A 57671-nucleotide genomic window follows, 5' to 3' on the forward strand; every position below is an offset into this window, starting at 1 on the left:
CTGCTCCATACATTGCCAAGTGATCCCAAGCCAAACCTTTCGCGACCAACACCGGTCGACCGGCTGCCATCGCTTCGGCGACGACATTGCCAAAATTTTCGCGCATACCGCCCGTTTCTTCCAAACCGGACGGCAACACCAGGAAATGACTGTCGGCCAACAACTGCTTCACTTCGGCAACCGGCAAATAGCCTTTGTAACTGATTGCACCTTCTGCTTGTGCCAACAAGGCTTGAAATTCTTCAAAATAAGCACCATCGACACTGCGGCCGGCGACCACCAGGCGGTCATTTGGCCGGCGCGTTTTTAACCAGGCCCGGATAAACGCATTGATGCCTTTTTCTTGCTGCACATGACCCAGAAAACACAATTGAGTGCCCTCGCCTCCCGGATAGCCGGCGACTTGAAACTCGCGACTGTCGATGCCGTTCGGCACCAATAAAACCCTAGCGTCCGGCCCCAGCACGTCGACGACGCCCGCCGCTTCGGTATCGCTGGTGCAATGCACCGCAATGGCCCGGCGCAAGGTCGGAAACGTCAGCCACTTATAAAACAACCATTTATGCGGCTTCTGCCGACGAATCAGCGCCACATGTTCCGGCATCAAACCGCCGTGTACCGCCACCATAAACGGCCGGCGCAGTAATACGCAAAACAGTGCCGCCAACGTGGAAGGCCAGGTGGCAATGCCGTGGATATAGATCCGGGGTGCCTGCCAACAGAGCTTGAAAATCTTTGGCATGGCGCCCAAACCAAAGCCCCAGCGTCGAAAGCCGTAACAGCGGTACAGCCTGACATCGACTTGCTTGCCCAGCTTGACATCCTCGGCGTGCAAGCGACCGTCTATGGACTCGTCGGCGGCGACCAGCGCCATGTTGTGGCCGCGCTCCGCCCAAGCTTTGGTCAATACGCCACAGGTCACCGATACCCCACCATAGCCTTTGGCCGGCGGCACATGGGTCGTGACAATACCTACATCCATTTCATCTCTCCTGAAACAGTCTTTAAATACATTTTTCCGATTTGCCGTAGGTCAAAAACCCACGCCAGATCCCGACCAAGTTGTAAAACGAATACGCCAGTTTTTGCGGATTGAAGGTGAGCAGGGCCAAAGCCATTTTCAACACCGGCGCGACCATCATCTTGCGGACGATGTAATACCAAATGAACGCATCATGCTGATTGGTAAACTTGCGGATATAAGCGCCGATGCCGGTGGAATACATCAACATCCTGGCCGTGCCAAGTGTGTAATGATCCTTGTTGGCGTGAAAAATCTTGATCTCCGGCGTGTAAAACGCATTGCCGCCGGCGCGCAGCAAGCGGTACAGCAGCTCAAATCCTTCGGCACCGGAATATTTGGAACCGATGCCAAAATCGTGATCCAAATGAAACTGCTGCCTATCGACCCGTTGCAGATCAAAAAACTGAGTAAACTCCACGCCCATCATCCGGAAGCGGTTGAAATAGCCGGCTTTGTGGCTATTTACGCCAATGCTGAACCGGGTAGCGGAAAAATCGTAGGAACCGGCCACCAGAATGGCCATATCTGCGCGCCGCTTAAATTCCGCGACCACTTTTTCCAACACATCCTGGTCATAGGCACAATCGTCGTCCGGAAAGGCGACGATGCGGCCTTGCGCCAAACCGATACCGTAATCCCTGGCCCGGGCGTTGCCGGTGAATTGCACTTTGACATGCTTGATGTCCATCAACGCTCGGTAAGAGTCCAAAATGGCGTCGATCTTGCCGTCACGATTTTGATCGATAACGATCAGCTCGAAGTTTTTATAGGTCTGAAACAGCAGCGATTTCAAAAAATCCAAGACTTCCGCGTCCCTGCCCAAGGTTGCCAACACCAACGAAATTTTCATACCGCACTCCTTGCCCAGTTACCGGCTTTTGCTTGCAAATAAATCGTGGCTTCGTACCAAGTAAACATCAGCGCAAACTCCAAACCGGCCGCACCATCCAAAAAACCGCCACGCAGCAGGTAGTGATAACAAAACCGCGCCAGTATTCGCAGCCAGGAGCGTCCCAGCAATACGCTCAAGCGGCCGCGCGTGGTCATCACCGCGCCGGCGGTGGGTTGCAATTGCACTTCTTGCGCAGCCTTACCGACGTGCTTGTGCATCCACTCGATAATTTCGCCGTGGTAAAAATAATGTTCGTAAGGAATGTCGGAATAGCCGATGCGGCAGCTATCCAACACCGCTTCGCCATGCCCGGTGTGGTTACGTACAAACCGGGTAGTCTCGCGGCGCACCAGTCGGGGGTGATAAATGGGATAGCCGGGCGCATGGTTCAAGCGTTTGCCACGCAGATACAACACCGAAGGCACCATCAACACGTCGATACTGTGAGTTTCGGATAATTTGGCTTCAAACCAGTCGTAAAAGGCCTGCGGATAAATTTCGTCGGCATCGACGAACAAAATCCACGGCGTGTCTATGCCGCATTGACGAATCGCGAAATTGCGTTGCTCTGCAAAACCCGGCCAGGGATTACGATGAATCGCGCAGCCCCGTTCTTGGGCAATGGTCAGCGTGTTATCGGTACTGCCGGAGTCGACAATCACGATGGGATAGCGCGCGGGGATACCGGCCAAACAGCGCGGCAGATTGGTTTCCTCGTTTTGGGTCAGAATAACGACGGTCAACATGGCTTATCGCTTCACCGCGTACACGTTCAGGTAAATGCCCAAACCCAAGGTATCCATTAACCCAGCAAACGGTATTTGCGCATACTTCACCAAGGTGTCGGCCAGCTTGGCCAAGCTGCCGGTTAGACCCAAACGCCTGGATAGCGCGTTGTACTGAATCCGGGTGACTTGCTCGGTTTTAACCACCCGCAAGCCGTGCCGCTCCAACAAACTTTTCAGACCTTTTTCGGTAAAGTAATTGACGTGTTCCGGCACCCACAGGCAGGCGTTCTCTTTGGTACCCAGCAGTTTGACCAAAAACGACGCATAGTTAGGCACCGCGCAGGCCAACACGCCGCCGCTCTCCAGCAGATCGGCCACTTTAGAAATAGTGCGGTCCGGTTCGAGTATGTGCTCCAACACTTGCGACATCACCACGACTCCAAATGCCTGCTCGGACTGATACTGCTCGAACATGATAGGCAACGGTTCATCTCCGTTTAAATCCTGGAACACCCGGTTTTCATACTGGCCGGGATTGATGCTGACGGTGCGATAACCCAGCAAGCGCAAGGCGCGGGTATAAAAACCAAACCCGGAACCAATGTCCAAAGCCCGGTGATTGCCGGACTTGTTCAACTGGTCGGCTTGCAGCGCCATGCGCTTGGCATCCACGATGCAGTTAGGAAACGCCGCCTCGCGGCCCATCACTTCGTCCAGCGTAATCGCTTGCGTCAACGCCTGCCCGGAGTATTGATAGATGGCTTGCAACCATTGCCGATGCGGTGGTTGATTCAAAAATCCGGTGCCACAGCAGGCGCAGCGGTAAATCCGGAAGGCTTTTCTGCTGGCGCTATCGGTATACAGATAGTCCTTTTCCCGCCAAAAACCGATTTTTTCCGCCCCGCAAGCCACGCATGTGTGTAGCACTTCGCCATAGATTTCTGTTGTCATTGTTGCGTATGTCATCGTGTTCACCGTTGTCACTTTTAAGCATCCGCTGCGAGCGGCTGTTGTCTCAATGTTTGAATCGTTCCGGACTTGGCGCGGCGGTCGGCTTGCCAAGGCTTTGCCAAGATTGCCAACACCACGGCTTCGATCCCGAAATAAACCGGATTGGCCCAGGCCGCGCCGGGCAAACCGTATTGGCTGACCAGCACGGGAATAGTAATCGCCGCCGCTACCGCGCCGCACAAGCGGCCTTTCAGCAAGGTTTTGGTACGCTTATGCGCCAGCAGCGGTTGCGCCAGCGCCGTGCCCAAGGCATGCAAAGCACAGCCCAGCGCCATCGCCGGCATTAAATCCACAGCAGCGTGATAGGATTTCGCCAATACCACTGAAGCCACCCAATCCTTAGTTAGCAGTAACAGCAACAAACCAAGCGCACCCAGAGCAGCGACGCTGGTTATCCAGACCCATAAAATCGAAAAGGCCTTTTGCAATTGCTGTGCGGAGAAAGCTTGAAAATAGGCGGGCTGAAAGGTACGGAGCAACACCATCGCGCTACGGTTAAAGGCCTCGTTGACGATCATGTACGTTGCGGCATACAAGCCTACGTCGGCAGCAGTCAGCAAATAACCGATCACATAACGATCGCCCAGACCGTTGATCCAGAAAATCAATTCCATCGGAATCAGGGGCAAGGCATAGACCCAAACCTCGCGGCGAAAAGAGCGGCTGTCGGTCGCTGGCATCCTAACGGCATTGCGGCGCTTCAAAACGATCCAAACCAGATTGGATAGCAAACTGGCCAGGATGTACCCCAGCAACACCCATTCCGGATTGCCGCCCCACCACCAGACCAGCGCTATCGCCAAAGCCGGCCTCAACACGCTGTCAGTGGTTTGCCATAGACTAGCCAGACGCTGCTTGCGCTCGCCTATCGCCAGTTGAATGCCCAATTCCCGCTGTACCGTCATCGCCAACAACACGCCGGTCAGCAAAAACAACACGCTGCTGACCTCGACAAAATAACCGTAGGCAAAGCCACCCAGCACCAATAAACCAATGGCCAACAGGGTGGCTTGCAGCGTCAAACCGGCGACGGCAGCATGCAAACCAGTACTCTGGCCGGCGGTTTCGCATTCCGGCACGATACGCATGCCGGCGCAGATAAGCGGGTAAGAAAACACCGCCACGCCCAGCGCGACAAAGCCGTTCAATAAGGCCACTTGGCCGTAAACCGCCGGACTGACCAGTTCCGTCAATAGGCGCGTACCCAGCAATAAGGCTAAGGCCGAGGCCGCCTGGCCGAACAAGGCCCAAAAGGCATCGCCAAATAATTTGCTCTGTTTCAATGCAGCGAACATCGCCGATTTCCTAAGGTAAACGCGGGGTGTAATCTGTTCTGGCCGACATGGGTTGAACCATTGCCCCGGCTTTAGCCGTGCAGCCCAGTACCATGCCCCACAGCATCATTAACAAGGCGTTCTGCGGAAAATACTCCCACATATTAAAAGTCAGGCCGGCGGCGAAGATAAACATCGTCACCAAGCCTTTGTTTGGGTGGACAGACGTCCGTGTCGTGATCCATAAAAATGTCAGATACGCCAGCAAGCCAATCACACCGTAGCCGTTCAACAAGAATAAATACAGGCTGTCGGAATCGAACTGGCCGGGAAAATACTCGGCACCGAACAGCAGATTGACAGTATTGGAACTCAAACCCAAGCCCCAACCGAACAGCACATCCATCGGATCGTGCACATGATTGGTAAACACCCGCTGCCACAAATCGATCCTGCCGTCCTGGGTGGGATCGGCATCGTCGCGGCCGCTCAATAAGGGGCTGGAGGCCAAAATCAACGCACCCACCGCCAAAATTGGCGCGGGCATCACTAAAGCCCAGCGATCACGTGGTCGCAGTGCGACATACACTTGAAAAAACACCACCAGCAATGAACTGATAAACGCCGTACGCGAGCCGCTGAGCAAGGCCAGAAACACGCTCAACGCCATCCAGCGGCGCATGCCCGGCACCAAGGCAAATACCAACGCGCAAGTCGCCATCGTCGCCCCGAATAAATTAGGACTGACGAAGGTGCCGAACGGCCGACCGCCACCCAACATGGATACACCGAACAAGGGCGGCGCCCACAGCGCTTGGGCTAGCGCCAAACCGGTTTGCAACACCAGGTAATAGCGCAGGTAGCTGGCGAATTTGTACAACACGTAATCGCCGGCACCCAAACGACTGGTGACAAAACCGATCAAGGCTACCGGCAGATATTCGAACACCCGCAGACCGGTCAGCGGCACGACTAGCGGTAAATCCAGATACAAGGCATAGCCCACTTCAAACAACACATAGCTGCAAATCACGCCCAGAAACGCCAACACCGAACTGGTAAAAATTCCGTTACGCAACCGCGGTTCCAGCCAGGCGTAAACGATCAGCACGCCCAACAAAGCCTCGCGCAGAATCCGCAACCCCATTTCCTGCTCGCCGTAGACTTCCTTGATACCGGCCCAAGCCGATTCGACCTGCGGCAGCGAGGCCACCGTTGATGCACCAACCAGCGCAATCAACAGCACCGGTAGGTCTTTTTCCAGGCGGATTCTCATCGTTATTATTTAAACCCGCTCGTCGCTTTCGGCAGGAACCGGCAACAGCTCCCTATCCAACTGCTTACCCAACCAATCGCCCACTGCGTGATATTTATCGCTCCAGCTGGATTCGTCCTTCGGTTCCTGATCCGCGCGTTGGTAGGCATAGCCGTAGTAGGGATAGTAAGACGAGCCTTCCTTCATGTCGTTGATGATGAAACCGTTAGGTTTGATGCCGACTTGTTGGAAGCGGCGGGCGCTGACTTCCAGCTCCTGCGCGGTGTAGCGGCCCTCTTTCACCACCAGAAAGGTGGCGTCGGCGTGCTTACCCAGAATCGCCGCGTCGGTGGCACCCAGAATTGGTGGCGAATCAATGACGATGTGGTTGTAAAAGCTTTTCAGCTGCTCCAGGGTTTCCGACAATTCACCCAGCACCAATAACTCAGCCGGATTCAGCACCATATTGCCGCGCGGGATCAAATCGATACCCACATCCGGCAAGCTGACGATCACTTCGCCCAGCGTAGCCCGGCCTGACAACAAATCGGACAATCCCGGTTGTTTGCCTATCGAAAAGGTGTCGTGCAAGCGGCCGTTGCGCATGTCGGCGTCGATCACCAACACCCGTTTTTTGATGCTGGCCAGCAAGGCCGCCAAGTTAGAGCTAACAAAGGACTTGCCCATGCCTGGCGCGGGGCTGCTGACCATGATCACCTTGCTTTCGTGCTGAGCCAGAGTGGCTTCCAGCGTGGTGCGCAGGCCACGCAGCGACTCAACGGAAATATCCAGCGGATCCTGGCTGACCAGAATACCGTTGTCTTTATCCTTGCCCAGCAAGCGTCCTAATTTATGCTGCTTTTTGCTATGCGGAATCGCGGCAAACAAGGGCAAACCGACTTGATATTCCAATAAGGCCGGATAGTTGTCGTGGCGTTGCAAGGAATGTCTGAGGAAAATCAGGGCCGAACCCAAGCTCAAGCCCAGCAAGCCGGCAATCGCCAACAACAAGCTCGGTTTAGGCCAATAGGGTTTTTCCGGCGTCACCGCGAAGTCGACGATGCGTGAGTTGCCCAAGGAGCCGGCGGCGGCGATGCGTTGTTCCTGGGCGCTGTTCAACAAAGAAGTGTACAACTCGGTGTTGACCTGCACATCGCGCGACAAACTCACCATGTTTTGCTGGGTTTTCGGTAAATCCTTGATGCGTTTTTCCAAAGCCGCCAGCTTGTTATTCACGCGCTTAATCTGGGCATTGGTGGAGATCATGTCCGGATGCTCCGATTCCAAGCGCTGGCTTTGTTCGTCATATTTTTGCTTGAGCTGAATCCCCAAGGTTTCCATGTCCGACGCCTGTTTCAACAGAATTTCGGCTTCAGCGGAAATATCCACCGCGCCATGTTGCTGGCGATACGCGCTCAAACCTTGCTCGGCTTTTTCCAGACGTTCCTTGACGATAGGTAACTGGCTTTCCAGAAAGCCCAGTTTTTGCGAGGCTTCCGCCGATTCCCAATTCACCGTGGCGTTGACGTAAATCGCCGCAATATCGTTCACAGACTTAGCCAGTTGCTCCGGGTCGCGGCCTTTCAATTCCACGCTCAGAATGTCGGTATCTTTGGATACTTCTTTGACTGCAAAAGCTTTTTGCAAAGTTTCGATGGCCGACAGCGCGGTGCGGCGGGTTAATTCAAAATGCGTACCCGGATGCGCTTCCAGCGTTTCGACTTTAATCGTCACCGGGGTTTTCTCGCCGATCTCGGCGCTCAACACTTCGCCGACCTGACCAGCCAGCAATTCGTCGCCGCGCGGGTCGAGCAGTTGAAAACGCCCGGCTTCCAACGCGATCAAGGTAAACTCTTTTTCCAGATAACGATCCGGCACACTGAACGCGGCGATTTTCAGTTTTTCGCCACCCCAAGCCCAGCGGCTGAATCCCCACCAGGCATCGGCTATGCCGTCATGCGCATCGTGCCGACGCGCCAGGGTTTCGCCGATCAACGGAAAAAAGTAAGGCTCGGTTTCGATGGTCAAATTCAGGTTATCCACGACTTTGCCCAACACCGAACGCGAACGCAAAATCTCCACTTCGCGCTGCGCGCGCGGGCTTTCCGCTTCCGCTGGCGCTTGATTGTTTTCGCTGCGTAGCGTCGCGGACAGCAAGGCCTTGTTTTTATCAATCCGCAGCAAAGCATCGGCTTTGTAGGTACGTGGCGCCAACACCAGATACACGGTGGTGATCAGCAACACCGAACACAGCGCGATAAAAATGGTTTTGCGGCCTTCGATCAGCAAATCGACGTAGTCGCGAATACTGACGCTAGGCTCTGGCATCCGCGCCTGATTCAGCGGTTGCAAAACCGGGGTAGCTTCGTTTTGTGAATAAATCATTTGTTACATCCCCATCATCGCGGCTTGCGACATGATTGCGGTAAACGAGCCAGGTAAGATTTGGTTCAGGACCCTAGACCATTGCGTGACACCGGCGGTACCGATGAACAGCGTGTCGTGGGCTTGCAACGGAAATTGATCGGCCAGAATCATCGCATCGGGCGATTCGGCATCCAGTTGGAAAATTTCCGGCTGCATATCGCCGGCGCGAATTACGTAGATGTCGCCGGGCCGCGAGGTATTGAAATCAACTCCGGACGCTTCAGCCAAGGCTTGCGACAAACTCATCCGGCCTTTATTGATCTGGATGGCTTGCTGGCGGTTGGCCTCGCCCATCACAAATACCTTGCTGTCTTTTTGATCGCCGACATTCAACACATCGCCGTCTTTCAACAGCAAATTCTGGGTGGTCAAACCTTTTTCGTACATCGATTGCACATCCAGTTTGTAGAGTTTGCCGTCACGGGCCAACGCCACGTTGGCAAAATCGGAATCTTTGGTCGAGCCGCCGGCGCGGGTGATCGCTTCCGCAACCGTCAATGGCGTTTCGTTCATGGTTTGCACGCCGGGACGCACGACCTCACCCACCACCGCGACTCGGTGCGCCTGGAAGGACAGCACGCGAATGTCGAGTTTGACCTTTTTGAAATATTTGGACAGCTCGCGGGTCAAATCGGCGCGCGCTTCGCTGACGGTTTTGCCGGCCAACTGAATAATGCCGACGTAGGGGTAATACAAGTCGCCGTTCTCATCCACCACTTTACCGGCCAGTTCCGGCATGATTTTCTCGCCACCGGGATCGTTCAGTTCCGGATGCTCCCAGACGGTGATTTGTAATCTATCTTGCGGGCCAATGCGGTAGCTGGCTTTGTTGGGGTCCACCGGCGGCAAATTGTTAATGGCCTGGCGACGGTTCGCCTCGCGTTCGATAATCAGATCCGCGGTAATCGGCACGATGCGGACTTTCTCCTTGACCAATTGCCCGTCTTTTTTCATCGGCATCTCGATTTCGGTTAGACCGTTATCGGTATTCATATCCATGCCCGGCGCCAGGAAACAACCAGGCAAGGTTAAGATCAGCATGATGGGAATCAATCTAAACATGTAAGTGTGTCCTTAGTAGGCGTTTTTATTGATAAAACCGGTCAGCACGGTGCGGAAGGCGATCTCCAAATCAAACCAGAGCGACCAATGCTGGATGTAATACAAATCGTGTTCGATGCGACGGTTGAGGTCGGTGTCGCCGCGCCAGCCGTTGACTTGCGCCCAACCGGTGATGCCGGCTTTGACCATGTGTTTTTTCATGTAGTTGGGGACTTGGTCCTTGAACACTTCGACGAAATCCGGACGCTCGGGGCGTGGGCCGACCAACGACATATCGCCGCGCAACACATTGATCAATTGCGGCAGTTCGTCCAGGCTGGTTTTGCGTAGGAAAGCGCCGAACGGGGTGGCGCGATTCTCACCGGGCTTAGCCCAGACTGCGCCGGTTTTGGCTTCGGCGTCCACCGGCATCGAACGGAATTTCAACATCGTGAACGAACGATTATTCCAACCCACGCGCTCCTGACGATAAAACACCGGGCCACGCGAACTCAGCTTCACACCCACCGCTAAAACCAACATCAGCGGGCTAATCAGCAGCAACAAAATCAAAGCCAAAAGTCGATCTTCGATTTCTTTGATATAACGATTGATGCCATGCAACGGCGATACTGAGAAATCCAGGGTCGGAATACCAGCCACAGTGTTCAAGCTCAGAAATTTGCTTTGTTTGAAGGCAAAGCAGTCGATCACCAAGCGAATGCTGACCGGCAGATGGCGGAGTTGGTATTGGGCGCGTTCGGTCAACGATTCGCCTTGGTAGGCTACCCACACTTCATCAATCGCTTGAGCCGAGATGATGCCCGGCAGGTCTTCCAACTTACCGAGACGCGGCAGTGCGAAATCGTTAATCGAGTTTCTATCATCGCCCCTGTCGTCAACATAACCGACCACTTGCAGGCCAGCCCAGGACGAATGATTCAACTGCCGCGCCACCGCCACCGCCATTTGATTCAATCCGACCATGACGATACGACCCTGCGACCAACCACGAGCCCTTAAGAAACGCAGCACTTGCGACAACACCCCGCGCGCCACCAGCACAAACACCAATCCCAGCACGCCCCAGGAAGCAATCCAGCGATAACTGGAACCGAACCAAAAATGCAATCTGATTAAGGCGACGATGGACACCACCGCCACCAACGCTGAAATCCAAGCTCTGACGATACGGGCAATCTCGCCGCGCATCGCGTCGTTACGCCAGGGCCGATACACCTGCCCTATTTCGAAAAAGATGATGGCGCCCAAAATTCCCAGCGCGATAACGATCCTATAATCCTGATCCACAACATATTCGCGCAACCAAAAATAGTGAGTCACCCAAGCGGCAGCAAACAACATGGCGACGTCGATGACGCGCAGCAACAGAATGACCGTGTGACCGTACTGTTTAAAAAGCCCGTTGAAAATATTTCCCAAACCGAGTGGCATGATGGCTTAACCCCTAAATCGTCTTGATCCAATGACTAAGGGTCACCGTCCCTGGAAACCCAACCTGATGCGAACGGGTTGTTAATCCCTATTCGCTTGGGTAGTAGATTACCGAGACAAGATGAGAGAAAGCCTGAGGGTTTAATTAAGAATGTATTAGAAACGGCTTAACTTTGGATGAAAGGGATTTTAAGCGAATGAATTATGGCCAATGACGCAGCGAGCTTTAGTCAGTGTCAAACTCATAATTGACTTTGACCCGCTGCGATGTGCCGGTTTGGGTTTCCAGATTGATGCTGTCGGTGAGTTTGTATTTCAAAACCAGCAGCGCCTGCTTGCTGAACAGGCCCAGTTTGGTGCCCACATAGGTATTAGCCGTCAGATACTGTCCTGCCGTGACCAGCGTATCGGCAAACGACTTGCCTTGCTGCACTTCAAACTCGTCTATACCCAGTTTCTCGGTTAGCCACGACAACCGCCCCGCGCCATAGGATAAAGCGGCGCTCGCAATCATATTGCCTTCATCCTTACCGGCTTGGTTCAGCGAAGCCCCGGTAATCAAATACGCCAGCGCATCGGACTCCGGCAGGCTGGGCTCCGTATAAATCTTGGTCTGCGGCGCAGTGGCCGAACCACTCACCTGCAACACGGCCGTCACTTTCTGATCCTTGGAAACCCGATAGGCTTCGACGTCCAGCCACGGGCGATCAATCGGACCATTAAATAAAAACCGGCCCTTACGCAACTTCAGATCTTGTCCATAACTTCGGTAACGGCCGTCGGCCATATCGATGGCGCCATGCAAGGCAAGACGTCTATCAAGTTTCAGAAATTGCAGCTGTCCGGTCAGTTTTGTATCCAAACCAAGCCCGGAAAAAGTGACTTGCCGCCCCAATTGAATCGCCACGTCAGCGTCGATACCCGGTGGCGCTTCGATAGCCTGATCCGAGTCCGTTTTGCCGACGATCACCTCATCGCGACTGACCGCCACCGCACTGGCCGGCAGCTCTTTGATTTTATCCATGGCTTTGTCAATTCCCAACGCTCCGGTCACTTTGGCATCACCACGGGCCGAGCGGCCCAGCTTAAGATGCGGTGCGATGGTCACTTCGGCTTCTGGCAACTTAGCCACCTCAAAGTCATTGCCAAGCACATCAAGATCGGCAATGCCATCCAGGCCCAACAAACCATCGATGGCAAGCCGACCGCCGCCAGAACGAAGGCTGCCGTGTACTTGAAGTTGCTGATCATCATTCACGGCATCGGCATGCAACTGAATATCGGACAAAACAATACCCAGTTCATCAATTTGTAAGCGGCCATCCTCCAAACTCAGACGCCCCTGAGCAACTGGCTGAGGCAGCGTGCCCCCCAATTTCAGATCGGCACCGAATCGCCCCTTAAGCCCGGACATATTGGGCACCAGATCCTGAAACAAACCAAGATCGTTGATTTTTGCCGCCAGATTTCCGGCCAAGCTCTGTCCGGGACCTTGATCCAGTTGCAACTGAGCGCGGATAAAGTCGCTACCGTCAGTCGCCAAATCAAGATCGGCAGTCAGACGCTCGCCAGCGAGATTGCCGAACAGAACGGCCTTGCGAAACGGCACCACCAACCCATTCCGGCCAACCGGCAGCGACACGCCGGCGTCTGCCAGCGCCAATCGATAATCCCCCTGCAAACCGCTCCCGCGTTTGCGAACCTCCGCAGTCGCGGCTAAGCTGCCAAAAAGTTGCCAATGCGCCGGCAGATAAGCGCTTAGCAAATCCAACGGATAGTCGCTGACCCGCCCCTGACCGCTCAGATCGCCATTTGCCAGATAATCGCCCTGCAAACAGATTAACGCACTCGCTTGCGTCAGACAGGTATCGGCCAAGCGCACATCGGCACCGGCAGGCCGCTGCTCTATCGTCAGGGCAGCGGCTTGGCGCAATTCCCAGGCACCGAGTCGAGGGACTTGCAAGGATAAAGCCTGCAACGCCCCTTGCCAGCGCGGTGCTTGCCAGCCGCCGGCCAGCGCCAGCGCCAATTGCCCCTGCGGCACACGGACATCCAGGCTAACGCTGTGTTTTGCTGAACTGCCGCTGGCGGCTATCGCCACGCTGTCGATTGTGTCGTGACCGCTAAGTACATGTTGGGCATGCATTTGTAGCCGGATTTGGGCGTTTGGCTGAAAATCCAAGGTCAGATCAAATGCGCCGACTTGCTGTTGCGCATAGCCAAGCCCCGCAGCCTGCGCCGTCAACTCAATATCCGGCAAATGCCAATCGCCGCGCAGAAGACCGTTAACATGCGCTTTGCCGCGCAGACCGGGCCACAAACCGGCTAAAGCCGGCGTATGCAAATCAAAGCGAAGCGCGGATTCAGCCGGACCCAAACGGCCATCAGCGTGTAACCGATTGGCACCTGACGACAGTTGTAACTGATCGACCGCCACAACCTGCCCGTCCAGCGCAAATTTTCCCCCACCGCTCAACGGCTTGCCGAGCAATTGACCATCCAGCCTATGCAGTTGCGCCTTAAACTGCGGCGCGCCCGTGTTCAAATTTCCCTCGACATCCCCATCAAGCGATAAGCGCCCCGGCAAATCCGGCACCAATACCGCCGGGTTAAAATCTCTGGCGTGCGCGTGCAAAGCAAATTCGACGGCGTCCTGCCAGGCAATCGCGCCGTCGACAGCCAAGCTGCCTGCCTTGGACGCCACCAGGAATCGTTGGAGTTTGGCAGACGTCGGCGTACCGTCCATCGCCAGCTCCACGTGTGCATCCGGTAACTCGGCTCGCCGCACATCGGCGGTCAGCTTGGCCTGATAGGCTGAGAAATTACCCTGCAACGCCAGCGAACCCTGCGGACTTGTCAAATGCGGAAGATCGCCGACCAAGGGCCAGCGCGCATCGACCCAATCGCCTTGCAATGTAAAGCCGGGGGCTTGTAACAGCTCATCAATCTGACCGTGCAAGGTCGCAGCGAATGGTCCTGAAGCGTTGATGTCCAGTACCAAGCGCTTCAGATCGCCGCTGAATTTGCTCGCTGCCTGCCAGTTGCCATATTCGGCCGAACGCAACTGACACTTCGCGTTCAGCGCCAGTGGATAGCCGCCACCTAAGCCCAACCATCCATTTAGATCAAGCTGATAGTCCGCAGCCTCAGCGACCATATGGGTTAAATGCAAGCGGCCGCCTTCGGTGTTGGCAGACAAAGTGAGATTTGGGAGATCGTGACGTTGCCCGGACTGGATGAATGTAGCATCGTTAACCGTCAAACGATCCAAGCGCAGCGCCAGCGGCACGGGTAACGAGGCTTCCGGGTCAAAATGACTGCTGCTATCCGCCTGCTGAGTGCCCGGCTCCAGGGTCAATTCCAGGCCCTCGGTGGCGATCTCGTCGATCTGCAATGCGCCTTTCAACAAAGCAAGCGGAGACCAAGCCAGCGAGAGGTAGCGGAGTTTGAGTTGAGTGCCATCGGCATGGTACTGCACCCCTGCCAACTGCAAACGATGCAACAGGGTGCCGTCGATGTTGTTAATGCTGGTCTCGGTCGGCAATACTTGCTGAATCAGCCAGCGACTTCCCGACTGGCTGTTGGCCATAGCCAGCACGACCGCCAACAGCAGCAACAGCAAAGGCAGTACCAGTAGTAGCCTCCGCAGATACCTCCCAGGCCAGCGCCATAGGCTCATAAACGTGTCCCTGCGGCAAAATGGACTTGAAACGAGGAGTCGGCGGGTTGCAGGGGCACGGCAAAATCCAGGCGTACCAAACCAATCGGCGAGTACCAACGCACCCCCAAACCCACACCGGTCTTCACTTGAATGCCGTCCAAATTATAGGCATTGCCGGCATCGATAAAGGCGGCCGCCCCCCAATTGTCGAGTACCGAGTGTTCATATTCAACGCTGACCACACTCAAAAAACGCCCGCCCACTACCGCGCCCGTAGCGTCCTTAGGTCCCAGTTCTTTGTAACTGTAACCACGTATGCTGTTCATACCGCCGGCAAAATAACGATAGGTAGTGGGTAGCTTGTCGAAATTATCCACCAGCGTAGCGCCTTGCTCGCCACGCAGCACAATGCGTCCCACGTCGCCAACGGGGTGCATCCACACGCCCGCCACAGACCCTTGCAGCATACTGATATGGGACAGCGGGCTTTTGTAGCTGCCATCCACTGAGAACTCCAATCGATAACCGCGTGTCGGTCGAAGCGGATTGTCCGATACCGAACGCAACCAACTGCCGCCGGGTAACAGCAATAGCGTCGTGTCGGTCGTATTCGCCGCCGTATACTTCTCGTAACTGTAGTCAATGAACAATGTCTGCTTCCAGCCACTGGTGAATGCGTGCTTCAAGCGCGCCGATAATTTCCCTGCCCACGAGGTATAACTGGTCGTGTCTTCGCGTTTCACACCCGCACCAAAGCTCAAGGAGTCGTTGAGCGGATCATCCAGCGGCACGGTGTATTCAGCACCGGCTGTAGCCAAGACCGGCGATAGATCGAGTTCCGCGTTAAAATAATGGCCCTGCGAATTGATTAGACGATTGAGATAGGTCCCACTGACCAAAGGCCCCTTATCGGTGTCGTATCCCAAACCCATCCCGTAATGATGGCGCTTGTTCGGATACAGACTTAGCATGACGGGCACCTGCCTATCGGCTATGCCGGCTAAATCCGGATGAATATCCACCGATTTGAAATAGCCGCTGTTGGACAGCGCATTGTGCGTATCGGCTAGCTTATGACTATCGTAATACTCGCCGGTTTTGACCTTGACCAACTTGGCAACAAACGTGGGATCAAGAACAGCCTGGTCAATCTTGACTTCGCCAAAATAAAGACGCGGTCCCGCATCGTAATGCAGCACAATATCGGCCCGATCTTCAGAAGGATCGACGCGCAATCGACTCGTGGCAAAGCGGCCTTGCAAGTAACCACGCTCTAAGGCCAATGCCTCGATTTGTTTTTTTAAGGCTTCATAATGCCCGTGATGCAACGGGCTGCCTACTTTGGCGGATAACTTTTCTCGCAAGCTCGCGAATGCCGGATCGTCAACTGCTTCACCGAGAAATTGCACGTCAATCGCAGTCACGCGCATCGGCTCGCCAGGTTTAATGACAAAGCGCGCTTGCCAACAGTCGGCCTTAATATCCAGATTTTTTTCTAGGCTGACGTGGTAGTGACCTAACGCGCGTAACGCATCGTCGATCTCCTGATCGGCCTTGAGGAACAGACTATTGATTTTCCAATCAGGCGCCTTGCAGTCCTGCTCACGCAGAGACAAGCTGATTTCAACATTCCTTAATAATTCACCGTCTATGCCCTGAATCACGACATCGGCCGAGGCCTCTAACGTCTCAAAGAGGCCGACCAAAACCACCGCGTACAAGTGGAATCGATAGTTACCGGTCATCTTGGGTCATCGAAACAGGTCATAGGGAGCGCTGAAGAGGTAGCGCAACCACTTTACCAGTGATCCAGCCCGCCTAGCAAACTGCAACCTGAGTAGTCTCGGCTAAGCGCTTGGCTACTCTACGGTGCCAAGATTGGCTATGAAGCCAAGGTATGAAGTGGTAAACCTACACCCTGTCCGCCAACAAGCGTATCGGATGCACTAGCTTGCGCGCGGTCTCGGCGCGTTCGGCATTCAGGTAAAACGCGCAGCTGAAATTACTGCTAACCACCACATCCGCACCGGAGCCTTCGATGGCCTGGCGCTTGGCGTTGCGCAGTTGCTGGGCGTTTTCCGGGTGGCTGAGCATGTAACTGCCGCCGGCACCGCAACAGAGTTGATTGTCCGGCAAGGCTTCGATGTTCAAACCGGGGATTTTCCGCAGCAGATCGTGAACGGCACGGCCGTTTTTCAACACATTACGCTGGCTGCACGGCTCGTGCACCGCCACATTCATATTGGACGCGGCAGGCTCCAAGTTCTTCGGCCAATGTTCCAATAAAAATTCGTTGATGTCCTGCAGGCGCTTGGCAAACCAACCGGCAGTTTCGCTATTATCGCCTTCGTACTCGCTCAACATCGCGCCGCAGCCACTGGCCACGTAGATCACCGCGTCCACTTCCAATTGGTAAAACGCTTCGATATTTTTCTCTTTCAAGGCTTGCGCGGAACAGCCGTTGTGCTGATGAATGGCGCCGCAGCAGCCCTGGCCTTCCGGCACCACCACTTCATAGCCTATGGTGTTGAGCAATTTGATCGCGGCCCGTTGGGTGGCGCGGTCGAAATGCTCGGCCAGACAGCCGGTAAACAAGGCCACCCGCCCGCGCTGCCGCTGGCGTCTGCCGACCGGATAAATCCCGGCCAAACTGCCCAAGGCCGGCTCGTTCAGCAAACTTTCGGCGGTATCTAATTTTAATTTGCGCAGCAAGCCGCTGGCTCTCAGGGGTTTTCGCAGGCCGGAACGTAAATACAAAGACAGCAAGGGTAATAACATCCGCCGCCGGCGTTTGTGTTCAATAAAGTACATCGCCAACTTGGCTAACCAAGGGCGGACCGCCTCTTTCTGCAATTTCGCTCGGGCTTGATCGAACAAGGCGCCGTAACTCATCCGGCTGGGACAGGCAGTTTCGCAAGCGCGGCATTGCAGGCAATTATCCAAATGGGCGCGCTCTTCAGCGCTGATGGGTACATCCTCCACCAAGATTTTGCTGATGGTGCGGATACGTTGCCGGGGCGTTTCGGCGTCAACTTCGAACAAACGAAAAGTCGGGCAGCTGCTGACACACATGCCGCAGCGCATACATTCGCTGGCTTCCGGGATATACGGACCGTTGGGCGCAGGCGACCCCGAGCCGTCATCGCCCGTAAATTCGCCCATGCCAAAATCCATCATATCGAACATGTTAGCCCTCCATCATTTTGGTGTAAGCCCGGCGCAACAACTCCATTTCAGCTGGCGGCCGACCGCGCAACTCCGGCAAGGTGCGCATGTGGCAACCCAAGGACTGCATCAAGCGGTGCGGCGGATCCAGCAGTTTGAAACGCGCCATGTATACGGTGACGGTACCTTTTGGGGTATCGACATGCTCTTTAAAACCCGCTTCGGCATAGAGTAAATCGTTATCAAACCCCAGCAGACGATTGATGGCATTAACCAGCGTTGCCGGGTGCACGGTGATTTTTCCGTCGTTTACCGTCGCATCTTCATCAAAAGCGACCGACAGCGGCGGCAAGGATTGCGGAAAGCACACGCTGCCGCCGGCCTGCTGGGCAAACAAGGTCAAGGCGCTAATATCGCCTTTGTACATCAATAACAATCGGTGGCTATCGAACGCCTCCGGCACTGCGTTGTTCATTGCTTAGCCAGGCGCACAATTGTCCCACAGCGATTTAAAGCTGCTATCCAAGCGCGACAGCCGGCTGTTGATTTGGTCCAACAATGAGTAATGCGGGAAGCGCGCCTTATTGCCGTCGCGATACCATTGCTCCATCGCTTCGGTCAGTTGGGTTCTTTCGTTAAAACAATCGGCGATTTGCTGCTTCAACCAGCTAATACTGCTTTGCGGGGCCAGTTCCGCCACGCGGTAGCGTAAGCCGTTATTAAAGATCCGCACGCCACCGCCCTGCGCGGCGGTGTGATACAAGGCTGCTTGATCAACAACTTCCACCCCGGCCAGATAATCGATGCCAAACTCATGCAACTGCGGCAGCCACGGTACGGTGGGGCCCATCAACACGGTTTTGGCGTGACTGGATAGCTCCACCAAGCGCGGAAAGGTTTTATTCGGAATACTGCTGGCGGTCAAAAACACCCAGTCGGCTTGCGGCAATAAAAACTCACACGCGGAATCCGGCAGATCGGCGGCGGACGGTTGTCGCTCCAAAATGGTTAAGTGCACTTTGTCTTGATAGCGTTCGATGCCCGGATAACGGCCGATCACCACCACGTTTTTGCCATTCAGCTGCGGCAAAAAATGCTCGAACACCGCCAGATTGGCGTGTTCGTCGTGACTGTCCAACACCAGCGAATCCGGTAAAGGCCGAGCGTTGATGCAACTGTTGATAGCTGCCATGGCAACCGTGGCTTTATACGGTTCCCATTCGGTAATCCAGGCGGCCAAATCCGTCACCGGTTTGCCCACCAAGGTGCCCGACCACGGCAAGGTGCGCGTGTTCTGCCCCGGACTCATCGCCAAGCCGGCGGTCGCCCGGCCCTGACTTTGGCACACAGTCCAGACCAAACCGATCATCAGGTTGTCCACCACGGCATCGCTGCTGCAATAGTCCAGCAGCAGTTCGTACAAGCGTTTTGGGTTAGCCATTGCCCCCCCTTATTGCGGGATGTCTAGCAATTTTGCTTCGGTTTTGATGTTGTCTTGCTGGCCCCAGGCATTAATGGCCTCGACGAACCATTGTTTTTTGGTCGGGTGCGGCTGCACAACATCGTATTCGGCATAAAAACTGCCGTCGCCATGAAATTTAATCTGACCGATGCGCTGCTTACCGGCATTGTACCAATAACCCACCAGATCCTGGGTTTGGGTAAACGGGTCGGTGACTAAACTGAACTCGGCACTATCGAATTTCGGCAAACTGAGTTCGGTTTGTAACGGAAAGCCCAACTTGACGATATTTTCTATAATGCGTTGACAGACTGTCTCGCCGAAAGCCCGCCGCGCCGAGACCTGCTCGGCAACCCGTTCGCTGGTCATGCGGCATCCTCCAGCACGGCGTCGGCCAAATCCATAATCACCGAGGCGCCGGAACGGTCTTCCGGATCAAGCGCGCGCATCAACACCAGTATGGACTGGGCTTCCGCATCCAATTGCCGCCGCAGTTTGATAAAGGCTAGCGCTTTTAAACTGTAGAGATAAAACAGCGCGACGTCGCTGGCGTACATATCCCACTGCGCCAACTCGCGGCCCAATTGCCGATAGTCGGCCGGAAAACCACCCTGCCGGGCCGCTTCGTTTAGCGCCGCCATCACTTCAAGCTCGGCTTCCAGCAAACGGCCTTGGTAAAAATAGAACTTATACAAGGCAAAATAGGTTTGCAGGCAAGTAGCGTCCAAAGCCTGAGCCTGTCTGAAATATTTTTCCGCCAAAGGCTTGTCCGCATGACTGGCCGCTACCGCCATCTGCAACAGTTTATTCACCTCTTCCGGCACATCCGGACTGAATAACACCCGTTCTTCAAAAAAGCCGAGCTGACTCATGGATTACCAGACCTCGGCGGGCGCAACCAACGCGGCGACCGGCTCGCCACCCAACAAATGCTGATCGATGATGGTTTTGACATCATCTTTGGTGACTTTGCCGTACATCACCCCTTCCGGATAGACCAACACGCTGGGGCCGAGCATGCAAGGGCCCATGCAACCGGTATTGGTTAGGCCGATTTTCTCGAACAGGTTGCGGGCCTGAATTTGATTCATGAACTCGTTCATCACCTCGGCACAACCACTGGCGGTACAGGAGCCGCGCGGATGGCCTTGCGGACGGGCTTGAGTGCAGACGAATACGTGTTTATCGGGACGAGGCATAGTGGGATTCCTTATGGTTTAACTAAAAATAAGGTGTCGCTATCGCGACGAATTCATTGATGTCGGTTCTCGGACCGACAACCGAGACACTTTCTTTTGCTCCGCCAAAAGAAAGTATCCAAAGAAAAGGCGGCCCGGATGCCGCTTGTTCCCTGCGCTCCTCGCTTTTGAACGGGGTTGCCGAAAGGGGCTTCCTGCCCCTTCGGCAACGCGCCGCATCCATGCGGCACCCCTACGGGCTGATCCGTTCAAAAGCTCCGGTGCTCGGCGCGGCATACGGGAAAAAACCAATCTACTCTCAGTATTCGTCGATTAAGCCCAGCTGCTCCAGTTCCTTATAAGCTTATTTCCCTGAGCTATCGCTCAATTCCAGGACGGGTTACTCCCCCCTATGCCGCGCCGAGCACCGTAGCGTTTATCGAGATTAGCCCGAAGGGGTGCGGCAGGGATGCCGCACGTCGGCGGAGGGGCTGGGAAGCCCCTTCTGCCGACCCTCGATAAACGCTGCGGCGCGCAGGATCAAAGCGGCATCGGGGTGGCCTTTCTTTTGGTGACTTTTCTTTGGCCAAGCAAAGAAAAGTCACTCGGCTGTCGGTCCGAGAACCGACATTAAAAAGGCCGTCGCGCCAGCGACACAAACTAAGCCGCCGCCTTATGCTGATGCGTAAAACAATCCTTAGGACACACCTTGGAACACGCCTCGCAACCAATACAGTCGGCAGCATTTTTCAGACTCATCACCATGCTGTTATCGTCATCGTCCTCAAAATCGCCGTAATCGTCGCCAAAATCTTCGGCTGATAAGGCTTCGTCTTTTTCGACCAAATCAAATACGTCGCGCGGACAAACCTTGAAACAACGGCCGCAACCGATACAAGTACGCTGATTGATATCGGTAACGTAAGACGGTGTCCAAACGGTGCCGCCAAAGGTCACGCCGGTTACAAATTCGCTCATGATCGTCTCCTAGGCCGTTTCTTTGCTGGCAGCCAAGAACTTCTTGTTGGCATCATCCCAGGCTTTGCAGGCGTCGTAAGTGGCTTGCGCAATACCCATCAGCTCACCATAGGCATCCGGCAATCTGTCTTCGATCAAATCGTGCAATACCGAGGCAGCCTCACTAGCAATACGCTTGGCTTTTTTTACGTCTTTTTCCAATACTTTCAGTTCTTCGTCGCTCATCGCACACCTCAAGCTTCGGCTACTTCTCTATAGGTTGTGATCAAACCCAGCGCTTTCTCAATGGTGGCGTCGGTTTTGGCCGCCAAATCTTCCAGGCTGGGGAAACCAAAGCGGTGCACATCGCGCAAGACTTTATCCACCACGATCAACTTACCGACCAGTACCAAGGCCCGGCCGAAACCTTCGTGAGTAATGTTGATCACCGGCACCGCCATCAAGCCGCCTTTTTTCTCGATCAACGAAGCGATGGAGTTGTAATAGGCTTTAACGCGAGCCAAGGTAATTTCATCGGGATCGCCGATAATCGGTATCTCGCGTTTGCGTTCTTTGGTCATTACCAAAGGATCGATGATCTTTTCTTCCGACCAGCCTTCGTAGGTGTCGTAGGTATCGAGTGCGCGCAGTTGTTTGACCATCTCGACGACGATTTCCGAGGTCATATAGGGGTCGCCAGCTTCGACGACTAATGCGGGTTGGGCCATGGTGGTTCTCCTAATTTAGTGTTTAATCAATTTGAATACTTTTAATCGCGCTAGGCTCTAAACCCCGTATGCCGCGCCGAGCACCGAAGCGTTTATCGAGAATTGCCCGAAGGGGTGCGGCAAGGAAGCCGCACGTCGGCGGAGGGGCTGGGAAGCCCCTTCTGCCGACCCTCGATAAACGCTTCGGCGCGCAGGGTCAAAGCGGCATTTCGGGTGTCGTTTCTTTTGGATACTTTTCTTTGGACAAGCAAAGAAAAGTATCGCGGTTGTCGGTCCGCGAACCGACATTAAAATCAGTCGTTGCGTCAGCGACACAAAAATCCGGCCGTTAAGTAGCCGCGACAAAATCATTCATCCCACCCCTCCTCTTCCATCGCGTTAAACCGCTCCGGATTGGGGCCTTTGTGTTGGTTGATGGCTTTGGCCAGCCAACTGGATGGGCCGGCTTTCATTTCGGCTTGTAAATCCGCGACCAGATCCTTGACGGTGCTACCTTCGTGGACTTTGACGGGCTGAATGCCTTGCGCGACGATTTGTTTCACTGCAGAGGCACCAATCGCCAGGCAATACACGGCCGCGCAGCCTTCCAGCAACTGAATCTTCACCGACAACTTGTCTTCGTTACCATCTTGTGCGAGTTCGCCAAATTGCGCAGCTTCCATGAATTCGAACTGTTCCGGATCCACTGCGTAGACAGCAAACGATTTGGCTGAGCCAAAATGCTGATCCACATGCACCATGTCGGTAGTGGCAAATGCGACTTTAATAGCGGTTTCCATAGGCATCCTCTGTTCGTGGGTATGCAAAACGTGCATGCGGCGGGCTAATGACATGACGGCGAGCACGCTTGACGTTCGGATTCGGGTTTTTGCGCATACGGCGAGTAGTAAGGCTCGATCTCCTCGTGGGCAAAGTTGATCACCAAATTGGCTAAATCAAACAAGGTTTGCCGAGTGCCGCGATAGCCTATCCAGGTTTTTTGATAGCCACCGATGATGTCGTAGAGCGGAAAGCCAATGCGCAGGATCGGTATCCCCAAGCGTTCAGCGCTGGCGACCGCGTGTGAGTTACCGATCAGCAATTGCGCCTTGCGCTCCTTGGCCATGACTTCCAAATCTTCCAGGTCGCCGATCTTGATACTATCCACCGGTGCCGTTGCCAGCACCGGGGTATTTCCGGCGCAGATGGCCGTAACCACTTCCGCACCCATGCCTTGTACCAGATGAATCAAAGCATTGAGTTGATCTGGATCAGCTGCGATAGCCACCCGCAGTTGACCGAGCATGAAATGGGTATCCAGCATCGCGTCTTGCAATTGCGCGCGCTGCCGTTCAATCTTTTGCGGCACCGGCATTTCGCTGATGTCGGCCAGCGTAGTGATCAAGGCGTCATTGGCTTGCAGGCCATACAGATGATCAAAATAGAAACTGGGCACACCAGTTTTTTCCTGTAACAGTTCACCGGATTTACGCAGAGATGCGCCGATAATTAAGCTTGCTTTAGCTTCACCCAAAGTCGCCAACTCGGACACTGGCGTACCGCCGATGGTCACCGGCGAGAAATCGTCGTCGGTCAAGCTGCCGTCCAGAGAGTCGGACAAATCGGGCACCAATACAGGCCGTAAATTGAATTGCTCGATCAAATCGCGCAAAGCTTCCAGGTCGCCGGGTGTTAGCATCGGACTGACCAGGCAGTTGACTTGGCGCTGACGATTGCCCGGCTTGGTCCCTGCGGTTTCCGCGTCCGGCACCAGAGCTTTGATAATTTCGTAAATCGTCGCCGCATAGCCGGTTTCCACGCAGCCGGTGAAGTCGGGCGTGTTCACCGCGACCACGGCGACGTGAGCGTATTCCGGATAACGGTCGCGAAATTCGCGGACGTTACGGTGCACGTCACAGCCTTGAGTTTCCGCCAAACCGGTGGTCAGTACCGCAATCAAGGCCGGGTTGGATTTTTCGGCAATCGCTTTGATGCCTTCGATGACATTTTCGTCGGCACCCAACACGGAGCTGGCTTGATCCATGGCAGTGGTTTGCAGCGGAATCGGCTCTCGGAAATGCCGCACGAAAAACACCTTGGCAAACGCCGTGCAACCTTGCGAGCCGTGCAGCATCGGAATCGCCCGATCAAAGCCCAGGCAGGCCAAGGAACCGCCGGTCGGTTGACTGGCCTTTAGCGGATTGACCGACAGGGCTTTATTGCGTTTGACGATGTCGGCCATGCTATGCCGCCTGAGCCGCTAAAGGCTCTGCTGGCGCCTCGATAGTGGCCGATTTTTTCAGGCCTCCGGTGCGCCAGGGCGGTGTCGCCCGCACAGCTTCCCAAACCGGGCTTTCCAAAGTCAAAGCCAGTTGCCGGACCAGTTCCAGCATGCCTTGATAACCTTCGTAACCGAACTCGCGCTCTTGATTGATGTCCAGGAACGGAATCCGCGCTTTCAACGCGGTGTACATATTACGGCCGCCGGCGATCAGAATGTCGGCTTTGTAATCGGCAACGACTTTTAACAGCGCCTTCGGGCTGCCGTCTTCGATCATCAGCGTGTCTTCGCCCATTAATTCACGAATCCGCGCTTTGTCTTCTTCGGTAGATTTCTTGGTGCCGGTAGCCACCACCACCATGCCCAAATCTTGCAGGGCCGAGATCACCGACCAGCTTTTCACGCCGCCGGTAAACAACAATACCCGCTTGCCTTTTAGCCTTTCTCGCCAGGGCGCCAGTGCTTCGCGGATGCGGTTTTCCTCGCGGGCAATGATGGCTTCGGTGCGTTCGATTAAATCAGGATCGTTAATCACTCTGGCGAAGTCGCGCAAAGCCTGGCTGGTATCGGTAATGCCGTAAAAACTGCCTTCGAACCACGGCGTGCCATAGCTTTGTTGTAGTTTACGGGCCACGTTGACCATGGCCTTAGAGCACACCATCATATTGACTTCGGCTTTATGCATGGTTTGCACTTCGCGGAAGCGGGCGTCGCCGGACAAGGTACACAATACGCGCAAGCCCATTTCGTCGAGCAGCGGTAGCACGTGCCAAAACTCGCCGGCGATGTTGTATTCGCCCACCAGATTCACGTCATGTACCTTGATACCGGGGCGCTCGGTGCCGGGCGGCAACGGATCAGGATCGCGGGTGCCGATCACGTGATTGACCATTGCGTCGCCGGCGATGCGGTTACCCAGGTTTTTGGTGCCGTAGAAGCCGGCGCAATCAATAGGTACGACCGGCACGCCCCAGCGTTCGGCGGCGGACTTGCAGGTGGCATTGATATCGTCGCCCACCAAAGCCGGTACGCAGGTGTTGTAAATGAAAACAGCTGGCGGATTGTAGGTTTCGATGGCTTGTTTAATCGCATGAAACAGGCGTTTTTCGCTACGCCCCATCACCACGTCTTGTTCGGTCAAATCAGTGGTCATACCGATTCGGTATAATTCCGAGCCGGAAGAACGGGTGCCGCGGTTGTCCCAGGAACTACCGGCGCAGGCGATAGGGCCGTGGACGATATGAGCCACATCGGCGATCGGCAGCAACGCAATTTGGGCGCCGTCGAAAGCGCAGCCTCCCGCCGCCGAACCGGGTTTGGGTTTGGCGCAGCCGGATTTTTCCTTCTTGTTATGCTCGCAAGCCGGTTCGTCCAGCAGTTCCGCAATATCTTTGGTCGATTTCATAACACAACCTCACGTTTTTAATAATGCTTCTGCAACGGTTGTGCCAACTTATAAACGCTTGAATTTTCTATGCTTTGAGCCAAGCTCATTTGTAGCAAACCCGACAATCTACCGCTGGCGCCAAACAAAATATTGTCTGAGTTAGCCCGACCGCCGGGACCGGATTTATACTTTGCCCGCCAAGCAGCACTCCCCTACCGTTCACCATCGAGAACCATGACCGCTAAGCCCAAACGCCAGCACCGCTACAATCAAGGCACGACACTTTCCGCGTGGCGCGAGGCGCTGAACCAAATTGTGTTTGGTTCGGAAACCGCCGCCGGTCGGCGCTTCGATATCGCCTTGATCGTGGCGATTTTGCTGAGCATCGTGGTAGTGATGCTGGACAGCGTGGCCGATTTTCAACAACGTTACGCGACGGCGCTGTTCTGGGCGGAATGGCTGTTTACCGGTTTGTTTACGTTGGAGTACGCGCTGCGTTTGATATGCGTACGGCGCCCTTGGCTGTATGCCCGCAGCTTTTTCGGGATTGTTGATTTGTTGTCGATACTGCCGGCTTATCTGGGTTTGCTGCTACCCGGCGCGGAATACATGCTGACTTTGCGGATTTTGCGGCTATTACGGATTTTCCGGGTGCTAAAGCTTTCCGAATATCTGGAAGAAGCCGACATTCTGGTGGTGGCTTTGGTTAATAGCGTACGAAAAATCACCGTGTTCTTATACGCGGTGCTGACCCTGGTCGTGGTGTTCGGCACCTTGATGTATGTCGTCGAAGGTCCGACCGCTGGCTTTACCAGTATTCCCAAAGCCGTGTACTGGGCCATTGTCACCATCACCACGGTCGGGTATGGTGACATCGCGCCGAAAACACCGTTCGGGCAGATGATCGCTTCTACCATTATGATCATGGGCTACGGCATTATCGCCGTGCCGACCGGCATTTATAGCGCCGAATTGCTCAACACCCGCAAAAACCAGAATCTGGATAACCGCGCCTGCCCGGATTGCGGGGCCGCCAGCCACGATTTCGACGCGGCGCATTGCAAGTATTGCGGGCATCGCTTGGACGAATAGTGGCTGCTCTATCCCTTAAACTACCTGTAGCGCAACACAGCTAATGCTGGAAGAGTTTTGGCATTATTTGGGCGTGCGCACCACCAGCCGCGAAGCGCGCTTATTGGGTTACGCTCGGGAAATGGCCGCTTTGCAAGTCAGGCACCGCCGCTGTCGCCAGGCTTGGCGACAGCATATCCAAGCCACTCAGCAGGCTTTGCTGAGTGCCGCACAATTGCTAGGCGATACGGGTGGCGCCGCCCTGATTATCGGCGGTGGCAGCGCACACGATCTACCCATCGCCGAGTTATTGCAGCATTTCGATCAGATAGTGTTGTTGGACATTGCCTTTAGTTACCCAAGCCGACGCCTTACCAAATGTTGGCCAAACCGAGTGTTTTGTCGTCCGTATGACGCCACCGGCATCGTGAACTGGCTGGCTCAGCATCGGCAAATCCCGCCAGCAGCGTTGGTGCGGAATCCTATAGCGCCCGAGTTAGCGGTTAAACCGCGTTGGGTCGCGTCGGTCAATTGCCTGACACAATTGCCTCTGCTTCCGGTGGACTGGTTGGCAAATACCGCCGCTGAGCCACGACAATTGGAAGCTTTCGGCCAGGCCTTGATGCTTGCTCACCTATATTGGCTGGATAGCTGGCAAACGCCGGTTTGTCTGATCACGGAAATTGCGGATCAACGCCATAGCCGCGCCGGCTTGCTTGATCGAACGGATTACCGGCCCGTTTTGAGTGCCTATCTTCAAAATGCCAATCAACTGGCCAGCTGGGATTGGCTGGTCAACCCACCGGGTGAATTGCCGGAAGGGGGTTGGGAGTCGCGAACAGTAGCGGCCTATTTAAAGTAGACCGCTATGCTCTGTGCGAGAACTAAGTTTGATTAGGCCGAACAGAAAACAGCCGAATCGCCGTCTGGCAACGATCCGGCACTTTGACTTAATCCATCAAAACGCGCAACCCGATTTAACCCAAGCTTTTTCAGAATAATCGCCAGCGGACAAAAACCGCCGAACGACGCTTGCACTAAATTAGCCCCCACAAACGCGGTAAACCAAAGCCAATTCGGCGAATGCCAGTGCGCCAGCGCCAGACTGATCAGAACGAACGAGCCGGCAAACGCCATTACCAGACGATCAATAGACATATAGCCTGCTATTTCAAACGCACCACGCCGAGGAATTTCAAGATCATGCGTTCATAAAATGGTTCGCTGATGCCGTTTTTAATCTTGCGCATGAAGTATTTCTCAAAACCGATTTTCGCCAGATGCACCCATTTGCCATGGTTGGACCAAGTGGTATTTCGGGGCGGGATTTGCGGCACGGCCAAGAACGCCACGCCGGTGTCGCCCAAGTCCGCCAGGCACAAAGCGCTTAAACTCGGCATGTCCGACGGCTGTTTGCCGGCCAGTTCGTCGCGGATGTTGTGGGCGGTAGCCGTCACCATGGATTCGATCATGTAACCGGTTTTAGGGGTACCGGTCGGCACCGGGGTTTTCTCCACCGGCGGCAAGGCGATGCAGACCCCGACCGAGTAAATGTTTTTGTAGGTGGGATTACGTTGATGTTGATCTACGATCACGAATCCCCGCGGATTGGTCAAACCTTCCGCGCCGCAATGGCGCACCGCATCTACGCCGGTAAAAGCCGGCAGCATCATGGAATGCTTGAACGGCACTTCATGTTTTTTCTTGTCGTTACCGTCTTCATCCACTTCGGTAACAAACATTATTCCGGCTTCGATTTTGTCGACTTTGGCGTTGGTGATCCATCTAATGGTCTTGTCGCGCAGCGCGCTTTCCAGCAAGCCTTTGGTGTCGCCGACCCCGCCGAGACCCAGGTGGCCGATATATGGCTCGGAGGTGACAAAAGTCATCGGCACTTTGTCGCGGATTTTGCGTTTACGCAGTTCGGTTTCCAGAATCATCAGATATTCGTAAGCCGGGCCGAAACAGGACGCGCCTTGCACCGCGCCAACCACAATTGGACCGGGATCGGCCATAAATTTGTCCCAATCCTCGGCAGCCAATGCAGCATGATCGACATGGCAGACCGATGAGGTATGCCCACCGTTCGGCCCCAAACCCGGTACTTCATCGAAGGCCAGGCGTGGACCGGTGGCGATAATCAAATAGTCGTAGTCAACCGAAGAGCCATCCGCCAGATCAATTTTGTTGTTGGCCGGATCGACTTTGGTCGCGGCCTTTTGAATGAAGTTGATGCCTTTTTTCGCCATCACCGGCGCCAGCTCGATTTTCAAATCCTCCGGTTTGCGCCATTTCGGCGGCACCCAGGGATTGGACGGCACAAAGTGGAAAGTCGGCGAATCGGAAATCACCACGACTTCATGCGTATTACCGACTGTTTCCTTCATTTCGTAAGCCATCGGCACGCCGCCAATGTCCGCGCCTAACACTACAATTCTTGCCATGACCTTCTCCTCGCTGCTGTTTAGATGAACACACTCTGCGTATTTATTATTTTTATAGTGGTGTTATATGCCTCAAAACCTTACGGCTCAAGAACATTAGGACCCCCCTGATGCAATGAACTGAAATATTCCCGGCTTTTGATTGCTTTTGATGCCGAGGTAGACTGGGTACAATGCCCATTAATCACAGCATGCGGAACACTACCATGACCGAGAAACACGATACTGAACAAGCCTGGCGCGAGAAGCTAACTCCCGAGCAATATCATGTCTGCCGGGAAAAAGGTACCGAGCCGCCCTTTACCGGCAAATATACCGATTGCGACGAAGCCGGCGTGTACCGCTGTGTCTGCTGCGGTCACGCCCTGTTTACTTCTGAACATAAATTCCATTCCGGCTGCGGCTGGCCCAGTTTTTGGAATCCGCTGAGCTCGGAAAGCCTGGATCAGCACCCCGATAACAGCCACGGCATGCGGCGAATTGAAGTGACCTGCCAGTCCTGTGGCGCTCACCTTGGCCATGTATTCGAAGACGGACCGCAACCAACAGGCCTGCGCTATTGCATTAATTCCGTGGCGCTGACACTGGAAAAATCATGATCTCCGCTCAGCAACAAGTGCAAGATTTGCTGGACTTCATCGACGCCAACCCCAGCCCTTGGCATGCGGTTGCCAGCATAGAAGAACGCTTGCAGGCGCATCAGTTCCAACGCATCCGGGAAAGCGACGCATGGTCATTGGCTAGCGGCGGGCGCTATTATGTGATCCGAGACGATTCTTCCATCGCCGCATTTGTCATCGGCAAACAAGCCTTGGCGGAAACCGGCTTCAAAATACTCGGCGCCCATACCGATTCGCCGGGGCTGCGCGTCAAACCGCAGCCGCTGATCGACTCGGACAAATTGCTGCGGCTGGCCGTGGAAGTATACGGTGGCCCGATTCTCGCCACGTTTACTGATCGGGATCTGAGTCTGGCCGGCCGTATTGCCTACCAGGATAAAAACGGCAACATCGCCAGCCGGCTTGTGCGCTTCGAAGAACCGTTGCTGCGTCTGCCGAATCTGGCGATTCATATGAACCGCGGCGTCAACGAAGACGGCCTGAAGCTAAAAAAACAAAGTGAGTTGCCGCTAATTTTTTCAGCCAGTGTCGAGCAACAATTACCCGCCGACCGGTTTCGGCAATTGCTGGAACAAGCCGGCAACATTGCCGCCGAGCGAATTTTAAGTTGGGAGCTCAATGCCTACGACACCCAGAAAGGCAGTCTGTGGGGTGATGGGCAACTGTTTTATGCCGATAGCCAATTGGACAATCTGGCGTCTTGCCATGCCGGACTGACGGCTTTGCTGGATGCACCGACACTGGATTCCGACAGCACGCTGGTCTGCGCGTTTTTCGATCACGAGGAAATCGGCAGCGAAAGCTGCAAAGGCGCGGCCGGCAGTTTCCTGCCGGATGTGCTTGAGCGTATCGCCAATGCGGTAGGCAGTAACCCGGACGACTACCGGCGTTCGCTAGCTAATAGTTTTATGGTTAGCGCGGATATGGCGCATGCCTATCAACCCAACTTTCCCGGCGCCTACGAACCCGGCCACAAAGTTATCGTCAACCATGGGCCGGTCATCAAGGTAAATGTTAACCATCGTTATGCCTCCGAATGCATTTCAGAGGCGACTTTCATCCGCGTTTGCCAGCAAGCCGAGGTGCCTTATCAAAAATACGCGCATCACGGCGATCTGCCCTGCGGCAGCACCATAGGCCCGATAGCGTCGGCGAAATTAGGCATCCGCAGTGTCGATGTCGGCTCCCCTATGTGGGCCATGCACAGCATTCGCGAAAGTGCCGGCGTACTCGACCATGCCTATATGATTCGGGCCTTGCGGGGATTTTTCAGCAACCGATAATTTTTCAACTATCCTTGCCTGATGATTTTATCCGGTAGGGAATAACCTTGGTTTCCGTCTTTTCCACTGATGACGCATTGTCGTTGCGGCGCGCTTTTGAGCTCGTAAAGTGGGTAATCCTATGTTGCGTTGTCAGTCAGCCGTCGTCGGCAGACGAACTGAACCTGGAATATAAGGTCAAGGCTGCCTATCTCTATAACTTCACCAAATTCATCACTTGGCCGGAAAAAGCCAGCCCCACCTTTAATATCTGTATCATCGGCCACGACCCTTTCGGCAGTCTGCTGAGCCCGCTGGAGAGCAAGACCGTTCAGGAAAAACCGATTCGGTTGTTCAAATTCGATGCGCCCAAACAGGCGAAAGATTGCGACATCGTCTATTTCGACAATCCCGAACAGCGGGCGGACCTTGCTTTACCCGGTGTATTACTGGTCGGATCGCTGAAAAAATCACTGACGGTCAGCAGCGAGCCGTTTTTTGCCGAATCCGGCGGCATGATCGGCTTTGCACTCGACGACGGCAAAGTCAAACTGCACCTCAACCTCAAGGCTTTGAAACAAAGCGGTTTTAACGTCAGCGCCAAACTCATCGAAGTTGCCACGCTGGTGGAGGGAAGCGAGCATGAGTAGATTCTTCTCGCGGCTATCCATCAAAGGCAAATTGTTCAGCATCGCCATCACCTCCAGCCTATTTTCCATGCTGTTGGCCTTGGTGATTTTGGTAACGGTGAACGTCACCGAAGTAAAGCGCAAGGCCCAAAGCGACTTAATCGCCGTAGCCAGCCTGATCGCCAACCGAAGTGTGGCCGCAGTGATGTTCGACGACGCCAATTTGGCCAAGGAAAACTTGGTGTCCTTGAACAATCTCCCCGATTTGCGCAGCGCTTGCGTCTACACCAAAAGAGGTCAGTTATTCACCTCGCTGGACAAGCAATCCGCCACCTGCCCGATCGTATCGCATGGCTTGCGTAATTATTTCGATAAACTCAACCTTTATGTTTATCAGCCCATGCGCCTGGACGACGAAATTGTCGGCGGAATCTTTCTGTCGTCGGACCTCAGTGCGGCCTTCTGGCGAGAACTGCAATTTATCGGTGTGGTGCTGATTGTATTGTTTGTGGCGTTATCGATTACCTTTTTGCTGACTGCCCCCTTATTAAACCGGGTGGCGAAACCCATCGCGCAACTGGCTAAAACCGCGCAGAAAGTCAGCCAGGAACACGACTATTCCTTGCGCGCAGCCAAGCACAGCAATGATGAAATGGGCATTTTGGTCGATGCGTTCAACGGTATGCTGGATACGGTCGAGATTCAAAACAAAGCCTTGATTAGTGTCAAAAATAACTTCCAGGCCTTGTACGACAACAACCCGACCATGGTGTTTAACCTGGATATGCAAGGGCAAATCATCTCGGTAAACCGCTTCGGCGCCCGCCAGCTGGGTTTGAGCGTTGAGGAACTGCAAGGCTGCTCTATTTTCAACTTCGCCCATCCCGAAGATATAGGCAACTGCAACCAGTTCTTCCAAATCTGCCGTAATCATCCCGAACAAGTACATAAGCTGGAAAGCCGCATCATCTGCCGCAACGGCAACATCATCTGGGCCAGGGAAACCGCGCGTCTGGTGAAAGACGAAAACAATCGTTCGCACCTGTTGCTGGTTTGCGAAGACATTACCGAAACCCGACGTCTCTCGGAAAAAATCGCTTATCAGGCCAGCCACGACGAATTGACCGGCCTAGTCAACCGCCGCCAATTCGACATCCATATTCAAAACTTGGTGTTGGAGGCGCAAGCCAACGATAGCCATCACGTTCTGTGTTATCTGGATCTGGATCAATTCAAAATCGTCAACGATACCTGCGGCCATCTGGCGGGCGACGAGCTACTACGGCAGCTCGGCGAAGTACTACGTCAACAAGTACGCAGAATGGACATATTGGCTAGACTGGGCGGCGACGAGTTTGGCATCCTGATGTCGTATTGTTCTCTGGAACAAGCCATCATCACCGGTGAAAAGTTACGTAATGCGGTATGCGACTTCCAATTTGCCTGGGAGAATCGCAGCTTCAACATCGGGGTCAGCATTGGTATCGCCCCCATCAATCGCGCCTGTGGCAATGCCGTGGATGTACTGAAAGAAGCCGATGCCGCCTGTTACGCCGCCAAGGAGAAAGGCCGCAACCGCGTACATATATTCAGTCCGGACGATGAAGAGCTAACACTTCGCCAAGGCGAAATGCAATGGGTGGAAAAAATCCGCCAGGGAATCGAGCGAGACCGCTTCCAGCTGTTCGGCCAACTGATCGTACCCATAGCCGCTAGTCGTGGTGGCCTGCATTTCGAGACCTTAATCCGCTACCGAGACGATCAAGATAAGGTGATTCCGCCCGGCGCCTTTCTACCTGCTGCGGAACGCTACAATATGGCTTCGCCTTTAGACCGTTGGGTGATCTCCCGTTTGTTCGAGCACTTGGCAACGACGCCAGGCTTTCTGGACCGACTGGAAATGTGCTCGGTCAATCTGTCCGGTTTGTCGCTGTCGGACCAAGCCATGCTGGGCTTTATCGACGAGCAATTCCGCAAATGGCAGATACCCACCCACAAGATTTGTTTCGAAATCACCGAAACAGCGGCTATCAGCAATCTTTCCTATGCCCGGCAATTTATCGATTCGCTGCGCCAAAAAGGTTGCTCGTTCTCCCTGGATGATTTTGGCAGTGGTCTATCGTCTTTTGCTTACCTAAAGAACCTACCGGTCGATTATTTAAAGATAGACGGGCTGTTTGTAAAAGACATACTGGATGATCGGGTGGATTTGACTATGGTTAAAGCGATCAATGAGGTGGCCCACGTGATGGGCAAAAAAACCATTGCCGAATTTGTGGAAAACCAGAGTATTTTCGATCTACTACAAACCTTGGGAGTGAATTACGCGCAAGGCTACGGTATTGCCAAGCCGGTACCCCTGCGGGAATTATGAGAAATCCTATGCTGAAAACAGTCAAGAAGCAGCTTTTCAAACACTCTCTGGCCCTCAGCCTCATCGGTCAGCAAGCCTATGCCGACCAAACCGTCAACGATTTTCTGGATTTATCGCCAGCGGAATTAGCTAATATTTCAGTGAGTATTGCCTCGGGTACCGCCAAATCGGTATCGCAATCGGCAGCGGTGACCACCGTTATCACCGCCGAGCAAATTGCCACGATGGGCGCTACCGATCTGCACGAGGTGCTGGAAACCGTACCTGGCATGCATGTGACGATCCAACCGGTGACTAACGACTATAGTTACACGATGCGCGGCATGCGCAATGAAACCAATGCCGAAGTCTTGCTGATGCTCAACGGCACACGTTTCTCCGTGCCCTATCAGGGTACGCATATGGCGGGAATGATTATTCCCGTCGAAAATATTCAACGTGTCGAGGTGATTCGCGGGCCGGGTTCCGCGCTATACGGGGCGGACGCCTTCGCGGGGGTGATTAATATTGTCACCAAAAAGGCCGCGGATATTGATGGCGTCACGGTCGGCGCACGCGGCGGCAATGCCGATACGAAAAGCACTTGGGGCCAATACGGCGGTAAATGGCAAGGCTGGGATGTTGCGGGTAGCCTGCAATATAGCCATAACGGGGTCGATCCCGAGCGAATCATCACTGCCGACGCGCAAACCCAAGTCGACCAAGCGTTGGGAACGAATATATCGCTCGCTCCCGGCCCCATGCAAACCCAAAACGAACGCTGGAACGGCCATCTCAGTTTACAGCGCAAACATTGGGATTTGGGATTTTGGGCTTTTAACGAAAGCGATTACGGGTTTCGCTCCGGCACATTCGGCGCCCTGGATAACAAAGGCAAGGGTAATGGCTCCAGCTATCTGGCTGATGTGCGTTATTCGACCGAGGATGATATAGAGAACTGGGAACTGCAAGCCCACGCCAGCTTTCTGCATACTGACGTCTCAGCCGATATATACGGTTTTCCAGCCGGTGCAATATTACCAATTGGCGCGGACGGCAACGTCACCGAGCAGTTGGCATCGACTAGGGGCTTGGTGCTATTTCCAGAGGGGCTACGCTTTGTCGCCGGTTTTAAAAATACTGTACCCAGTTTTGAGTTAACCAGTATTTACAAAGGCTTTTCCGATCATTTAATCCGCATGATCGCCGGCTTCCGCTATGAGGAGATGAACACTCAGGAAGCGCGCAATTACGGCGTAGGTGTTATCAACGGGTCCGGGCTATCGGCATTTCCCGCCATCAATGTTGCCGGCGGTTTACAAGACTTAACTGGAACCCCTCTCACATTCATTGACGACCATCATCGCGACATCTGGTCCGCGGCGATACAAGACGAATGGCAATTTGCCAAGGACTGGCACCTGACCACCGGTTTGCGCTTTGACCACTATTCCGACTTTGGCGGCACATTGAACCCCCGCGCTGCGTTGGTCTGGAACATCAATTCTGAATTGACTGCTAAATTGCTCTATGGACAAGCTTACAGAGCGCCAAGCTTCGTAGAACAATATCAGCAAAACAGTCCGCTTTTCCTTGGCAACCCGTCTTTGAGCCCGGAAACCATCTCAACTACCGAGCTGGCATTCGATTATCGTCCAACGAAAAATCTGAGAACCGCGTTGAATTTGTACCATTATGAGATCCGCGATTTGATTAGCGGCCCGATTTCCGGCGCCGGCACGCTAACCGAGCGTAACACGTCAGGTCAAGACGGCTATGGCAGCGAGTTTGAATGGGATTGGAAGTTTCACGCAGATTGGAATCTACGCGGCAACTACGCTTGGCAATTTGCCCGCAGCGAAGCGACGCACACCCGGGTTAGCAATGTCCCCGAGCATCATGTTTACACCGCACTCGCCTGGAATTTTATGCCGAAATGGCAGATTCAAACCCAAATTAACTGGATAGGTCACCGCCTTAGCAGTCCGGAAGATACGCGAGTTTTAAAAGATTATGAAACGGTCGACCTAACTTTAAATGCGAAAAAACTGATGGGATATCTGGATCTGACGGCATCGGCTCGGAACCTGTTCGATAGCCACGGCAAAGAACCGGCTACCTCCAGTTATCCTTATAATTTGCCCATCGCCGGACAAACTTTTTATTTCGAGGCTGGTTTACACTTTTAGCTGCTTGCTTGCAGCGAATAATTCCGGTGGATGGCATCCAGAAGATAAGCAACGATCTTACGGCTCAACCAAGCCTCGCCGGTAGCGACTGCGTGGATCATTCTGTTGATATAGGCCGCCAGCGACTGACTATTCTGATAGCCCTTGGCGCCGGCCAACACGCAGTGCAGAATTTGCTCTTCATGCAAGTCATCGCCGATGATCACGATATTACTGGTCGGACTGGCCGCCAATAACAAGTTGGTATAGTCGGGCGTTTGGCTACCGCGCAACGCAAAATTCAGCAAAATGATGTTGGGTTGGAGCTGTTCGGCAGCATTAAGAGCTTGGATCTCATCCGAATAAAACGCAACATCCGCTTCCGCCATCAACATCAGTGGCTGGATTTGGTCGATGTTATCGATTACTTGTATTTTCATGATAAATCTTGCTGTCTGTTAGCTGACTGGCTTGCCACTTTGACCTCCGGAACTAATTTGTTAAATTCCTACGGCATTGCCCCTGACTATTGAATTCAGTTGGTAACATCGATAAATCCGTGTAATCCACGCTTGGAATCGACCGCCAGCCAACGCCTTAAGTATTGCAGCTCTTCGGTAGATTGCAATTCTTCGAGGCTTTTTTTATTTTTTAACAATCTGAATGCGGCGGAAAGCACTTTGTAATTCTCACCTACTATACCGGCTCGCCGTAAGCCCACTATGTTGAGCCGATAATGTTTCGCGGGCCGACCACCTATCAGCATAAACGGGATCACGTCCATGTTAATCCCCGTAGTGCCTTGCACAATGGCATAAGCGCCGATCCGGCAAAATTGATGCACAACTACCGCCCCGCCCATAAACACGTTATGCCCCACCTCTACATGACCGCCAATCGCCACATTATTGGCAAAAATCGTTTTGTCACCAACCGCGCAATCATGGGCAACGTGGCTGTTGTTCATAAAATAGCAACCTGAACCGATCCTGGTAGCGCTGCCAGCTACTGTAGCCCTATGGGCGGTAAATCCTTCTCGAAACACGTTATTGTCCCCAATCTCTAGCCACGACTCGGTTTGCGCATCAAACCCCAAGTCCTGCGGCAAGCCGCCTAGTACAGCGTGCGGGTGTAACACATTACCGTCGCCCATTTTGACATGCGCATGCACTACGGCATGGGCACCTATTTGACTGTTCGCCCCTATTACGGCGCCCGCCTCTATCACCGCAAACGGGCCAACGCTGACGTTTTCTCCAAGCATGGCGCCGGTTTCGATAAAAGCGGTGGGATGAATCGATACAGTCATGGTTAGCCTCTTGGATGATGTTGGGTATGTAATACTTTCAAACGCTGTTGGGCAATATGCGTATAAATTTGGGTAGTGGATAAATCCGAGTGGCCGAGCAGTAGCTGAACCACTCTAAGGTCAGCGCCATGATTCAATAAATGCGTGGCAAACGCGTGACGCAGCGTATGCGGCGACAAATGTTTATCGATACCTGCCCGCACAGCATAGCGTTTGATAATGTGCCAAAAAGCCTGTCTGGTCATAGAAGTGCCCCGGGTGGTAACAAACAAATAGTCGCTTTGCCTATTTCCCAGGATTGCTTGTCTGGCAGTATTCAGATAATGTTCGGCCCAATCCATGGCTTCTTCACCAACCGGCACCAGGCGTTCCTTGTCGCCTTTGCCGACGATGCGCACACAACCTTGCCGAAAATTAATTTGGCTAAACTTGAGTTCGACTAACTCGGACACCCTCAGCCCTGTGGCGTAAAGCATTTCAAGCATCGTTCTATCTCTAAAACCCAACTTGTCGGTAACTTCCGGAGCATTTAACAACAATTCCACGTCGGTTTCTGACAATGAATCAGGCAACGTGCGGCCAAGCTGTGGCGAGTCTATCAATTGGGTAGGATCGATATTAATCTTACCTTCGCGCAGCAAATAACCGTAAAAGCGCCGCAAACAAGAGACAATTCTGGCCGACGAACGGCTGGTTATACCTTGTTGCTGTCGGTTAGCCAAAAAACTCTTGATCGTCGTGTCGTCAACAGCGGTTATATCCTTATCCTTCAGCCACTTCGCAAACAATTTAAGATCGCTGCCGTAAGCCGATAGCGTATTGTCGCTTAATCCGAATTCCAGCCACAATGCGTTTAAGAATGCCTCTATGGTCTGCGCCGAATTCATTCCCTGTCCAATCCCAAACCACGCTCGTACTCGAGTAAACGGTGTTTAAGCGCCACAAACTCGCCATCGGCCTGCCCCATAAAACCTCCGATGCCACGCTTTGCCACCACCCGATGACACGGGATAATCCCGGCATAAGGGTTATTTCGGCAAGCCCCCGCTATTGCTCTAGGTCCTGAACCCAGCGTTTCCGCCAACCCCGAATATGTTTCCACTTGCCCGACGGGAATAGCCAATAACGCACTCCAAACCGTATTAGCGTACACGCTACCCTGGCTTAGCAAGGTAACATGCAGTTCGGTTTGCATCGGGTTTAACAGATAATTTTGCAAACTAACAGCCTGTGGTGACAAAGTCTTAGTTAACTCTCCGCCAACGTGCCAAGATGCATCCGTAATGATTTCACCGGCCATGGTTAATATCAATTCCGCATTGAGTAGTGGCACGGCGAGCAGGGACTCTTCACCATCCGCAACATTTTGCCAAACGATATGTAAAGGCATCACATCTCTCTTTTGCTATCGGCAAAAAAAAAGGCAGCTGAGCAGGCCGCCTTTTCTCATTACCTGATTCGCTATAATACGAACCAGATTGCAGCGTATTAAGAAAGTTTCTCTTTGATACGTGCGGCTTTACCAGCCAAATCGCGCAGATAATAAAGTTTAGCGCGACGAACGTCACCGCGACGTTTTACTTCGATACTGCCAACTGATGGACTGTGAGTTTGGAAAACCCGCTCAACACCCACGCCATGCGAAATTTTTCTGACAGTAAATGCTGAATTCAAACCGCGATTACGTTTTGCAATCACAATGCCTTCAAAAGCCTGTAACCTTTCCCGCGTGCCTTCAGTTACTCTAACTTGCACCACGACAGTGTCGCCAGGTCCGAATTCCGGTACATCTTTTTTCAGCTGTTCAGCTTCCAATTCTTCAATAATTTTACTCATAACCACACCCTATTAAACAACTTCAGTTCTAAATTCTTTCAACAAAGCATCCTGCTCTGCGCTTAATGTTACTTTTTCAAGCATATCCGGCCGCCTCGACCAAGTCCGCCCCAACGCTTGTTTCATCCTCCACCGCTTGATGTCGGCGTGATTTCCGCCGAGCAACACATCAGGGACGTCGCCAATATCGCTATGCTCGGGTCGCGTGTAATGCGGGCAATCCAACAGTCCATCAAAATGCGAATCTTGTTTAGCAGATTCATCGTCACCAAGTACGCCAGGAATTAACCTGGTAACCGCGTCGATTACTATCAAGGCTGCCAGCTCGCCACCGCTGATGACATAATCGCCCAGCGACCATTCTTCGTCGCAAGCATGCTGGATAAAACGCTCGTCTATACCTTCATAACGACCGGATACGAGGATCAATTGATCGTAGCGACTCGCATCCAGCAACAACTCTTGACTAAGCAAACGACCCTGCGGACTCAAGCAAATTACTTTGCGGTTAACCAAGACATTATGCTGTTTGGCTCCATCCACTGCGTCGAGCAAAGGTTGGCATTTCATCACCATGCCCGGCCCGCCACCATAAGGTCTATCATCGACGGTCCGGTGTTTATCGAGCGTGTAATCGCGGGGATTCCAAACCGACAAACCGACCAAGCCTCGTTCAATCGCCCTGCCGGTTACTCCGTAACTAGCGGCATCGGATATCATCTCAGGGAAGAGACTTATAACATCAAAACGCATGCCTTTAGTTAAAAGTCCGGATCCCAATCGACGAGAATCAAGCCTTCGTCAAGATCAATTTTTAAAACAGTACTCTGCTGCAAAAACGGAATGAGACGTTCTAACTCCCCGTCAACTACGACCAAAACATCGTTAGCACCGGTTTCCAACAAATGATCAACTTTGCCTAATTGGCAACCCTCTAAATTGCGTACTTCCAGCCCAATCAGATCCGCCCAATAATATTCGCCATCGCTCGCTTTGGGTAGTTGTTGCTTGCGAATCAAAATATCCGCGCCCATCAACTCTGCTGCGACATCTCTGTCAGTAATATCTTGCAACTCTGCGACGACCAAACTGCCTTGCCGCCGACCTCCAAGCAATTTAACTTCTTGGAAGTGGCTATTTTTTCGCAGAATCCATGGGGAATACTGCAATATGTTTTCACGGGGATCGGTGAAGGAATAGACTTTTACCCATCCTTTTACACCAAAAACGCCGGACACTTGGCCGACGTTCAAAAAATCCCCTTCTGACAAAGCTAAAATTAAGCGGCTACTTTATCGGCGTCTTTAATCAATCTAGCGACGCGGTCAGTTGGTTGGGCGCCATTGGCTTTCCAATATTGGACGCGTTCGCTATCCAAAACCAATCTTTGCTCACCACCGCGAGCCAACGGATTAAAGAAACCTACGCGCTCGATATAACGACCATCGCGACTGCTTCTGCTGTCGGTAACAACAACATGATAGAAAGGACGATTCTTAGCGCCGCCTCTGGACAAACGAATGCTTACCATTTGGATACCTTAAATAACATTGAATCAAAAAACTTAATCAAACTATTCTACGCGATTTTTACAATAAGTGAAGGACAAATTACGACAATCACATTCTCATGCCGCGCATATTGCTCTTCAAGCCGCGCATCATGTTGGCAATATTACCCTTGCTGAATTTTTTCATCATCTTTTCCATCATTTGATGCTGCTTCAACACACGATTTACAGCTTGCAAATCCAAGCCGCAACCATCGGCGATACGTTGCTTACGCCCACCTTTGATTAGATCGGGAAAACGCCGTTCTTGTTTGGTCATTGAGTTGATTACGGCAATCTGATGCGCCAGATCCTTGTCATTGACTTTATCCTTAATGTCTTTAGGCACGCCACTCATACCCGGCAGCTTATCCATCATCGCGCCAAGCCCGCCCATATTCTGCATTTGCTCCAACTGCTCCTTCAGATCGTTCAAATCGAAGCTTTTGCCTTTTTGCAGCTTTTTGGCTAATTGCTCGGCCTTTTTTTTGTCGACATTTTGCTCGATATTCTCAATCAGCGACAACATATCGCCCATACCGAGAATACGCGAAGCCAACCGATCAGGATAGAAAGGCTCTAAGGCATCGGTTTTTTCGCCGACACCGATAAACTTAATCGGCTTGCCGGTTATATGCCGAATGGAAAGCGCCGCTCCGCCACGCGCGTCGCCGTCGGCCTTGGTCAGAATGACACCGGTCAATGGCAAGGCATCATGAAAAGCCTTGGCAGTGTTTGCAGCATCTTGACCGGTCATGCTATCAACCACAAATAAGGTCTCAATCGGCTTGATTGCGGCGTGCAAAGCTTTGATCTCTGCCATCATCTCGTCATCGACATGCAAACGTCCGGCGGTGTCGACAATTACCACATCTAAAAATTGGCGCTTTGCTGCATCTATAGCCCTGTTGACAATATCGACAGGATTTTCGCTGACATCGCTTTCGAAAAACTTTAATCCAACATCGGCGGCCAACGTCTCCAATTGCTTAATCGCGGCAGGACGATAAACGTCAACACTAACCACCCCGACTTTTTTCTTTTTCTTTTCTTTTAGATGGCGACCTAATTTTGCCACCGTAGTCGTTTTACCCGCGCCCTGAAGACCTGCCATCAATACGATTGCCGGCGGATTGGTACGCAGATTCAGCTCTTCGTTCGCAGAACCCATCACCTTGACCAGCTCGGACTGCACCACTTTGATCATTGCCTGCCCAGGCGTCAAACTGGTTTGCACTTCCTGACCCAACGCGCGCTGAGTAACTTGATCGATAAAATCGGTCACCACCGGCAAAGCAACATCGGCTTCCAGCAAAGCCATTCTTACTTCGCGCATGGTGTCCTGGATATTGCTCTCGGTCAGACGACCTTGGCCTTTAATTTTTTTTAGTGTGCCACTGAGGCGATCAGATAAATTATCAAACATAGTTGCGTCTTTATTTTTCTAGGGTTCCGGCGGATGTCTGCCAACACAAACGGATTACAACAATTGGTCTGCTTAGTTTAACATAACCGTATCGCAACACCTTTTGATTATTCCCCTGCCATCGCCATGTACACCACACCCGCCGGCCTATTTTCGATATTAAGCTATGCGATTGCCGCAATATTGATCGTTAAAGAAATTTTTGGCGCCAAACAGCACCGGCTATCCATGCAACTGGCTTGGCTTGGCGCAGGCTTGCATTGCGCCTACATCGTCTTAAACGTACAAAACCATCACGGATTCAACTTCAGTTTTTTCAGTACCGCATCGCTGGCAGGCTTGGTTATTTGCCTTCTGCTGTTAATTGCCTCGCTGGACAAACCTGTGGCAAAACTGGGCGTGTTGATTTTTCCAGTCGCTGCAGCCATGCTGGCTTTAGATATTCTTTATCCAGCTACGCCACGCCTGCTTGTGAACCACAATTGGCAGATGAGCACTCACATACTGACATCAATATTGGCATTCAGCCTATTAAATATCGCTGCCTTACAAGCCATTTTATTGGCCGTTCAGGATCAACAATTACGCCATCGCCACCCCAAACGTTTTATGTTGGCTTTACCACCCTTGCAAGCCATGGAATCACTGTTGTTTCAAATGATCGCAACGGGATTACTGTTTTTGACCGCGTCCTTGGTCACCGGCTTCTTTTTCGTAGAGGATTTATTTGCGCAGCATTTGGTTCATAAAACCGTACTATCGATCCTGGCCTGGATAATTTTTTCCGCACTACTGTTCGGCAGAATTCGCTATGGCTGGCGTGGGCAAAGCGCAATTCAGTGGACCCTCATAGGCTTTACTTCATTATTATTAGCCTATTTCGGCAGTAAATTGGTTTTGGAATTGATATTGAAAAAAGTTTGACCCTTTAAAAATAGCCCGAGACCACGCAGCACCACATCCGCAGTTAAAATCCAGCGGAAACCAACGCAGCCTTCATGGTGAGAGCAACTTCCAGATCAGGTTTTTGAGCCAAAATATAATCCAACATCATGATAGCCGCATCATAGATTCCTTGCTCCGTATACAAGTTAGCCAATTTTATTTGCGCCAACGTATCGCTGGGGAATTGACCGATGTAATTATTGTAGGCGTCTATAGCGACCATCACATCGCCATGCAGCCTTTGCATTTCCGCATATAAGGGTAAGTAGACGGGATTCAATTGCGACAAACACTGTAACGCTAAATTGGCGGTATGAGCATCATCGCTATCGATACCGATATCCGCAATTCTTATCAGAGCCTGCTCTACCAACACACCACCACCGTCAACAATTTGTCGATATGCATCCAGCGCCTGGGCCGATGCGTGTTGCAATTCGGCCAAGTAACCAGTAATCAAATGGCGATACGGCTCAACCGCCTGCTGATCCTGATGCTTACTCAGACTAATCAGCAAATCACTCAATTCTTCGATTTTTTTATGCTTGAATAACAAGCCAGCCCTTTGCTTTAGACTTGAAAGATTTCCCTGGCTTTTGGCCTTGGCAAAATGCCGAGTATGTTTATCATGAACAATATCTAAGAAGCGTTTTTCAAAATCGGCAAATTGAGCCCGAACATCTACCGGCACCTCAGCGGCAGTAGCTTTCCACAATCTTGCGCGCCCAAAACTTCTGTCTTTTCGATATTGCTCCATTATCAAACCAAAATCCGGCACATCCGCATATTCCTGTTGCCTGGCCTTAACTCTTTCGACAGCGTCATCCAACAAACACATCAATTTCGCTGCACCTTCCCGATAAGCGTCATAGAAAACATTGCCAAGTTGCTTGGCTTCTTCAGCACTCCACGCCTCATCGTTAAATGCCTTAGTCAACTTGATAAAACTTCTGATACCAAAGCTTTTTACCAACCTGCTGTAATGCCTATGTTCTCGCTTAAACTTCTTCTCGATCTGATCCAGTCTTTTTTTATCCTTATAGTTTCCAATGACCCCATCGGCACTATACATCTCGTCGTTGACACGGCGCGCATTCTCCGCCAGACGAGCAATTCCTTTGATCTGAAATTGAGCACGCCCCAACTCATCAAGAATTTGTTTGTGATATTTACTATGTTCAGCGGATTCGCTAACGCGCTCGGCTACGATTTCAGCCACATTAATGGAGCCATCCCCAAATTCAATTTCGGATATGGGTAAATACTCGATATTTTCGACTTTGGCAGAACCACCGGAAATATTGAAAATCCGACATCCCATGCCAGACAACTGTTTCGCCTGGAAACCCAGCGAGAGAATAGCCTGTGAAAAGTCGCAACTAGTAGGCGCCATAAATCCGGCGTTTGTCTCTACTTGCAACGATGTCAAATTAAAGCGTGGCCCGGCCAGTTGCTCGTCGCTACCGGTGGCATGCGTGAAGCCTTCTTTGGTGAAGCATAAGTCTACGCCGGCGAGCACTATTCTTTTGAAGCCAAAATGATACGCCACGCTCAGCGCAGTATTGGTCACCGTCGGACCCGCACTGCCAATATTCGCTACATTCAGTGGCGACGGCCAAGGTAGTCGCGGACCAAGATAGAACCCAAGACCGTGCCATTGGTTAACTAAAGTGGGGACAGTGTGGTAGGAATAGACAAAAATCGGTTTGCTGCTGAACTCGAGCATTTCCTTGCTGATATCAAAGCTCAGATCAGTCGGATCCACCGAAAACACAAAATCCGGCTCGATATTGGCTTGTAATAACTGGCGAGAAATTCTGGAAACCGCAAAAACCACAACGTCGTTCCGATGCGATCTGAGCCATGGTAAAACCTCATCAAGCGAGGGACCACCCGCCAAAATTAATACCGTCTTATCGACAAAGGCCTTTTCCAGCACTTTTGCCGGCCTTTGGTTATCGGCTAGGTTAATAATCTGTCTGGCAATAAACGCCTCGCTACCCAGCTCGACGCTAATTTGCCAATGCAGTTGCGATAGAACTTCCGTGATATGCCAACTTAGCTCTGCATACTCCTCTATATAATCGTCTTGCGCACAAATTGCATTGTAGGAGCGTACTGCGTTGATATACAAATAGTCGTTTATTTTGAAATTTTTAATAGCCTCCGGCCATTGCTCCAAACCAACACACAGAATCTTCTCATCCAAGCCATCAAGCAATTGGTTTTGTTTTAAAGCCTGCAAAACACCTTCCGGCTCAATGAAGAGGTAGCGCGTACCCTTTGGTAAAAACTTGCTTTGCAAGTATTTTGGCAATAACCCTGAATCCGTGCCGATAACCACATTAAGCGTATCTTCGGCAAACAGATCCTTACCAAACTTCGCGTCAAACAACACTCCAGCACTCACTCTATCGAAGCTGTTTCTATTCAGGTTGAAAAAATATTTTTCACCAAAATTATTTACGCTTATTGGCCCTAAGTCATATTGTCTCACCTGATCAAGTTCATCATCCATTTGCTACTTCTTGATTAAAGTTTACGGAATCTCACTAGCTACGCATCAGCTTAGCATTCCTATATTCAAATGCACCGTGAATTCAGGTTAAATAATGCTGGTGCTTTTATTTCAATAGCTGTAATACACCCTGGGTTACTTGATTAGCCTGAGCCAACATTGCCGTACCGGCCTGCTGCAGAATCTGACTGCGGCTTAAATTCGCAGTTTCGGCAGCGAAATCGGCGTCCATGATCCGCGAACGTGCAGAGCTTTGATTTTCAATAGAAGATTGCAGATTCGATATAGTGGTGGAAAACCGATTTTGAATTGCACCTAAATTCGAACGAAATGTATCGATTCTTCTGATTGCCGTGTCAATAGCGTTGATTGCTGAGCGCACATTTCCCGAGGTAGCCGCTGATCCAATTGAATGCTTGTTTCCAAAAAGCGCGCTTAAACTTGTCACAGCCAGCAAATCGGATACGGTAACCGATATTTGATTGTCTGCCGCCGTGTTAGCGCCAATTTGAAAGTTCGCATTCTTTAAAGAACCGTTTAGAATTTTTTTGCCGTTGAATTCGGTATTTTGAATAATCCTTTTAACCTCTGCACCCAATTGCTTAAATTCGGTATGAAGCTTTTGCCTATCTTCACCGCTAACAGCCGCTCTGTTGGCCGCCTGAATTGCTAAATCCCTCATCCTTTGCAACGTTTCAGTGATTGTACCCATCCCAGCTTCCGCAGTTTGCGCCATGGAGATACCGTCGTTGGCATTGCGCATAGCAACAGTCATACCGCGAATTTGCGATGTCATTCGGTCGGCAATCGCCAAACCGGCGGCATCGTCTTTAGCACTGTTGACTCTGAGACCTGATGATAAGCGCTCCATAGACATTTGCAGGCTATCGTTAGTCCGCGTCAGAAACTTCTGACTATTCAATGACGCGATGTTTGTATTGATGACCATTGATGATGGCATGATCGTTCTCCCGGTTGATACTAAATGGAATAGGCATTATTGCCGCCACTAAACATCAATCACTTTTCATGCCAATGTATAAAAACCCCTTTTAAATTCAATAATTAAAAAAAATAATACGCTATTAGCATCATCAAGAACGGCTAAAACACACCCGATCAAAGGCCGTTTCGCCAATTAAACAGCCTTAAGCCAATTAGAACGACATTTTTTTGACTCTCCCCTCCGAAATACTTTACCTAGAAGAACCGCATACAAAACACTCCCAATAAAAATACAAAAAATTAAATTAAATCAATAATATATATAAATATCAGATAACTTGAGGATCGCTATTTCAATATACGAAAGGATTACAAAAACGTCGAAGAATGCTGCAAGCTGAAATCAGGCAAACAATTGAGAACCTTAGAAGAACACACAGAGGAGCGGCATTTCATTGCCGCCAGAACAACATTCAAGAAATTAAGGGGTATATCGATACACTGAACAGTGTGTTGGAACGGGATGACCCGGGGGGAAAACGGGGATAAGTCTGAATCAGATGACTTAGTAACTGTTATAAGCCTGCATTGCCTTGCGGCCGCGATCCAAGACTGATTGCTGAGCAGCCGAGAGCGACTTTTGCTCTTCGATATAAGAAATAAAAACCGCATCCTGCTCAAGCACCGACTGAGCTACTTGCTTGACAAGTAGTTTTTTATGCTCTGGCAAGCACGCTACGCCCGCGAAAAACTGTTCTAAACAAACTTGCCTTTTATCCAAAATATCAGCCAGACCCTCCCACTCCGCCTTTAGTATGCACTCTTGGATATTGTCGGCAAAACCTTGTAATTGTTGCTGCCACTCCAAGAAATTAGGATCCGGGAAATCAAGAGACATCAGGCAATCGCATCCCAGGCTTCTTTGACGTCTTTCATCAACACAGTTACTTCATTTAATATGTCCTCGCTGTTTTCACTGCTTGCCTGTAACAGCCGAAAGTTGATGTAATCGTACAATTGGCGAAGATTGACGGCAATTTCGCCACCCTGCTCTAGGTCCAGCACCTCGTTCAGACCACCAACTATGCCAATTGCCTTGGATATATAGATACTTTTCGCTTCCATATCCCCGTGAGTAATTGCACCTTTAGCAGAATTGATTCGAGCCAAGAACCCTTCCATCAACATTTGAATCAGCCGATGGGGAGATTCCTCGCCAAAATTGCTGGAGGTATGGACCTCTGCGTATTGTCTAGCGCCTTTTCTATGAGCATCAACGTACATGGGAAAACCTCTTCATTACAATTTGCTGATCCAGTTACTTAGAAAAGAACCGGTTGATTTAAATTTACCTACATTGACGTCCATAGCTGTGAATTGTTTTTGCAAAGTCTTTTGCAAATTATCCAGCCTAACCTGCACGTCGGCTTTACGACTATCCAAGGCTGACAATTGTTTTTTCAGCGATGTTTGCTGACTATCCAACGGCCCACCCGATTGCAATACGTTATCCAATTTTGAATAAAGCCGGGTCGCTACGCCATCAGACGACGAAAACACGTCACTTACAGATTGTAAACTGGCACTCAATGCGGTGTTAAGCTGCGTGCTATCCAATGACATCACGCCATCTTTATCTATTTTTATGCCGATCATGGCTAGCGAGTTATAGCTGCCCGTTGCTGAAGAAACCGGATTTGCCGAATCCTGCCTGACTTGAGAAGTCACGTAACGCAGGGTAGCATCGCCGATTAACGCACCATTTCCGGAACTACTACCGCCAGTACCTCCACCGTATTTGCCCAAATCTTTGGAAGTGGTATGTAACTTGTTGTACGCAGTGACGAAACTTGTCAGCGTTTTATTGACAGCCTCATTGTCCAAACTAACATCGACGTTTACTTTGGTACCGACTTGAGCAGATTTCAAATCTAAGGTCAGACCTTGGATGACATCGGTTATGGAATTGGTGCTTCGTGTCGCGGTTTGACCATCGACTTTGATAATAGCGTCGGTAGCCGTTGTCTGAGCGCTCAAATTAGAAGAAAAAATTTGTGACAATCCTGACGTATCGGCGTTGTTACCATCGTCATCGGTACCCGTCACAGTAAATGCATTGGCGAGTCCTGAATTTTTGGCTGTGAGGACTAACTTGGAAATCGTACCGGTGCCAGTCGAGTTGTCGACGTTAACGATACTTGCGGTAACGGAGGTATTGCCGGAAGCGTTGTTGATAGCGTCCCTGATCCCCAGCAACGTGTTATTGCCCGAAGCAACCGTCACATTGAACGAAGCTCCGGCGGTGGTTGCGATAGTCAAAGATCCAGTCCCAACGGTGGCAGCCGAGTTGGCAAACTCCCCCGAAATAGACTTTTGCGCCTTCGCCAACTGGGTAACTTCGACGGCATAAGACCCGGCAACGGATCCTGCACCCGCCGCGACTTTTAGGATAGATTCGTCGGCAGACGCGGCTTTATGCGTTTTAAACAGATTCCCATCTTTAAGTTTGCTTACGACCGTCTGGAAATCGGACAACGCGCTTTTCAAGGTCCCCAACCCACTCAAGCGCGTATTCGTTGTGTCTTGTTGCCGCTGTATCGCATTCAGTGCCGGCTGACCTTCAGCTGTCACCAATTGCGACACGAGGGTGCCAATATCGATACCGCTACCAATACCCGTCGACGAAACTATGCTCATGACACTCTCCTCATCCGACTAACTTACTAAGCACGATCCTGAATCATAGAGCCTTGTTGGCCATCTAACTCCTGCATTCTTCTGATAAACGCCAGCATTTCTTCGGACGGAATTTGCCGCACGACATCACCCGTTTCACTATCAACGACTTTCACCACTAATTCCTTGGTTGAATCATCTACTTTGAATTGGAGATTACGGTTAACCGATTGGAGCAACGAATTTCCTTTATCCGCCGCTTTTTTTACCGAATCGAAAGAAGGTTTGGCCTCATTCTGTTTGTCCTGATCTTGATTAGAAACTGAAGAGGACACAGTCGAGTCATTTTGCAACGCGGAAATACCAGAGTTACGCTTGTCAGCCTCGACCCTGGCTCCCGCAAATGATTTTTCATCCGTTTGCTTATCAGCTTTAGCAACAGTCACGGGAGATAGCTTTAACACATTTGAAATCTCACTGTTCATGACATTCACCTTATGCTTTTCGTATTAAACGGGAGGTTACGGTCCGCAACCCCCCAATCAAAACTACCTTAGCAAACTCAACACGGATTGACCGGACTGATTAGCCTGAGCCAGCATCGCTGTACCGGCTTGTTGCAATATTTGCGTTTTGCTCAAATTGGATGTCTCTGTGGCAAAATCGGCATCCAAGATACGGGATCTAGCGGCGCTTTGGTTTTCTATCGAAGACTGCAGATTGGCTACAGTAGTAGTGAACCTGTTTTGAATAGCACCCAAAGTTGACCTGAAAGTATCGATCTTTTTGATCGCACTATCAATAGCTGAAATTGCCGATCTCACTTTGGCGGAAGCCGCACCCGAGCCGATCGAATATCCCGCAGCACCAAACAAGGCACTAAGACTGTTAACTTTTTCCAAGTTAGAAACAGTAACAGAGACTTGGTTGTCTGTCGTGGTATTGGCACCCACTTGGAAGTTAGCACCCGCCAATGAGCCGTTCAAGATTTTTTTACCGTTAAATTCGGTATTCTGAATAATCCTTTTAATCTCAAGGCCCAGCTGTTTAAATTCGGTTTGAAGTTTGTCCCGGTCGGAACCACTCACAGCAACCCTGTTGGCCGCTTGAACCGCAAGGTCACGCATACGTTGCAATGTATCGGTAATAGCTCCCATCCCGGATTCAGCTGTTTGCGCCATCGAAATACCGTCGTTGGCGTTTCTCACTGCTACGGTCATACCGCGAATTTGCGATGTCATTTTATCGCTGATGGCTAAACCTGCCGCGTCGTCTTTTGCAGAGTTAATCCGCAAACCCGAAGACAAACGCTCCATTGATGTCGCCAGTGAATCGTTGGTTTTATTTAAAAAACGTTGACTGTTCAACGAATTGACGTTTGTGTTGATTACCATTGCCATGATGTTACCCTCCAAATTTCGAGAACGTTCAGCGCTTCGAAGATTTTGTGTTGTGTTGAATTAAAAAGATTTGTTTCAAACTCGAATGATGTATCGGCCCGAATTTGGAGAACTTTAACCCTCTCATTCAGAAATACTTGGCGAATTCGCCCTGTGCCCTTAGAAAATCGGCTTCGCGTCCTATGTCCAACCAATAGTCATTGACCGGAAACATAGAGACTATCTCGCCTGCAGCCACTTGCTGGTTTAATAAGGTCGGCATATCCAGCTTTTTCTGGGCTGAGATGCTATTAATCAAACTGTGATCCAGCACATAAATTCCCGCGTTGGCCAAGCAGCTTTGCAAGGGTTTTTCTTCAATCCCCACCACTCTTTGCTGCTCCAATCTCACGACACCGTAGGGAATTTGATACTCGTATTGGCGCACGCACAAGGTAGCAATCGCTTGTTGTTCGTTGTGATAGGCCAACAATCTGGAAAAGTCGATCTGGGTCAGAATATCGCCATTCATCACAATCAACGGCACATCCGGCAAATTGTCCGGCATTAAACCGATTGCGCCGGCAGTCCCCATCGGTTCGGTCTCATCAATATAGTCGATCTTAATTCCCCAACGCCCGCCATCACCAAAGTAGTCTTTGATTTGCTGCGCTCGGTAATGCACGGCTATATAAAACTGTCGAAACCCTGACTTAACGAAATTCTCGATGATGGTTTCCAAAATCGGCTTGCCGCCGATTTCTAACAGCGGCTTGGGACATTCGTCCGTATAGGGCCGCAAACGAGTACCGAATCCACCCGCCATCAAAAACACCGGATTGGGGAATGCCGGCTGCTTATACAGCGCCTGCAACGACTCCAGGCGCACCACCCGGCCCTGTTCATCGACAACCGGCAATTGGTAGAGATGATGCCCCTCCATCATGGCAATCAACTGGGTCTTGCTGTCATTTAAAGCGGCAACTTTCGGCCGCTTATTCATCACCTCGAAAACCGGATGTTCCAGGGATAAGCCGCGAATCAAGGCCCGACGAATATCGCCATCTGTGACCACACCCAGCAATTTTTCTTGCTCATCCACGACCAACGCAATCTGCAAGGCCGCGCGATCAATCACCTCGATGGTTGCTCGCAACGTCGCTTCCGGGCGAATCAAAACCTGCTGCCAATGCTGTTTCATTTATCAATCCTGTTGTAAATTCTGTATGTGCGAACGGGGCGGATAGACGATCTGCTTGCAACCGACATCGCGCGTCACCACGCTGCCCGCGCCCACTACACTGCCGGCACCGATGCGTATACCTTGAATGATGGTGGCGCCGGTGCCGATGTGCACCTTGTCGCCCAATTCCACCCCGCCACTCAACACCGCGCCGGGCGCGATGTGCACATCGCGACCAATCCGACAATCGTGCTCGACAATCGCCCCGCTATTAACTATGCAGTTTTTAGCAATTTGTGTGCCTGCCTGAATAATGACACCCGCCATGACCTGTACGCCCTCAGCCAGTTGCACATCGCTTGCTGTAAACGCGCGAGGATCGACCACTGTTTGAAACCGATAACCTTGCGCCACACATCGTTGATACAAGGTCTCGCGCAAGCCGCCATCGCGCGGCAGAGAACCAATGCCGTTGACTAACGCGATACCATCCGCTGCATAAGCCCGTATTGCCGAGTCGTCGCCCAATACCCTGACTCCGAAGTGCTCGCTGCCGGGCAGTCGGTGAGGATCGGCTATGCCCAGTATCTCAATCTCCAACCGCCGTAACATGTCGAGCAGCACCCGCGCATGTCCGCCGCTTCCCAGCAAAATGACCGGCTTACTCATTCGATCAAGTCATCCACGTCATAACAACGATGACTGGTTTGACCAAGCAATCGCCAATATTCCATCGGACTCAGGCCGGTTCCAGGCCGCTTGGTCGTCAAATTTTCGGCGCTAAAAGTTTCACCCACTGCTATCAAACTATTCGCCACCAAACTTTTGCGGGCGACCGTGCGATTTTGCAATTCCACCGCTTGCGGCATCTTGCCGGGACGGCCAAGCGCCTGTTCGACGGCGCGAATATCGCGCACCATTTGCTTTAATTCAGCGGGCTCCAGTGACACTTGGTGATCCGGACCTTTTTGGCTGCGATCCAAGGTGAAATGTTTTTCTATCAATACCGCGCCCCGCGCCACGGCGGCAATCGGCACGACCAGCCCTTCGGTGTGATCCGAATAACCGACCGGCAGGCGAAAAGCCTGCTGCAACACGTCCATCGCCCGCAAATTTACATCCTTCATCGGTGTCGGATATTCGCTGGTGCAATGCAGCAAGGTGATTTTTTCATGTAAAACCGCTTGCCCCGCTTCCGAACTGTAGGCTTGCTGAAATGCCGCCAAAGACGGTTGCTCCCCACCCAACAAGCCAAACGCCAAAACCCCCAGCGCGGTTTCCACCTCACCTAGCGTGGCCATACCGGTGGAGACAATGATGTCCTTGCCGGTTTGGGCGTGGGCCAGCAAAAACGGACCATTGGTAATCTCACCCGACGGAATTTTCAATTTGGATAGACCAAGCTCGTCCACCAAAAACGCCAAACTATCGAAATCAAATGCGGTCGAAAGAAACTCGATACCTTGGCTTTGGCAATAATCACGCAACTGAAAATGAAATTCATATTTCAACTCCAGCTTGCGCAGCATATCCAACTGGCTCTCGGCCGCGCCTGTCGTGTGTTTTTGATAGTCGGCCTTACTGGCAGACTGGGTGACCAGTTTTTCGGCTTTGAAGGTCTGGAACTTCAAGGCATCGGCACCCGCCGCCACAGCGGCATCGACCAGTTGCATCGCGGTTTGCAAGCTGCCGTTATGGTTAACCCCTGCCTCGGCAATGATGAACACACTCATTCAAGCACCTCTAAATCGAAAAAACGCTTCTTCAGCAGCCCATCCACAGGCGCGTGTTTCAGAAGCTCTTTAATCTTCGCCGAAGCCCCGCCCTGACCGTAGGGATTTTCGACACGCGCCAAGGTATTCGCAAATTCGCCGGAAAATATTTTTAGCAGGGCGGCGCGGATCGCATCGGTTTGCGGCGCGCAGTGGATTACGCTACCGGCACAGATCCGTCCCCGCTGGCGATCACCGATATTGACAGTAGCGATACGAAAAGCCGGCGCTTCTATGATACCGCTGGACGAATTGCCGACTACCGCATCGACCAACTTCAGGGTCGACAAATAACGCAGAGACCCCATGGAAATAAAGCTGGCTACTCGGCGGGAATGGCGTTGCCGATACTCCTCTATCATGCTGGCGATAACCCTGCCATCGGCATCGGCATTAGCATGAGTAAATATGATATGAACATCGTCAAACTCATCCAGAGCCCGTAACAGCTGGGCAAACTGTTCTGTAGCCGTCGCCGCTTCCAACGTCACCGGATGAAAGGTGACCAACAAATTGCGTGTCCCAAACTTGAAATCCAGCGCTTGTTCCAGCTCAGCTTTATCCAGCAACGGCAACTTATAAACGCTATCCAACCCCGGTGCGCCAACGTTGAACACGCGATCAGGCTGCTCACCGAACTGCATCACCCGCCGCCGGTAGACCTCGGTTGAGGTGAAATGCAGATGAGCCATCTTGGTGATCGCATGGCGGATCGAATCGTTGACCGCGCCTTCGGTGAGTTCGCCGCCATGAATATGGGCAATTGGGATGCGTAAATTCATCGCCGCTTGCGCCGCCGCGAATATCTCGAATCGATCGCCGAGCACCACGACGATATCCGGTTGTAAATCGTGCAAGGCATCGGCGAAACCGATCAAACCCAAACCCATGGCCTTGCTGATGCCGACCGGCGTATCCGACGACAACAACATTTCCACCTTGCGGTTGATCGTAAAGCCGTCGGCGGCAATTTGCCGCCAGGTCAAACCGAACTCCGGCGACAAGTGCATGCCGGTCACGACTAACTGTAATTCCAGGTCCGGGTCCGCTTGAATTTCCTGCAGTAGCCAATACAGCAGGCCGTATTCGGCTCGGGAACCGGTCACGACACAGATTTTACGTGGCGCCCCAGTCGTCATACGACCACGCTACTGGGCACATTGACCAATCGCTCAGCCAGTTGGCGCGATTGCCGCAAGTCATCCCGTTGACAATGTTGGTACATTGGCAAATCCGCCATCAACTCCCATAGCGGTCGAGTCATCACGCCGCGGGTATTGCTAAATTCCAGAAAGGCGTCGCGCTGCGTATGGTCATCGAGCAACAAAGCGTTGAGCCAGTAATTGGCATCAGCGCCAGCCGGTTCTTCGACGAATTGCGCACCGTTGGCTTGCGCCCAATCTAGATAAAGTTGCGCCAATGCACGTTTACGCCGAACAAAATCAGGCAATTGTTCGAGCTGCGCCAACCCCAGGGCGGCATTCAAATTCGGCATACGGTAGTTGTAACCGATCTGGTCGTGTTCGAATTTCCAGGCATGCGGTAATTTAGCCGTGGTCGTCAGGTGTTTGGCCCGACGCGCCAGTTCCTCGTTGTCGGTCAAAATCATGCCGCCGCCGCCCGTGGTGATGATCTTGTTACCGTTGAAGCTAAGCACCCCAAGTTTGCCGAAAGTGCCGCAATGCCGGCCATTGAGCCGGCTACCCAACGCTTCCGCTGCGTCTTCCACCAACTGTATGCAGTAGTCGTCGCATACTCGAGTCAACCCAGCCAGATCGCAAGGATGGCCGAAGGTGTGCATCGACAAACAGGCGGCGATGCGCTTGCCGCTGGTTTTGTTGTAAACGCCATCATCGCGGCGTTCGCCGAATCGATCCAAAAACTCCGCCAAGGCCAGCGGCGACAAACCTAGCGTCGCCGCATCAACGTCCACAAACACCGGCTCGGCACCGCAGTAATGAATCGCATTGCAGGTGGCGACAAAAGTCACCGCTTGAGCAATCACTTCTTCGCCCGGCTTAACGCCTGCCAACAACAGGGCAACGTGCAGCGCGGCGGTGCCGTTGACGGTGGCTATTGCATGCTTGGCGCCGGTGTATGCGGCGATTTTGCTTTCGAATTCGGTGACATAGGGCCCAACGCTGGACACGAAGGTACTGTCGATCACATCCAGCAGATACTGTTTTTCGTTACCGGCGAAGCGCGGTTCGTGCAAAGGGATGAATTGTTCGGTTTGATAAATCTCCCGGACCAAGCGGATAAAGCTGTCAAACATTGTAAATATCCGCTTTGTATCGTTTCAGATTATCCGGCTCGGTAAACCAGGCTACGGTGCGGCGCAAACCCTCCTCCAAAGTCACTTGCGGGGCAAAACCGGTCAGTTGTTTGATCTTGCTGTTGTCGCACCACAAGCGGTTCACTTCGGATTTCTCCGGCCGCAACCTTTGCTCGTCCACCAAAAATTCGACATCGCTGGCCATGATGCTTTTGATCAGATTCAGCGTTTCGCCGACAGAAATTTCGAAATTGGAGCCGATATTCACCGTCTCGCCGATGGCTTGCGCCGACTCGGCCAAAGCGATAAAGCCCCGGCAAGTGTCTTCCACATAATTGAAATCACGGGTCGGCGAAACGTCGCCCAGTTGAATCCGTTTTTTGCCGGCGGCAATCTGCGTGATGATGGTCGGAATCACCGCCCGCGCCGATTGCCTGGGGCCGTAAGTATTAAACGGCCGCGCAATGGTGACAGGCAAATTGAAGGCATTGAAAAAACTCATCGCCATCGCATCGGCGGCAATTTTCGACGCACTATACGGAGACTGCGGCTGCAACGGATGTTTCTCGTCGATAGGCACATATTGTGCGGTGCCGTACACTTCACTGGTTGAGGTATGAATTAGGCGTTTAACGCCATTATCCCGAGCGGCCTGACAGATGTTCAGCGTGCCGCGAATGTTGGTATCGACATAGCTGTCCGGCGCCTGGTAGGAATAAGGGATGGCAATTAATGCCGCCAAATGAAACACAACATCAATATCCCGACAAGCAATCCGGCAAAACTGCGGATCACGGACATCGCCGCAGATCACCTCTATCTCATTTTTCCAGGCCGCCTCCTCCAGCCAACCCCAACTATTAAAAGAGTTGTATTGGGTGAGTGCACGCACCTGAAAGCCGCTCGCCGCAAGCATTTCCACCAGATGCGAGCCGATAAAACCGTCGGCGCCGGTGACTAAAACCTTGTTCATACCAATCCTTGTTTAATGTAGGCCTCAGCGATGGCCCAATCTTCTTCGGTATCTATGTCCAGACTTTGAATGGCATTCATCACCAGCGGCACCGTCTTTGGTGGATAAAACGATTTGTGTTCCAGCAAATAATCGGTCTTGCATAAGTACATTGCGCCATTCGGCGTCAGCAGCGGCTGGCTTTGTTGCCGCGACGTCTGGGTGGGTCTTTGATTGTCCAAGGGCTGCATATGACCACTCTCAAGGCGAAACAATGTAGTCAAGTCGCGGTGGATTTCCTTGCAACCGACTACCGCATCAACTTGCCTATCGCTGACCATGGCAACAGCCTCCCGAATTATAGCCGCAGAACGAAACGGCGAGGTTGGTTGCAACCACATCATTAATTCCGGCCGGTAACCATATACAGCGATAAACCAATCTGCAGCATGCT

The 57671-nt window shown here is 52.2% G+C and carries 56 protein-coding genes (2 of these 56 cut by a window edge); 8 read left to right on the plus strand and 48 right to left on the minus strand.

Translation table 11 applies throughout. The annotated features are described in order from the left end of the window. From ACH5Y9_RS16770 to nifE, 23 genes are all read right to left on the minus strand, one after another. Positions 1-982: the 5' portion of a glycosyltransferase family 4 protein gene (locus tag ACH5Y9_RS16770; RefSeq protein ID WP_445366909.1), read on the minus strand. 221 nt of this gene lie to the left of the window's left edge; only the first 982 of its 1203 coding nucleotides appear in the window; it begins with the start codon at positions 980-982; the stop codon falls past the left edge of the window. 22 nt (positions 983-1004) lie between these two features. After that, positions 1005-1874 carry a glycosyltransferase family 2 protein gene (locus ACH5Y9_RS16775; RefSeq protein WP_445366910.1) on the minus strand — a complete coding sequence of 290 codons (870 nt, stop codon included), beginning with the start codon at positions 1872-1874 and terminating at the stop codon, positions 1005-1007. Beyond that, positions 1871-2662 carry a glycosyltransferase family 2 protein gene (locus ACH5Y9_RS16780; protein ID WP_445366911.1) on the minus strand — a complete coding sequence of 264 codons (792 nt, stop codon included), beginning with the start codon at positions 2660-2662 and terminating at the stop codon, positions 1871-1873. The genes ACH5Y9_RS16775 and ACH5Y9_RS16780 overlap by 4 nt, the downstream gene beginning before the upstream one ends. Positions 2663-2665: 3 nt before the next feature. Further along, positions 2666-3610, minus strand: a complete 945-nt coding sequence (locus ACH5Y9_RS16785) for a class I SAM-dependent methyltransferase (RefSeq protein ID WP_445366912.1) — start codon at positions 3608-3610, stop codon at positions 2666-2668. Positions 3611-3630: 20 nt separating this feature from the next. Beyond that, positions 3631-4950, minus strand: coding sequence for a lipopolysaccharide biosynthesis protein (locus tag ACH5Y9_RS16790; protein ID WP_445366913.1), 1320 nt, complete (start codon positions 4948-4950; stop codon positions 3631-3633). A gap of 10 nt (positions 4951-4960) precedes the next feature. Continuing rightward, positions 4961-6205, minus strand: a complete 1245-nt coding sequence (locus ACH5Y9_RS16795) for an O-antigen ligase family protein (protein WP_445366914.1) — start codon at positions 6203-6205, stop codon at positions 4961-4963. Positions 6206-6214: 9 nt separating this feature from the next. Next, a complete protein-coding gene (locus tag ACH5Y9_RS16800) occupies positions 6215-8569 on the minus strand; it encodes a polysaccharide biosynthesis tyrosine autokinase (protein ID WP_445366915.1) in 2355 nt (784 codons plus the stop codon). 3 nt (positions 8570-8572) lie between these two features. Beyond that, positions 8573-9673, minus strand: coding sequence for a polysaccharide biosynthesis/export family protein (locus ACH5Y9_RS16805; protein ID WP_445366916.1), 1101 nt, complete (start codon positions 9671-9673; stop codon positions 8573-8575). 12 nt (positions 9674-9685) lie between these two features. Then, positions 9686-11107, minus strand: coding sequence for an undecaprenyl-phosphate glucose phosphotransferase (locus ACH5Y9_RS16810; protein WP_445366917.1), 1422 nt, complete (start codon positions 11105-11107; stop codon positions 9686-9688). A gap of 226 nt (positions 11108-11333) precedes the next feature. After that, complete coding sequence (locus tag ACH5Y9_RS16815) at positions 11334-14786, minus strand: translocation/assembly module TamB domain-containing protein (protein ID WP_445366918.1); 3453 nt, start codon at positions 14784-14786, stop codon at positions 11334-11336. Then, positions 14783-16513: an autotransporter assembly complex protein TamA gene (locus ACH5Y9_RS16820; RefSeq protein WP_445366919.1), complete on the minus strand. Its 1731-nt coding sequence runs from the start codon at positions 16511-16513 to the stop codon at positions 14783-14785. The genes ACH5Y9_RS16815 and ACH5Y9_RS16820 overlap by 4 nt, the downstream gene beginning before the upstream one ends. Positions 16514-16679: 166 nt before the next feature. Next, positions 16680-17954 carry a (Fe-S)-binding protein gene (locus ACH5Y9_RS16825; protein WP_445366920.1) on the minus strand — a complete coding sequence of 425 codons (1275 nt, stop codon included), beginning with the start codon at positions 17952-17954 and terminating at the stop codon, positions 16680-16682. 1 nt (position 17955) lies between these two features. After that, positions 17956-18408: a hypothetical protein gene (locus ACH5Y9_RS16830; RefSeq protein ID WP_445366921.1), complete on the minus strand. Its 453-nt coding sequence runs from the start codon at positions 18406-18408 to the stop codon at positions 17956-17958. Between the two features lie 3 nt (positions 18409-18411). Then, the gene (locus tag ACH5Y9_RS16835; protein WP_445366922.1) at positions 18412-19374 is read right to left on the minus strand and encodes a Rossmann-like domain-containing protein; all 963 of its coding nucleotides are present in this window, start codon (positions 19372-19374) and stop codon (positions 18412-18414) included. Between the two features lie 9 nt (positions 19375-19383). Next, a complete protein-coding gene (locus ACH5Y9_RS16840) occupies positions 19384-19764 on the minus strand; it encodes a hypothetical protein (RefSeq protein WP_205453408.1) in 381 nt (126 codons plus the stop codon). Beyond that, positions 19761-20267 (minus strand): hypothetical protein, encoded by a 507-nt coding sequence (locus ACH5Y9_RS16845; protein WP_171696454.1) that lies wholly within the window; start codon positions 20265-20267, stop codon positions 19761-19763. Before ACH5Y9_RS16845 ends, ACH5Y9_RS16840 begins: the two co-directional genes overlap by 4 nt. A gap of 3 nt (positions 20268-20270) precedes the next feature. Beyond that, positions 20271-20594, minus strand: coding sequence for a (2Fe-2S) ferredoxin domain-containing protein (locus ACH5Y9_RS16850; protein ID WP_020484886.1), 324 nt, complete (start codon positions 20592-20594; stop codon positions 20271-20273). Positions 20595-21233: 639 nt separating this feature from the next. Further along, positions 21234-21551 (minus strand): ferredoxin III, nif-specific, encoded by a 318-nt coding sequence (gene fdxB, locus ACH5Y9_RS16855; protein ID WP_171696455.1) that lies wholly within the window; start codon positions 21549-21551, stop codon positions 21234-21236. 9 nt (positions 21552-21560) lie between these two features. After that, entirely contained in the window at positions 21561-21776 is a 216-nt protein-coding gene (locus tag ACH5Y9_RS16860; RefSeq protein WP_020484884.1) for a CCE_0567 family metalloprotein, read from the minus strand. A gap of 8 nt (positions 21777-21784) precedes the next feature. Further along, positions 21785-22258, minus strand: coding sequence for a NifX-associated nitrogen fixation protein (locus tag ACH5Y9_RS16865; RefSeq protein ID WP_205453406.1), 474 nt, complete (start codon positions 22256-22258; stop codon positions 21785-21787). A gap of 347 nt (positions 22259-22605) precedes the next feature. After that, complete coding sequence (gene nifX, locus ACH5Y9_RS16870) at positions 22606-23037, minus strand: nitrogen fixation protein NifX (protein ID WP_445366923.1); 432 nt, start codon at positions 23035-23037, stop codon at positions 22606-22608. A gap of 44 nt (positions 23038-23081) precedes the next feature. Then, complete coding sequence (gene nifN, locus ACH5Y9_RS16875; protein ID WP_033157158.1) at positions 23082-24479, minus strand: nitrogenase iron-molybdenum cofactor biosynthesis protein NifN; 1398 nt, start codon at positions 24477-24479, stop codon at positions 23082-23084. A 1-nt stretch (position 24480) separates the two neighbouring features. Continuing rightward, positions 24481-25923, minus strand: a complete 1443-nt coding sequence (gene nifE / locus ACH5Y9_RS16880) for a nitrogenase iron-molybdenum cofactor biosynthesis protein NifE (protein ID WP_033157159.1) — start codon at positions 25921-25923, stop codon at positions 24481-24483. A 216-nt stretch (positions 25924-26139) separates the two neighbouring features. Between nifE and ACH5Y9_RS16885 the strand changes: the two genes are divergently transcribed. Both ACH5Y9_RS16885 and ACH5Y9_RS16890 read left to right on the plus strand, forming a co-directional pair. Next, the gene (locus ACH5Y9_RS16885; protein ID WP_415879987.1) at positions 26140-26997 is read left to right on the plus strand and encodes an ion transporter; all 858 of its coding nucleotides are present in this window, start codon (positions 26140-26142) and stop codon (positions 26995-26997) included. Positions 26998-27040: 43 nt separating this feature from the next. Next, complete coding sequence (locus tag ACH5Y9_RS16890) at positions 27041-27838, plus strand: hypothetical protein (RefSeq protein WP_445366924.1); 798 nt, start codon at positions 27041-27043, stop codon at positions 27836-27838. A 32-nt stretch (positions 27839-27870) separates the two neighbouring features. Here the strand turns inward: ACH5Y9_RS16890 and ACH5Y9_RS16895 are convergent, their stop codons facing one another. Beyond that, a complete protein-coding gene (locus ACH5Y9_RS16895; protein ID WP_445366925.1) occupies positions 27871-28134 on the minus strand; it encodes a YgaP family membrane protein in 264 nt (87 codons plus the stop codon). Between the two features lie 8 nt (positions 28135-28142). Beyond that, positions 28143-29420 carry an NAD(P)/FAD-dependent oxidoreductase gene (locus ACH5Y9_RS16900; protein WP_445366926.1) on the minus strand — a complete coding sequence of 426 codons (1278 nt, stop codon included), beginning with the start codon at positions 29418-29420 and terminating at the stop codon, positions 28143-28145. 206 nt (positions 29421-29626) lie between these two features. Here ACH5Y9_RS16900 and msrB point away from each other — a divergent pair, with 206 nt between their 5' ends. The 5 genes from msrB to ACH5Y9_RS16925 are packed head-to-tail and all read left to right on the plus strand — an operon-like array spanning position 29627 to position 36473. After that, on the plus strand, positions 29627-30019 hold the full coding sequence (msrB, locus tag ACH5Y9_RS16905) for a peptide-methionine (R)-S-oxide reductase MsrB (RefSeq protein ID WP_205453401.1): 393 nt from the start codon (positions 29627-29629) through the stop codon (positions 30017-30019). After that, complete coding sequence (locus tag ACH5Y9_RS16910) at positions 30016-31323, plus strand: M18 family aminopeptidase (RefSeq protein ID WP_445366927.1); 1308 nt, start codon at positions 30016-30018, stop codon at positions 31321-31323. The genes msrB and ACH5Y9_RS16910 overlap by 4 nt, the downstream gene beginning before the upstream one ends. A gap of 47 nt (positions 31324-31370) precedes the next feature. Continuing rightward, positions 31371-31952: a YfiR family protein gene (locus ACH5Y9_RS16915; RefSeq protein WP_445366928.1), complete on the plus strand. Its 582-nt coding sequence runs from the start codon at positions 31371-31373 to the stop codon at positions 31950-31952. Beyond that, positions 31945-34305: an EAL domain-containing protein gene (locus ACH5Y9_RS16920; RefSeq protein WP_445366929.1), complete on the plus strand. Its 2361-nt coding sequence runs from the start codon at positions 31945-31947 to the stop codon at positions 34303-34305. The genes ACH5Y9_RS16915 and ACH5Y9_RS16920 overlap by 8 nt, the downstream gene beginning before the upstream one ends. Positions 34306-34313: 8 nt before the next feature. Then, positions 34314-36473, plus strand: coding sequence for a TonB-dependent receptor plug domain-containing protein (locus ACH5Y9_RS16925; RefSeq protein ID WP_445366930.1), 2160 nt, complete (start codon positions 34314-34316; stop codon positions 36471-36473). On the opposite strand, the gene ACH5Y9_RS16930 is transcribed toward ACH5Y9_RS16925, so the two are convergent. The 9 genes from ACH5Y9_RS16930 to ffh form a co-directional block, all read right to left on the minus strand. Next, complete coding sequence (locus ACH5Y9_RS16930) at positions 36470-36892, minus strand: response regulator transcription factor (protein WP_205453398.1); 423 nt, start codon at positions 36890-36892, stop codon at positions 36470-36472. The two genes, ACH5Y9_RS16925 and ACH5Y9_RS16930, sit on opposite strands and share 4 nt — an antisense overlap. Positions 36893-36987: 95 nt before the next feature. After that, positions 36988-37761, minus strand: coding sequence for an acyl-ACP--UDP-N-acetylglucosamine O-acyltransferase (gene lpxA / locus ACH5Y9_RS16935; protein WP_445366931.1), 774 nt, complete (start codon positions 37759-37761; stop codon positions 36988-36990). A 2-nt stretch (positions 37762-37763) separates the two neighbouring features. After that, positions 37764-38648: a site-specific tyrosine recombinase XerD gene (xerD, locus tag ACH5Y9_RS16940; protein WP_445366932.1), complete on the minus strand. Its 885-nt coding sequence runs from the start codon at positions 38646-38648 to the stop codon at positions 37764-37766. Continuing rightward, positions 38645-39151, minus strand: coding sequence for a methylated-DNA--[protein]-cysteine S-methyltransferase (locus tag ACH5Y9_RS16945; protein WP_445366933.1), 507 nt, complete (start codon positions 39149-39151; stop codon positions 38645-38647). Before ACH5Y9_RS16945 ends, xerD begins: the two co-directional genes overlap by 4 nt. Before the next feature lie 98 nt (positions 39152-39249). Then, on the minus strand, positions 39250-39597 hold the full coding sequence (gene rplS / locus ACH5Y9_RS16950) for a 50S ribosomal protein L19 (RefSeq protein ID WP_020484866.1): 348 nt from the start codon (positions 39595-39597) through the stop codon (positions 39250-39252). 12 nt (positions 39598-39609) lie between these two features. Then, positions 39610-40350 (minus strand): tRNA (guanosine(37)-N1)-methyltransferase TrmD, encoded by a 741-nt coding sequence (gene trmD, locus ACH5Y9_RS16955; protein ID WP_445366934.1) that lies wholly within the window; start codon positions 40348-40350, stop codon positions 39610-39612. 8 nt (positions 40351-40358) lie between these two features. Next, a complete protein-coding gene (gene rimM, locus ACH5Y9_RS16960) occupies positions 40359-40850 on the minus strand; it encodes a ribosome maturation factor RimM (protein ID WP_445366935.1) in 492 nt (163 codons plus the stop codon). A gap of 26 nt (positions 40851-40876) precedes the next feature. After that, complete coding sequence (gene rpsP / locus ACH5Y9_RS16965; RefSeq protein ID WP_319960457.1) at positions 40877-41128, minus strand: 30S ribosomal protein S16; 252 nt, start codon at positions 41126-41128, stop codon at positions 40877-40879. Between the two features lie 88 nt (positions 41129-41216). After that, positions 41217-42572 carry a signal recognition particle protein gene (ffh, locus tag ACH5Y9_RS16970; protein WP_445366936.1) on the minus strand — a complete coding sequence of 452 codons (1356 nt, stop codon included), beginning with the start codon at positions 42570-42572 and terminating at the stop codon, positions 41217-41219. A gap of 126 nt (positions 42573-42698) precedes the next feature. Between ffh and ACH5Y9_RS16975 the strand changes: the two genes are divergently transcribed. Beyond that, positions 42699-43496, plus strand: coding sequence for a cytochrome C assembly family protein (locus ACH5Y9_RS16975; RefSeq protein ID WP_445366937.1), 798 nt, complete (start codon positions 42699-42701; stop codon positions 43494-43496). 43 nt (positions 43497-43539) lie between these two features. Here the strand turns inward: ACH5Y9_RS16975 and ACH5Y9_RS16980 are convergent, their stop codons facing one another. The 14 genes from ACH5Y9_RS16980 to ACH5Y9_RS17045 form a co-directional block, all read right to left on the minus strand. Further along, on the minus strand, positions 43540-46035 hold the full coding sequence (locus ACH5Y9_RS16980) for a 6-hydroxymethylpterin diphosphokinase MptE-like protein (RefSeq protein WP_445366938.1): 2496 nt from the start codon (positions 46033-46035) through the stop codon (positions 43540-43542). A 106-nt stretch (positions 46036-46141) separates the two neighbouring features. Next, on the minus strand, positions 46142-46996 hold the full coding sequence (locus tag ACH5Y9_RS16985) for a flagellin N-terminal helical domain-containing protein (RefSeq protein ID WP_033157177.1): 855 nt from the start codon (positions 46994-46996) through the stop codon (positions 46142-46144). A gap of 549 nt (positions 46997-47545) precedes the next feature. Further along, positions 47546-47878 carry a hypothetical protein gene (locus ACH5Y9_RS16990; RefSeq protein WP_445366939.1) on the minus strand — a complete coding sequence of 111 codons (333 nt, stop codon included), beginning with the start codon at positions 47876-47878 and terminating at the stop codon, positions 47546-47548. Beyond that, on the minus strand, positions 47878-48264 hold the full coding sequence (gene fliS, locus ACH5Y9_RS16995; protein WP_026602079.1) for a flagellar export chaperone FliS: 387 nt from the start codon (positions 48262-48264) through the stop codon (positions 47878-47880). Before fliS ends, ACH5Y9_RS16990 begins: the two co-directional genes overlap by 1 nt. A 15-nt stretch (positions 48265-48279) precedes the next feature. Beyond that, positions 48280-49677, minus strand: a complete 1398-nt coding sequence (gene fliD / locus ACH5Y9_RS17000) for a flagellar filament capping protein FliD (RefSeq protein ID WP_171696474.1) — start codon at positions 49675-49677, stop codon at positions 48280-48282. A 26-nt stretch (positions 49678-49703) separates the two neighbouring features. Continuing rightward, entirely contained in the window at positions 49704-50141 is a 438-nt protein-coding gene (locus ACH5Y9_RS17005) for a flagellar protein FlaG (protein WP_445366940.1), read from the minus strand. 63 nt (positions 50142-50204) lie between these two features. Further along, a complete protein-coding gene (locus tag ACH5Y9_RS17010; protein WP_445366941.1) occupies positions 50205-51056 on the minus strand; it encodes a flagellin domain-containing protein in 852 nt (283 codons plus the stop codon). A 127-nt stretch (positions 51057-51183) separates the two neighbouring features. Then, complete coding sequence (locus ACH5Y9_RS17015) at positions 51184-52236, minus strand: nucleotidyltransferase family protein (protein WP_445366942.1); 1053 nt, start codon at positions 52234-52236, stop codon at positions 51184-51186. A 3-nt stretch (positions 52237-52239) separates the two neighbouring features. After that, a complete protein-coding gene (locus ACH5Y9_RS17020; protein WP_445366943.1) occupies positions 52240-52887 on the minus strand; it encodes an acetyltransferase in 648 nt (215 codons plus the stop codon). After that, positions 52884-53951, minus strand: a complete 1068-nt coding sequence (gene neuB / locus ACH5Y9_RS17025) for an N-acetylneuraminate synthase (RefSeq protein ID WP_445366944.1) — start codon at positions 53949-53951, stop codon at positions 52884-52886. The genes ACH5Y9_RS17020 and neuB overlap by 4 nt, the downstream gene beginning before the upstream one ends. Continuing rightward, positions 53948-55129 (minus strand): UDP-N-acetylglucosamine 2-epimerase, encoded by a 1182-nt coding sequence (gene neuC, locus ACH5Y9_RS17030; protein WP_445366945.1) that lies wholly within the window; start codon positions 55127-55129, stop codon positions 53948-53950. Before neuC ends, neuB begins: the two co-directional genes overlap by 4 nt. Further along, positions 55126-56265 (minus strand): LegC family aminotransferase, encoded by a 1140-nt coding sequence (locus tag ACH5Y9_RS17035; protein ID WP_445366946.1) that lies wholly within the window; start codon positions 56263-56265, stop codon positions 55126-55128. The genes neuC and ACH5Y9_RS17035 overlap by 4 nt, the downstream gene beginning before the upstream one ends. After that, positions 56258-57238 carry an NAD-dependent 4,6-dehydratase LegB gene (locus ACH5Y9_RS17040; protein ID WP_445366947.1) on the minus strand — a complete coding sequence of 327 codons (981 nt, stop codon included), beginning with the start codon at positions 57236-57238 and terminating at the stop codon, positions 56258-56260. The genes ACH5Y9_RS17035 and ACH5Y9_RS17040 overlap by 8 nt, the downstream gene beginning before the upstream one ends. Continuing rightward, positions 57235-57671 carry the 3' portion of an acylneuraminate cytidylyltransferase family protein gene (locus ACH5Y9_RS17045; protein ID WP_445366948.1) on the minus strand. Its footprint extends 265 nt past the window's final position, so 437 of the gene's 702 nt are visible here — the last part of the coding sequence; the start codon falls outside the window, past its right edge; the stop codon is at positions 57235-57237. The genes ACH5Y9_RS17040 and ACH5Y9_RS17045 overlap by 4 nt, the downstream gene beginning before the upstream one ends.

It is taken from the genome of Methylomonas sp. BW4-1 (assembly GCF_052474385.1).

Bases quoted from the DNA above. Each gene is read 5' to 3' on its own strand.
- ACH5Y9_RS16775 (WP_445366910.1), bottom strand. From the start codon at position 1,874: ATGAAAATTTCGTTGGTGTTGGCAACCTTGGGCAGGGACGCGGAAGTC.
- ACH5Y9_RS16780 (WP_445366911.1), bottom strand. From the start codon at position 2,662: ATGTTGACCGTCGTTATTCTGACCCAAAACGAGGAAACCAATCTGCCG.
- ACH5Y9_RS16785 (WP_445366912.1), bottom strand. From the start codon at position 3,610: ATGACATACGCAACAATGACAACAGAAATCTATGGCGAAGTGCTACAC.
- ACH5Y9_RS16790 (WP_445366913.1), bottom strand. From the start codon at position 4,950: ATGTTCGCTGCATTGAAACAGAGCAAATTATTTGGCGATGCCTTTTGG.
- ACH5Y9_RS16795 (WP_445366914.1), bottom strand. From the start codon at position 6,205: ATGAGAATCCGCCTGGAAAAAGACCTACCGGTGCTGTTGATTGCGCTG.
- ACH5Y9_RS16800 (WP_445366915.1), bottom strand. From the start codon at position 8,569: ATGATTTATTCACAAAACGAAGCTACCCCGGTTTTGCAACCGCTGAAT.
- ACH5Y9_RS16805 (WP_445366916.1), bottom strand. From the start codon at position 9,673: ATGTTTAGATTGATTCCCATCATGCTGATCTTAACCTTGCCTGGTTGT.
- ACH5Y9_RS16810 (WP_445366917.1), bottom strand. From the start codon at position 11,107: ATGCCACTCGGTTTGGGAAATATTTTCAACGGGCTTTTTAAACAGTAC.
- ACH5Y9_RS16815 (WP_445366918.1), bottom strand. From the start codon at position 14,786: ATGAGCCTATGGCGCTGGCCTGGGAGGTATCTGCGGAGGCTACTACTG.
- ACH5Y9_RS16820 (WP_445366919.1), bottom strand. From the start codon at position 16,513: ATGACCGGTAACTATCGATTCCACTTGTACGCGGTGGTTTTGGTCGGC.
- ACH5Y9_RS16825 (WP_445366920.1), bottom strand. From the start codon at position 17,954: ATGTTCGATATGATGGATTTTGGCATGGGCGAATTTACGGGCGATGAC.
- ACH5Y9_RS16830 (WP_445366921.1), bottom strand. From the start codon at position 18,408: ATGAACAACGCAGTGCCGGAGGCGTTCGATAGCCACCGATTGTTATTG.
- ACH5Y9_RS16835 (WP_445366922.1), bottom strand. From the start codon at position 19,374: ATGGCTAACCCAAAACGCTTGTACGAACTGCTGCTGGACTATTGCAGC.
- ACH5Y9_RS16840 (WP_205453408.1), bottom strand. From the start codon at position 19,764: ATGACCAGCGAACGGGTTGCCGAGCAGGTCTCGGCGCGGCGGGCTTTC.
- ACH5Y9_RS16845 (WP_171696454.1), bottom strand. From the start codon at position 20,267: ATGAGTCAGCTCGGCTTTTTTGAAGAACGGGTGTTATTCAGTCCGGAT.
- ACH5Y9_RS16850 (WP_020484886.1), bottom strand. From the start codon at position 20,594: ATGCCTCGTCCCGATAAACACGTATTCGTCTGCACTCAAGCCCGTCCG.
- fdxB (WP_171696455.1), bottom strand. From the start codon at position 21,551: ATGAGCGAATTTGTAACCGGCGTGACCTTTGGCGGCACCGTTTGGACA.
- ACH5Y9_RS16860 (WP_020484884.1), bottom strand. From the start codon at position 21,776: ATGAGCGACGAAGAACTGAAAGTATTGGAAAAAGACGTAAAAAAAGCC.
- ACH5Y9_RS16865 (WP_205453406.1), bottom strand. From the start codon at position 22,258: ATGGCCCAACCCGCATTAGTCGTCGAAGCTGGCGACCCCTATATGACC.
- nifX (WP_445366923.1), bottom strand. From the start codon at position 23,037: ATGGAAACCGCTATTAAAGTCGCATTTGCCACTACCGACATGGTGCAT.
- nifN (WP_033157158.1), bottom strand. From the start codon at position 24,479: ATGGCCGACATCGTCAAACGCAATAAAGCCCTGTCGGTCAATCCGCTA.
- nifE (WP_033157159.1), bottom strand. From the start codon at position 25,923: ATGAAATCGACCAAAGATATTGCGGAACTGCTGGACGAACCGGCTTGC.
- ACH5Y9_RS16885 (WP_415879987.1), top strand. From the start codon at position 26,140: ATGACCGCTAAGCCCAAACGCCAGCACCGCTACAATCAAGGCACGACA.
- ACH5Y9_RS16890 (WP_445366924.1), top strand. From the start codon at position 27,041: ATGCTGGAAGAGTTTTGGCATTATTTGGGCGTGCGCACCACCAGCCGC.
- ACH5Y9_RS16895 (WP_445366925.1), bottom strand. From the start codon at position 28,134: ATGTCTATTGATCGTCTGGTAATGGCGTTTGCCGGCTCGTTCGTTCTG.
- ACH5Y9_RS16900 (WP_445366926.1), bottom strand. From the start codon at position 29,420: ATGGCAAGAATTGTAGTGTTAGGCGCGGACATTGGCGGCGTGCCGATG.
- msrB (WP_205453401.1), top strand. From the start codon at position 29,627: ATGACCGAGAAACACGATACTGAACAAGCCTGGCGCGAGAAGCTAACT.
- ACH5Y9_RS16910 (WP_445366927.1), top strand. From the start codon at position 30,016: ATGATCTCCGCTCAGCAACAAGTGCAAGATTTGCTGGACTTCATCGAC.
- ACH5Y9_RS16920 (WP_445366929.1), top strand. From the start codon at position 31,945: ATGAGTAGATTCTTCTCGCGGCTATCCATCAAAGGCAAATTGTTCAGC.
- ACH5Y9_RS16925 (WP_445366930.1), top strand. From the start codon at position 34,314: ATGCTGAAAACAGTCAAGAAGCAGCTTTTCAAACACTCTCTGGCCCTC.
- ACH5Y9_RS16930 (WP_205453398.1), bottom strand. From the start codon at position 36,892: ATGAAAATACAAGTAATCGATAACATCGACCAAATCCAGCCACTGATG.
- lpxA (WP_445366931.1), bottom strand. From the start codon at position 37,761: ATGACTGTATCGATTCATCCCACCGCTTTTATCGAAACCGGCGCCATG.
- xerD (WP_445366932.1), bottom strand. From the start codon at position 38,648: ATGAATTCGGCGCAGACCATAGAGGCATTCTTAAACGCATTGTGGCTG.
- ACH5Y9_RS16945 (WP_445366933.1), bottom strand. From the start codon at position 39,151: ATGCCTTTACATATCGTTTGGCAAAATGTTGCGGATGGTGAAGAGTCC.
- rplS (WP_020484866.1), bottom strand. From the start codon at position 39,597: ATGAGTAAAATTATTGAAGAATTGGAAGCTGAACAGCTGAAAAAAGAT.
- trmD (WP_445366934.1), bottom strand. From the start codon at position 40,350: ATGCGTTTTGATGTTATAAGTCTCTTCCCTGAGATGATATCCGATGCC.
- rpsP (WP_319960457.1), bottom strand. From the start codon at position 41,128: ATGGTAAGCATTCGTTTGTCCAGAGGCGGCGCTAAGAATCGTCCTTTC.
- ffh (WP_445366936.1), bottom strand. From the start codon at position 42,572: ATGTTTGATAATTTATCTGATCGCCTCAGTGGCACACTAAAAAAAATT.
- ACH5Y9_RS16975 (WP_445366937.1), top strand. From the start codon at position 42,699: ATGTACACCACACCCGCCGGCCTATTTTCGATATTAAGCTATGCGATT.
- ACH5Y9_RS16980 (WP_445366938.1), bottom strand. From the start codon at position 46,035: ATGGATGATGAACTTGATCAGGTGAGACAATATGACTTAGGGCCAATA.
- ACH5Y9_RS16985 (WP_033157177.1), bottom strand. From the start codon at position 46,996: ATGCCATCATCAATGGTCATCAATACAAACATCGCGTCATTGAATAGT.
- ACH5Y9_RS16990 (WP_445366939.1), bottom strand. From the start codon at position 47,878: ATGTCTCTTGATTTCCCGGATCCTAATTTCTTGGAGTGGCAGCAACAA.
- fliS (WP_026602079.1), bottom strand. From the start codon at position 48,264: ATGTACGTTGATGCTCATAGAAAAGGCGCTAGACAATACGCAGAGGTC.
- fliD (WP_171696474.1), bottom strand. From the start codon at position 49,677: ATGAGCATAGTTTCGTCGACGGGTATTGGTAGCGGTATCGATATTGGC.
- ACH5Y9_RS17005 (WP_445366940.1), bottom strand. From the start codon at position 50,141: ATGAACAGTGAGATTTCAAATGTGTTAAAGCTATCTCCCGTGACTGTT.
- ACH5Y9_RS17010 (WP_445366941.1), bottom strand. From the start codon at position 51,056: ATGGCAATGGTAATCAACACAAACGTCAATTCGTTGAACAGTCAACGT.
- ACH5Y9_RS17015 (WP_445366942.1), bottom strand. From the start codon at position 52,236: ATGAAACAGCATTGGCAGCAGGTTTTGATTCGCCCGGAAGCGACGTTG.
- ACH5Y9_RS17020 (WP_445366943.1), bottom strand. From the start codon at position 52,887: ATGAGTAAGCCGGTCATTTTGCTGGGAAGCGGCGGACATGCGCGGGTG.
- neuB (WP_445366944.1), bottom strand. From the start codon at position 53,951: ATGAGTGTGTTCATCATTGCCGAGGCAGGGGTTAACCATAACGGCAGC.
- neuC (WP_445366945.1), bottom strand. From the start codon at position 55,129: ATGACGACTGGGGCGCCACGTAAAATCTGTGTCGTGACCGGTTCCCGA.
- ACH5Y9_RS17035 (WP_445366946.1), bottom strand. From the start codon at position 56,265: ATGTTTGACAGCTTTATCCGCTTGGTCCGGGAGATTTATCAAACCGAA.
- ACH5Y9_RS17040 (WP_445366947.1), bottom strand. From the start codon at position 57,238: ATGAACAAGGTTTTAGTCACCGGCGCCGACGGTTTTATCGGCTCGCAT.